Annotated in this window: 52 protein-coding genes, 1 pseudogene and 1 riboswitch (1 of these 54 only partly in view); of the genes and pseudogenes, 32 read left to right on the forward strand and 21 right to left on the reverse strand. The window is 44.6% G+C overall.

Annotated elements, in window-relative coordinates; translation table 11 throughout:
• The 4 genes and pseudogenes from prfC to R7Q38_RS14940 all read left to right on the forward strand — a co-directional run.
• Positions 1-608, forward strand: a pseudogene (prfC, locus tag R7Q38_RS14925) (peptide chain release factor 3); the annotation flags it as partial.
• Between the two features lie 95 nt (positions 609-703).
• Positions 704-901, forward strand: a complete 198-nt coding sequence (locus R7Q38_RS14930; RefSeq protein WP_239938365.1) for a DUF5363 family protein — start codon at positions 704-706, stop codon at positions 899-901.
• On the forward strand, positions 888-1661 hold the full coding sequence (locus R7Q38_RS14935) for a TatD family hydrolase (protein ID WP_239938366.1): 774 nt from the start codon (positions 888-890) through the stop codon (positions 1659-1661). The genes R7Q38_RS14930 and R7Q38_RS14935 overlap by 14 nt, the downstream gene beginning before the upstream one ends.
• A 204-nt stretch (positions 1662-1865) precedes the next feature.
• A complete protein-coding gene (locus R7Q38_RS14940; protein ID WP_005380131.1) occupies positions 1866-3149 on the forward strand; it encodes a NupC/NupG family nucleoside CNT transporter in 1284 nt (427 codons plus the stop codon).
• Positions 3150-3507: 358 nt separating this feature from the next.
• On the opposite strand, the gene R7Q38_RS14945 is transcribed toward R7Q38_RS14940, so the two are convergent.
• Complete coding sequence (locus R7Q38_RS14945; protein ID WP_005391675.1) at positions 3508-3642, reverse strand: hypothetical protein; 135 nt, start codon at positions 3640-3642, stop codon at positions 3508-3510.
• Positions 3643-3732: 90 nt separating this feature from the next.
• Between R7Q38_RS14945 and deoC the strand changes: the two genes are divergently transcribed.
• The 4 genes from deoC to deoD all read left to right on the forward strand — a co-directional run bounded on the left by deoC (position 3733) and on the right by deoD (position 8087).
• Positions 3733-4509 (forward strand): deoxyribose-phosphate aldolase, encoded by a 777-nt coding sequence (gene deoC, locus R7Q38_RS14950; RefSeq protein WP_005380133.1) that lies wholly within the window; start codon positions 3733-3735, stop codon positions 4507-4509.
• A 97-nt stretch (positions 4510-4606) separates the two neighbouring features.
• Positions 4607-5935: a thymidine phosphorylase gene (deoA, locus tag R7Q38_RS14955; protein ID WP_025768209.1), complete on the forward strand. Its 1329-nt coding sequence runs from the start codon at positions 4607-4609 to the stop codon at positions 5933-5935.
• Positions 5936-6003: 68 nt separating this feature from the next.
• Complete coding sequence (locus R7Q38_RS14960) at positions 6004-7224, forward strand: phosphopentomutase (RefSeq protein ID WP_170890504.1); 1221 nt, start codon at positions 6004-6006, stop codon at positions 7222-7224.
• A gap of 143 nt (positions 7225-7367) precedes the next feature.
• Positions 7368-8087: a purine-nucleoside phosphorylase gene (gene deoD / locus R7Q38_RS14965; protein ID WP_170890503.1), complete on the forward strand. Its 720-nt coding sequence runs from the start codon at positions 7368-7370 to the stop codon at positions 8085-8087.
• Positions 8088-8183: 96 nt separating this feature from the next.
• On the opposite strand, the gene R7Q38_RS14970 is transcribed toward deoD, so the two are convergent.
• Entirely contained in the window at positions 8184-8789 is a 606-nt protein-coding gene (locus tag R7Q38_RS14970; protein WP_005391677.1) for a YtjB family periplasmic protein, read from the reverse strand.
• Between the two features lie 91 nt (positions 8790-8880).
• On the opposite strand from R7Q38_RS14970, the gene serB reads away from it, so the two are divergent.
• A complete protein-coding gene (gene serB, locus R7Q38_RS14975) occupies positions 8881-9861 on the forward strand; it encodes a phosphoserine phosphatase (protein ID WP_005386439.1) in 981 nt (326 codons plus the stop codon).
• A 62-nt stretch (positions 9862-9923) separates the two neighbouring features.
• Here serB and R7Q38_RS14980 read toward each other — a convergent pair whose 3' ends face one another.
• Positions 9924-12272: a PilZ domain-containing protein gene (locus R7Q38_RS14980; RefSeq protein WP_017820431.1), complete on the reverse strand. Its 2349-nt coding sequence runs from the start codon at positions 12270-12272 to the stop codon at positions 9924-9926.
• 136 nt (positions 12273-12408) lie between these two features.
• Between R7Q38_RS14980 and radA the strand changes: the two genes are divergently transcribed.
• Together radA and fusA are read left to right on the forward strand one after the other, a co-directional pair.
• Positions 12409-13788, forward strand: a complete 1380-nt coding sequence (radA, locus tag R7Q38_RS14985; protein WP_005386443.1) for a DNA repair protein RadA — start codon at positions 12409-12411, stop codon at positions 13786-13788.
• 215 nt (positions 13789-14003) lie between these two features.
• Positions 14004-16094 (forward strand): elongation factor G, encoded by a 2091-nt coding sequence (fusA, locus tag R7Q38_RS14990; RefSeq protein WP_005386444.1) that lies wholly within the window; start codon positions 14004-14006, stop codon positions 16092-16094.
• Positions 16095-16190: 96 nt separating this feature from the next.
• On the opposite strand, the gene R7Q38_RS14995 is transcribed toward fusA, so the two are convergent.
• Positions 16191-17138: a LysR substrate-binding domain-containing protein gene (locus R7Q38_RS14995; protein ID WP_213871655.1), complete on the reverse strand. Its 948-nt coding sequence runs from the start codon at positions 17136-17138 to the stop codon at positions 16191-16193.
• Positions 17139-17244: 106 nt separating this feature from the next.
• On the opposite strand from R7Q38_RS14995, the gene R7Q38_RS15000 reads away from it, so the two are divergent.
• Positions 17245-17445, forward strand: coding sequence for a DUF1127 domain-containing protein (locus R7Q38_RS15000; protein WP_224721253.1), 201 nt, complete (start codon positions 17245-17247; stop codon positions 17443-17445).
• Positions 17446-17513: 68 nt separating this feature from the next.
• Here R7Q38_RS15000 and R7Q38_RS15005 read toward each other — a convergent pair whose 3' ends face one another.
• Both R7Q38_RS15005 and R7Q38_RS15010 read right to left on the reverse strand, forming a co-directional pair.
• Positions 17514-19205, reverse strand: coding sequence for an AMP-binding protein (locus tag R7Q38_RS15005; RefSeq protein WP_031779037.1), 1692 nt, complete (start codon positions 19203-19205; stop codon positions 17514-17516).
• Between the two features lie 148 nt (positions 19206-19353).
• Positions 19354-20079, reverse strand: coding sequence for a helix-turn-helix domain-containing protein (locus R7Q38_RS15010; RefSeq protein WP_130545037.1), 726 nt, complete (start codon positions 20077-20079; stop codon positions 19354-19356).
• A gap of 336 nt (positions 20080-20415) precedes the next feature.
• Here R7Q38_RS15010 and R7Q38_RS15015 point away from each other — a divergent pair, with 336 nt between their 5' ends.
• The 14 genes from R7Q38_RS15015 to R7Q38_RS15080 all read left to right on the forward strand — a co-directional run bounded on the left by R7Q38_RS15015 (position 20416) and on the right by R7Q38_RS15080 (position 32899).
• The gene (locus tag R7Q38_RS15015; RefSeq protein WP_031781043.1) at positions 20416-20589 is read left to right on the forward strand and encodes a Flp family type IVb pilin; all 174 of its coding nucleotides are present in this window, start codon (positions 20416-20418) and stop codon (positions 20587-20589) included.
• Positions 20589-21077, forward strand: a complete 489-nt coding sequence (locus tag R7Q38_RS15020) for a prepilin peptidase (RefSeq protein WP_031781044.1) — start codon at positions 20589-20591, stop codon at positions 21075-21077. Before R7Q38_RS15015 ends, R7Q38_RS15020 begins: the two co-directional genes overlap by 1 nt.
• Before the next feature lie 62 nt (positions 21078-21139).
• Positions 21140-22453, forward strand: coding sequence for an AAA family ATPase (locus tag R7Q38_RS15025; protein WP_165401630.1), 1314 nt, complete (start codon positions 21140-21142; stop codon positions 22451-22453).
• 13 nt (positions 22454-22466) lie between these two features.
• Positions 22467-23222: a Flp pilus assembly protein CpaB gene (gene cpaB, locus R7Q38_RS15030; protein ID WP_005386448.1), complete on the forward strand. Its 756-nt coding sequence runs from the start codon at positions 22467-22469 to the stop codon at positions 23220-23222.
• A 7-nt stretch (positions 23223-23229) separates the two neighbouring features.
• The gene (locus R7Q38_RS15035) at positions 23230-24693 is read left to right on the forward strand and encodes a type II and III secretion system protein family protein (protein WP_005386449.1); all 1464 of its coding nucleotides are present in this window, start codon (positions 23230-23232) and stop codon (positions 24691-24693) included.
• Positions 24694-24706: 13 nt separating this feature from the next.
• Complete coding sequence (locus tag R7Q38_RS15040; RefSeq protein WP_031781045.1) at positions 24707-24931, forward strand: hypothetical protein; 225 nt, start codon at positions 24707-24709, stop codon at positions 24929-24931.
• Between the two features lie 25 nt (positions 24932-24956).
• On the forward strand, positions 24957-26276 hold the full coding sequence (locus R7Q38_RS15045) for a pilus assembly protein TadG-related protein (protein WP_137282334.1): 1320 nt from the start codon (positions 24957-24959) through the stop codon (positions 26274-26276).
• Between the two features lies 1 nt (position 26277).
• Positions 26278-26742, forward strand: coding sequence for a TadE/TadG family type IV pilus assembly protein (locus tag R7Q38_RS15050; RefSeq protein WP_031781046.1), 465 nt, complete (start codon positions 26278-26280; stop codon positions 26740-26742).
• Positions 26739-27272, forward strand: coding sequence for a TadE/TadG family type IV pilus assembly protein (locus R7Q38_RS15055; RefSeq protein ID WP_005386454.1), 534 nt, complete (start codon positions 26739-26741; stop codon positions 27270-27272). Before R7Q38_RS15050 ends, R7Q38_RS15055 begins: the two co-directional genes overlap by 4 nt.
• Before the next feature lie 4 nt (positions 27273-27276).
• The gene (locus tag R7Q38_RS15060; RefSeq protein WP_005386455.1) at positions 27277-28485 is read left to right on the forward strand and encodes an AAA family ATPase; all 1209 of its coding nucleotides are present in this window, start codon (positions 27277-27279) and stop codon (positions 28483-28485) included.
• 12 nt (positions 28486-28497) lie between these two features.
• Positions 28498-29943 (forward strand): CpaF family protein, encoded by a 1446-nt coding sequence (locus R7Q38_RS15065; protein WP_005386456.1) that lies wholly within the window; start codon positions 28498-28500, stop codon positions 29941-29943.
• Between the two features lie 9 nt (positions 29944-29952).
• Complete coding sequence (locus R7Q38_RS15070) at positions 29953-30921, forward strand: type II secretion system F family protein (protein WP_005386459.1); 969 nt, start codon at positions 29953-29955, stop codon at positions 30919-30921.
• 2 nt (positions 30922-30923) lie between these two features.
• Positions 30924-31865, forward strand: a complete 942-nt coding sequence (locus R7Q38_RS15075) for a type II secretion system F family protein (protein WP_005386462.1) — start codon at positions 30924-30926, stop codon at positions 31863-31865.
• Positions 31866-31885: 20 nt separating this feature from the next.
• Positions 31886-32899, forward strand: coding sequence for a tetratricopeptide repeat protein (locus R7Q38_RS15080; RefSeq protein ID WP_005386465.1), 1014 nt, complete (start codon positions 31886-31888; stop codon positions 32897-32899).
• A gap of 100 nt (positions 32900-32999) precedes the next feature.
• Here R7Q38_RS15080 and R7Q38_RS15085 read toward each other — a convergent pair whose 3' ends face one another.
• Entirely contained in the window at positions 33000-34115 is a 1116-nt protein-coding gene (locus R7Q38_RS15085; RefSeq protein ID WP_137282333.1) for a phosphatase PAP2 family protein, read from the reverse strand.
• A gap of 113 nt (positions 34116-34228) precedes the next feature.
• Positions 34229-35368, reverse strand: coding sequence for a chromate efflux transporter (chrA, locus tag R7Q38_RS15090; protein WP_239938367.1), 1140 nt, complete (start codon positions 35366-35368; stop codon positions 34229-34231).
• 112 nt (positions 35369-35480) lie between these two features.
• On the opposite strand from chrA, the gene R7Q38_RS15095 reads away from it, so the two are divergent.
• A complete protein-coding gene (locus R7Q38_RS15095; protein ID WP_394630758.1) occupies positions 35481-36398 on the forward strand; it encodes a LysR family transcriptional regulator in 918 nt (305 codons plus the stop codon).
• Positions 36399-36567: 169 nt separating this feature from the next.
• On the opposite strand, the gene ebgR is transcribed toward R7Q38_RS15095, so the two are convergent.
• A complete protein-coding gene (gene ebgR, locus R7Q38_RS15100; protein WP_054728371.1) occupies positions 36568-37554 on the reverse strand; it encodes a transcriptional regulator EbgR in 987 nt (328 codons plus the stop codon).
• A 427-nt stretch (positions 37555-37981) separates the two neighbouring features.
• Between ebgR and R7Q38_RS15105 the strand changes: the two genes are divergently transcribed.
• Positions 37982-38569 (forward strand): outer membrane beta-barrel protein, encoded by a 588-nt coding sequence (locus R7Q38_RS15105; protein WP_054728374.1) that lies wholly within the window; start codon positions 37982-37984, stop codon positions 38567-38569.
• Positions 38570-38607: 38 nt separating this feature from the next.
• Here the strand turns inward: R7Q38_RS15105 and R7Q38_RS15110 are convergent, their stop codons facing one another.
• Positions 38608-39159, reverse strand: a complete 552-nt coding sequence (locus tag R7Q38_RS15110; protein WP_005380184.1) for a gamma-glutamylcyclotransferase family protein — start codon at positions 39157-39159, stop codon at positions 38608-38610.
• 182 nt (positions 39160-39341) lie between these two features.
• On the opposite strand from R7Q38_RS15110, the gene R7Q38_RS15115 reads away from it, so the two are divergent.
• Complete coding sequence (locus R7Q38_RS15115; protein ID WP_213886687.1) at positions 39342-40526, forward strand: NnrS family protein; 1185 nt, start codon at positions 39342-39344, stop codon at positions 40524-40526.
• Between the two features lie 73 nt (positions 40527-40599).
• Here R7Q38_RS15115 and R7Q38_RS15120 read toward each other — a convergent pair whose 3' ends face one another.
• The 5 genes from R7Q38_RS15120 to R7Q38_RS15140 all read right to left on the reverse strand — a co-directional run bounded on the left by R7Q38_RS15120 (position 40600) and on the right by R7Q38_RS15140 (position 46946).
• Positions 40600-41553, reverse strand: coding sequence for a CorA family divalent cation transporter (locus tag R7Q38_RS15120; RefSeq protein WP_005380188.1), 954 nt, complete (start codon positions 41551-41553; stop codon positions 40600-40602).
• A gap of 275 nt (positions 41554-41828) precedes the next feature.
• Positions 41829-43388 carry a glycerol-3-phosphate dehydrogenase gene (gene glpD / locus R7Q38_RS15125; RefSeq protein WP_186584701.1) on the reverse strand — a complete coding sequence of 520 codons (1560 nt, stop codon included), beginning with the start codon at positions 43386-43388 and terminating at the stop codon, positions 41829-41831.
• Between the two features lie 176 nt (positions 43389-43564).
• Positions 43565-44356, reverse strand: a complete 792-nt coding sequence (locus tag R7Q38_RS15130) for a DeoR/GlpR family transcriptional regulator (RefSeq protein ID WP_005380192.1) — start codon at positions 44354-44356, stop codon at positions 43565-43567.
• 158 nt (positions 44357-44514) lie between these two features.
• A complete protein-coding gene (gene glpK / locus R7Q38_RS15135) occupies positions 44515-46032 on the reverse strand; it encodes a glycerol kinase GlpK (protein WP_005380193.1) in 1518 nt (505 codons plus the stop codon).
• A gap of 59 nt (positions 46033-46091) precedes the next feature.
• Complete coding sequence (locus tag R7Q38_RS15140) at positions 46092-46946, reverse strand: MIP/aquaporin family protein (protein ID WP_005380195.1); 855 nt, start codon at positions 46944-46946, stop codon at positions 46092-46094.
• A gap of 895 nt (positions 46947-47841) precedes the next feature.
• On the opposite strand from R7Q38_RS15140, the gene glpT reads away from it, so the two are divergent.
• Positions 47842-49206: a glycerol-3-phosphate transporter gene (gene glpT, locus R7Q38_RS15145; RefSeq protein WP_005380199.1), complete on the forward strand. Its 1365-nt coding sequence runs from the start codon at positions 47842-47844 to the stop codon at positions 49204-49206.
• Between the two features lie 56 nt (positions 49207-49262).
• Positions 49263-50318 (forward strand): glycerophosphodiester phosphodiesterase, encoded by a 1056-nt coding sequence (gene glpQ / locus R7Q38_RS15150; RefSeq protein WP_005380201.1) that lies wholly within the window; start codon positions 49263-49265, stop codon positions 50316-50318.
• An 88-nt stretch (positions 50319-50406) separates the two neighbouring features.
• Here glpQ and dapD read toward each other — a convergent pair whose 3' ends face one another.
• The 5 genes from dapD to R7Q38_RS15175 form a co-directional block, all read right to left on the reverse strand.
• Positions 50407-51438 (reverse strand): 2,3,4,5-tetrahydropyridine-2,6-dicarboxylate N-succinyltransferase, encoded by a 1032-nt coding sequence (gene dapD / locus R7Q38_RS15155; protein WP_005391708.1) that lies wholly within the window; start codon positions 51436-51438, stop codon positions 50407-50409.
• A 324-nt stretch (positions 51439-51762) separates the two neighbouring features.
• Positions 51763-52746, reverse strand: coding sequence for a GGGtGRT protein (locus R7Q38_RS15160; RefSeq protein ID WP_239938536.1), 984 nt, complete (start codon positions 52744-52746; stop codon positions 51763-51765).
• A 23-nt stretch (positions 52747-52769) separates the two neighbouring features.
• On the reverse strand, positions 52770-53462 hold the full coding sequence (locus R7Q38_RS15165; protein ID WP_009707467.1) for an iron-sulfur cluster assembly scaffold protein: 693 nt from the start codon (positions 53460-53462) through the stop codon (positions 52770-52772).
• Positions 53463-53594: 132 nt separating this feature from the next.
• A riboswitch (Fluoride riboswitch) is annotated at positions 53595-53669 on the reverse strand.
• Positions 53670-53825: 156 nt separating this feature from the next.
• Positions 53826-54125 (reverse strand): YebG family protein, encoded by a 300-nt coding sequence (locus tag R7Q38_RS15170; RefSeq protein WP_005386503.1) that lies wholly within the window; start codon positions 54123-54125, stop codon positions 53826-53828.
• A 128-nt stretch (positions 54126-54253) separates the two neighbouring features.
• Positions 54254-55180 (reverse strand): LysR substrate-binding domain-containing protein, encoded by a 927-nt coding sequence (locus R7Q38_RS15175; RefSeq protein WP_318114275.1) that lies wholly within the window; start codon positions 55178-55180, stop codon positions 54254-54256.
• A 109-nt stretch (positions 55181-55289) separates the two neighbouring features.
• Here R7Q38_RS15175 and R7Q38_RS15180 point away from each other — a divergent pair, with 109 nt between their 5' ends.
• Positions 55290-56264, forward strand: a complete 975-nt coding sequence (locus R7Q38_RS15180; RefSeq protein ID WP_085569832.1) for a TDT family transporter — start codon at positions 55290-55292, stop codon at positions 56262-56264.
• 75 nt (positions 56265-56339) lie between these two features.
• On the opposite strand, the gene R7Q38_RS15185 is transcribed toward R7Q38_RS15180, so the two are convergent.
• On the reverse strand, positions 56340-57671 hold the 3' portion of the coding sequence (locus tag R7Q38_RS15185; protein ID WP_047102631.1) for a DUF3413 domain-containing protein. Its footprint extends 492 nt past the window's final position; 1332 of the gene's 1824 nt are visible here — the last part of the coding sequence; the start codon falls outside the window, past its right edge — the gene reads right to left on this strand; it ends in the stop codon at positions 56340-56342.

Here is a 57671-nt window from a genome sequence, read left to right on the forward strand (position 1 = left end):
GTATGAAGATGAACCACGTTCGTCTTGGCAAGCAAGTGAGTATCTCTGATGCAGTAACCTTTATGGCTGGTGACCGTGCACGTGCAGAACACGCTTACGCCGGAGACATCATTGGTCTACACAACCACGGCACTATTCAGATTGGTGATACCTTTACGCAAGGTGAATCACTGAAGTTCTCTGGTATTCCGAACTTCGCTCCGGAACTATTCCGTCGTATTCGCCTGAAAGATCCACTAAAGCAGAAGCAGCTTCTCAAAGGTTTGGTTCAGCTATCAGAAGAAGGTGCGGTACAGGTATTCCGTCCTCTACAGAACAACGATCTGATCGTTGGTGCCGTTGGTGTACTTCAGTTTGATGTTGTTGTGGCTCGTTTGAAGTCTGAGTATAACGTTGAAGCGATTTATGAAGGCATTAACGTTGCAACTGCGCGTTGGGTTGAGTGTGGTGATGCGAAGAAACTGGATGAGTTCCAACGCAAGAATCAAGCGAACTTAGCATTGGATGGTGGTGATAACCTAACGTATATCGCTCCAACAATGGTTAACTTAAACTTAGCGAAAGAGCGTTTCCCTGACGTTGATTTCCGTGCGACGCGTGAGCACTAATTTGGCGCGGTTAGGGTAAGCCGTAACGCAAACTAGATTTTAAAACGCCCTTGGCTATAAACTTAGCCAAGGGCGTTTTTATATAAGGATAAGATATGAACTGGTTTAAACGTGGGCTAAAGCGTTACGACAACTGGTGTAAAGAGATGGGGTTAACTCCCGATCAGAAACGCAGTTGTGTCCCATATCGAAAAGACCCTGCCCATCAAACTGAAGAGAAGAGTGAAGCCCAACGATCTTCTGATTTTCTGCCCGCAGATACAGATAAAAAACGTCAAGATGAAACTCTTTGATACGCACTGCCACTTTGATTTTGATGTGTTTCAAGATGACTTTGCGCATCAACTTGAGCTTGCTCAAACGCAAGGCGTCGCAAGAATTTTGATTCCTTCCGTCGGTCCGCAAAACTGGGCTCGTATTCAAACTTTGGCAGAGCAACATGCCAATTTGTATTATGCGCTCGGCTTTCATCCGTATTTTCTTGAAGATAACGTTGAGCAGCACCTTACAGAGCTAGAAGGCTATCTAAATCAAAAAGGGCCACAGTGCGTGGCAATAGGAGAGTGTGGTTTAGATTTTGCCATTGATGTTGACCCACAGTTGCAAGAAAAGACACTTGAAGTTCAATTTGAGCTGGCTAGACGCTTCGAGCTCCCAGTTATTTTACATAGCCGAAAAGCGCACAATCGCCTCATTCAAATGGTGAAAGCGGCGAATCTCCCTAGAGGTGGTGTGCTACACGCTTTTTCTGGGAGTTATCAGCAAGCCATGGAGTGGGTCAAATTAGGTTTTTTTATCGGTGTAGGAGGAACGATTACCTACCCAAGAGCCAAGAAAACACGCGACGCAATTCAAAAATTACCACTCGGAAACCTAGTAATCGAAACAGACGCACCAGATATGCCTATACTTGGATATCAAGGGGAGTCAAATCACCCAGCCAAACTCATTCACGTCTTTAATGAGCTCGTAGAGTTGCATAACGGCCGAAAGCAATCGATTGCCTCTCAACTGTGGAAAAATAGCAATTTTGCTTTCTCGATATGTGAATAAAATCTAAAGATGTGGTTTGAAATCGAAAACGTTTTCCTGCTTATTGTGAATTAACTCACAAAGCTGGTTGAATCAATCATGAATCTTATAGGAAAGTGTGAGGCTGGCATTACTTTAATTGATTCTGCATGAGTATAATTGCCCCCGCTTTATAGCTCCATTTTGTAACACGCCAATAAATAACTTATAAGGAAGTCATAAACTATGAGCCTGTTTATGAGCCTAATCGGTATGGTAGTGCTTCTTGCGATTGCAGTGGCATTTTCTAACAACCGAAAAGCTATCAACTTTAGAACTGTGGGTGGCGCATTCGCTATCCAATTCGCATTAGGTGCATTTGTTCTGTATGTACCTTGGGGCCGTGATCTACTAAACGGTTTCTCTTCAGGTGTTTCTAACGTTATCAACTACGGTAACGATGGTTCATCATTCCTGTTCGGTGGTCTTGTTTCTGACAAGATGTTCGAAGTATTCGGCGGCGGCGGTTTCATCTTCGCATTCCGTGTTCTTCCTACACTGATCTTCTTCTCTGCACTGATTTCAGTTCTTTACTACATTGGCGTTATGCAATGGGTTATCAAGATTCTTGGTGGCGCACTACAAAAAGCGCTAGGCACTTCGCGTGCGGAATCAATGTCAGCAGCCGCTAACATTTTCGTAGGTCAAACTGAGGCACCTCTAGTTGTTCGCCCATTCGTTCCAAAAATGACTCAATCAGAGCTATTCGCGGTAATGTGTGGTGGTCTAGCTTCTGTTGCTGGTGGTGTACTAGCTGGTTACGCATCTATGGGTGTTCCACTAGAGTACCTAGTTGCGGCATCATTCATGGCAGCACCTGGTGGTCTACTGTTCGCTAAAATCCTTCACCCTGAGACTGACCAGCCTCACGAAAGTATCGAAGAAGCGATGGACGGCGGTGACGACAAACCAGTTAACGTAATCGACGCAGCTGCGGGCGGTGCGGCTTCTGGTCTACAACTTGCGCTTAACGTAGGTGCAATGCTAATCGCATTCGTTGGTCTAATCGCGCTAATCAACGGTATGCTAGGTGGCATCGGTGGTTGGTTCGGCATGCCAGAACTAACACTAGAGCTAATCTTAGGTTACGCGTTCTCTCCACTAGCATTCCTAATCGGTGTACCATGGGCAGAAGCTGTAACAGCTGGTTCATTCATCGGTCAGAAAATCGTAGTGAACGAATTCGTTGCTTACTTGAACTTCACACCATACCTAGGTGAAAACGCTCAAGTAATCGCGGCAACTGGTGAAGTAATGTCTGAGAAGACAACTGCTATCATCTCATTCGCACTGTGTGGTTTCGCGAACCTTTCTTCTATCGCGATTCTACTTGGTGGTTTAGGTAGCCTTGCACCAAACCGTCGTAGTGACATCGCTCGCATGGGTGTTAAAGCAGTTCTTGCAGGTACGTTGTCTAACCTTATGGCAGCGACAATTGCAGGCTTCTGCTTAAGCCTTGCAGCACTATAATTAGAATCGGTTCTTAATATATAGACGCCGTTTTACATCATGCCCTGTAGCAAGAGATTGCTGCGGGGCATTTTTCGTTTTTCGGGCTCCAAAATTTCATCGGGTGTTTGCCTTAGTCGAGGTATTACGCAGTCAATGGAATAGGGGCTAGGAAATTTTGAGATACAAACCGTTTGCGCTCTATTTGGTGCTACAGTTTTGCGGTGAAACTCTATAATGTATTAATCACAGGATAGTGGTTAAGCTTGATTCTTAATCACGTAATGAATATTACATAATCGATGGGCAAATGAATTGCCCTGCAATATCAGATCTAATAGGCGTTTTGCTTTGTGATGTGATATTAAAGACACCGCAATCATAGATTGTTGTGCCATAGGCCAAACTGGTACTGTGCGGTGACAAGGATAGCAATTGGCATATGATAAATTTTCGCTGTATATGCCGAGTCTTCAGGGAACCAAGTCCGTTCATTAATAGACTGTTTAGCCATTTACTCACATTGTCTCGACTTGTTGATTATAGTTAAAGACGTGATGTAAGGCTGAGTAGTGAATTTTTTGAATATTGATCGGAGATAGAAATGAGCGATTTAAAAGCAGCAGCGCTACGTGCACTTAAACTTATGGACCTAACTACGTTGAATGATGATGACACTGATGCAAAAGTGATCTCACTATGTCATGACGCGAAAACAGCAGTAGGCAACACAGCTGCAATTTGTATTTACCCTCGCTTTATTCCTATTGCTAAGAAGACACTTCGTGAGCAAGGTACGCCAGAGGTTCGTATTGCAACAGTAACGAACTTCCCACATGGTAACGACGACATTGAAATCGCAGTTGCTGAAACAAAAGCGGCGGTTGCTTACGGTGCAGACGAAGTTGACGTAGTTTTCCCTTACCGCGCGCTAATGGCGGGTGATGAGAAAGTAGGCTTCGAACTAGTTAAGCAATGTAAAGAAGCTTGTGGTGACATTCTTCTTAAAGTGATCATCGAAACAGGTGAACTAAAAGAAGAAGCACTAATCAAGAAAGCATCTCAAATCTGTATTGAAGCAGGTGCTGACTTCATTAAAACTTCAACTGGTAAAGTGCCAGTAAACGCAACACCAGAATACGCTCGCATGATGCTTGAAGTTATTCGCGACATGGGTGTTGCAGAAACTGTTGGTTTCAAACCAGCAGGTGGTGTGCGCACTGCTGAAGACGCAGCAGCATACCTAGCAATGGCTGACGAAATCCTAGGTGACAACTGGGTTGATGCTCGTCACTACCGTTTTGGTGCGTCTAGCCTGCTAACCAACCTACTAAATACATTAGAAGTATCGGACGACGTCGCTGATCCAACAGCGTACTAATTCCAATAATACGTCTGAACGGTAGCACCTAAACGGGTGCTACCAAACCTCTTCTATCCTACTACAACCATGGCTCAAAAGAGCTTGGGAGGCACTAATGTATTTACCACAAGAAATCATTCGTAAAAAACGTGACGGCGAAGTCCTAACCGCCGATGAAATCAACTTCTTTATTCAAGGCGTAGCGAACAACACGGTATCTGAAGGTCAGATTGCGGCGTTTGCTATGACGATTTTCTTTAATGAAATGACCATGGATGAGCGCATCGCCTTAACGTGTGCAATGCGTGATTCGGGCATGGTTATCGACTGGAGCCACATGAATTTCGGTGGTCCAATTGTCGACAAACACTCAACCGGTGGTGTGGGTGACGTAACTTCTTTAATGCTTGGCCCAATGGTGGCAGCGTGTGGCGGTTTCGTACCTATGATCTCTGGCCGCGGTCTTGGTCATACAGGCGGTACGCTGGATAAACTTGAATCTATCCCTGGTTACAACATTACGCCGAGCAACGATGTTTTTGGTCAAGTAACCAAAGACGCTGGTGTGGCGATCATCGGTCAAACTGGTGACCTCGCTCCTGCGGATAAGCGTGTTTACGCGACTCGTGATATTACCGCAACGGTAGACAATATCTCCCTGATTACGGCGTCGATCCTTTCTAAGAAACTGGCGGCGGGTCTGGAATCGCTAGTGATGGACGTAAAAGTGGGTTCAGGTGCATTTATGCCAACTTACGAAGCGTCTGAAGAGCTAGCAAAATCAATCGTTGCGGTAGCAAACGGTGCTGGCACTAAGACTACGGCAATTCTTACGGACATGAACCAAGTATTGGCGTCTTCAGCGGGTAACGCAGTAGAAGTTCGTGAAGCGGTTCGTTTCTTAACAGGTGAATACCGTAACCCTCGTCTACTTGAAGTGACCATGGCTTCATGTGCTGAAATGTTAGTACTTGGCAAGCTTGCTGAGAACACAGAAGACGCACGCGCAAAACTGATGGAAGTGCTGGATAACGGCAAAGCGGCTGAGTGCTTCGGCAAGATGGTTGCTGGCTTAGGCGGCCCTGCTGACTTCGTAGAAAACTACGACAACTACTTAGAAAAAGCAGCAATCATCAAGCCAGTTTACGCAACAGAAACGGGCATTGTCTCTGCAATGGATACACGTGCTATCGGCATGGCTGTGGTTGCTATGGGTGGTGGTCGTCGTGTTGCTACTGATGAAATCGACTACGCAGTTGGTTTCGACGAGTTCATCCGCCTAGGTGAGGTCGCAGACAGTGATAAACCTCTTGCGGTCATCCACGCTCGCACTGAAGAGCAATGGGAAGAAGCGGCAAAAGCACTGCGCAGTGCAATCAAAGTAGGTGGTGAATACACACCAACTCCAGAGGTTTACCGCCAAATTCGTGCAGAAGATATCTAATAGAACAAGCAATTACACAAGGCCTACTCAACCATAATAAAAAGCCGAGTGGGCCTAAGGAACGAGCAATGAAAAGAGCATTTATTTTAGTACTAGACTCATTCGGTATCGGTGCAACTGCCGACGCTAAAGAATTTGGTGATGTAGGTTCAGACACACTAGGTCACATCGCTGACCAATGTGAAAAAGGCTTAGCAGATAACGACAATCGCCAAGGCACACTTCGCCTTCCAAATCTATCGAAACTTGGTTTGGCAATGGCGCATAAAGAATCGACAGGTCGCTTCGCACCTGGACTAGACGCAGACGCTGAAATCATTGGTGCATACGGTCATGCAGCAGAGCTTTCTTCAGGTAAAGACACGCCGTCTGGTCACTGGGAAATCGCAGGTGTTCCTGTTCTGTTTGACTGGGGTTACTTCACTGACAAAGCAAACAGCTTCCCGAAAGAATTGACTGACCGCATTCTTGAGCGTGCGGGGCTTGACGGTTTCCTAGGTAACTGTCACGCGTCTGGTACTCAAGTTCTTGACGATCTTGGTGAAGAGCACATGAAGACTGGCAAACCAATCTTCTACACGTCTGCTGACTCTGTATTCCAAATCGCATGTCACGAAGAGACTTTCGGTCTAGACCGTCTACTAGAGCTTTGCCAAATCGCACGTGAAGAGCTAGAAGATTACAACATTGGTCGTGTTATCGCGCGCCCATTCGTTGGTGCTGGTAAAGGTCAATTTGAGCGTACCGGTAACCGTCGTGATCTTTCTGTAGAGCCACCATCAGCAACGGTTCTTCAGAAGCTCGTTGATGAGAAGCAAGGCAACGTGGTTTCTATTGGTAAGATTGCTGATATCTACGCAAACTGCGGCATCACTAAGAAAGTGAAAGCGACAGGTATCCCTGCATTGTTCGAAGCAACGCTAGAGCAAATCAAAGAAGCGGGCGACAACACGATCGTATTCACTAACTTTGTAGACTTCGACTCAGCTTACGGTCACCGTCGTGACGTAGCGGGTTACGCAGCGGCACTTGAGTACTTCGATGGTCGTATCAACGAAGTGCTAGAGATTATGGAAGAAGACGATGTGCTTATCCTAACGGCAGACCACGGCTGTGACCCAACATGGCCAGGTACTGACCATACTCGTGAGCACATCCCAGTATTGGTTTATGGTCAAAAAGTACCAGCTGGTTCTCTTGGCCGCCGCGAAACATTCGCAGATATCGGTCAAACATTGGCAAGTTACTTCGGTACTTCTCCAATGGATTACGGTAAGAACTTCCTATAATTAGTTAGGTTTTTGAAAACTAGGAGCTTGATTGCTCCTAGTTTTATGTTTGCAGTATGTAAATGCTGCTTGTCGGAAATGAGAATACTCTGGCTTATATCGCCTTAAGCGCGGAGCGCTAGAGAAAGGTTAAGGAAAAGAAAATGGCAACTCCACATATCAATGCTGAAATGGGTGCATTTGCAGACGTCGTACTGATGCCTGGCGATCCACTACGTGCAAAATACATCGCAGAGACTTTCCTTGAAGATGTCGTTCAAGTGTGTGACGTTCGTAATATGTTTGGTTACACAGGCACATACAAAGGCCGTAAGATCTCGGTAATGGGCCACGGTATGGGTATCCCATCATGCTCGATTTACGCGACTGAACTAATCAAAGACTTCGGCGTGAAGAAAATCATCCGTGTTGGCAGCTGTGGCGCAGTGAATAAAGACATCAAAGTGCGTGATGTTGTGATCGGCATGGGTGCATGTACTGACTCTAAAGTGAACCGTATCCGCTTTAAAGGTCATGACTTCGCGGCAATCGCAGACTACAACATGGTTCGTGCGGCAGAAGACGCTGCAAAAGCTCGCGGTATTGACGTTAAAGTTGGTAACCTATTCTCAGCAGAGCTTTTCTACACGCCAGATCCAGAAATGTTCGATGTAATGGACAAGTACGGCATTGTTGGTGTTGAAATGGAAGCGGCTGGTATTTACGGTGTTGCGGCAGAATACGGTGCAAAAGCTCTGACAATCTGTACGGTTTCTGATCATATCAAGACTGGCGAACAGACTACATCTGACGAGCGTCAAACGACATTCAACGACATGATGCTAATTGCACTAGATTCAGTATTGCTTGGTGACGAAGAGTAAGCGACGAAGAGTCATTCTATTTTTCGCTCTCAAGAGCTAAAAAAAACAGCCCGCACATTGCGGGCTGTTTTTATATGAGTTGTTAGCGCTACCTAGTTACTTGGTTAGCAGCAGGTTTGGCGCTTTTTTACGACGTATCGGTTGTCGACGTAAAATCAAGATGAACAACATGCCACAGACAAAGCTCATTAAGACCATCATGTACATATAACGATCGCTCTTGCGATAGTGGTGGTCAGAAATAGCCGTCACCCGGCCCGTCTCAAAGGTCACGCGAACAAAACCGATAAGCGCACCATCTGCAAACACTGGTTCAACCAACTGCTGGCGACCAATGGAAGCTGTTGCCAAAGGCGTATCCAGGCCAAGAACTTCGCGTACCGATAATGCCTCTTCACTAGACGCTAAACGTACACCCTGTGCATCGTAGATTGTTGCATCAAACACTAAACGGTCTTGTGCTAGTTGGTTTGTTAGCTGAAGTAATCGTTCTTGATCTTTAGTTAAAATCATCTCACTGGCAGAAAGAGACGCCTGTGAAATCAAAACTTTGGTGAGTGTTTCAAGCTGTTGTGCTTGAATTTTCTCATTACCCTTACTGATCACAACACTGTTTTTTATTGTGATAAACAACATCACACACAGCAGGATTAGTGCCAGAATTCTTAGGGCATTCCTTACTGAGAACAAAGATTCACTCATGCTCTTTACTCATCCATTTAAAATAAAACAAAGACTTGCCTTTTTAGTTTGTTGAGGTAACGTTTTAGCAAAGTCATAAGGGATTATATACATGGACGCGTCAAAAAGCTTGCCTATCAGAAAACATACGACACTTTTAAAACGATTACCCGAGACTCGATTTGCCTCCCAATTAGATAAAGCAAAAGCAAACTGGATCGTATTTGCTGAGTACCTTTCGCCAAGTCACTTCGAAGACATTGATTTCTTCACCGGCTTTTACAACCCGATACTAGAAACGTGGAAAGTTGGCCAATATGAAGTAGCCCTGATGGCCGGAGAGTTGACTCCTCAACATGAAACGATCTTACAAAGTCTCAACCTAGATTACGCCTCGCTTAATGAAGTGCCCGATCTATCAACCCAAGGGTTGATTGTATTTGATATGGATTCAACGGCGATCCAGATAGAGTGTATTGATGAAATCGCGAAACTGGCAGGAGTAGGGGATGAGGTCGCTGAAGTCACTGAACGTGCCATGCAAGGTGAGCTGGATTTTGAGCAAAGTTTACGTCAGCGAGTTGGTAAGCTCAAAGGTGCCGATGAATCAATTCTTGAACAAGTTCGTTCCCAGTTACCATTCATGCCGGACTTTGAAGCGCTAATTGCGACGTTGAAAGCCTTGGGCTGGAAAACAGCGATTGCCTCCGGTGGTTTTACTTACTTCTCTGATTACATCAAAGATAAAGTCGACCTAGATTTTGCTCGTTCCAATCAATTAGAAATTATTGACGGCAAACTCACGGGTAACGTACTTGGCGATGTGGTAACGGCGCAGATGAAGTCTGACATTCTAGTGGAATTGGCGGATGAATATGAAATTGAGCAGCACAACACGGTTGCTGTCGGTGATGGCGCTAATGATCTTGTGATGATGTCGGTGGCGGGATTAGGGATTGCGTATCACGCAAAACCAAAAGTGGAAGCTCAAGCGCAATCTGCGATTCGCTTTGCAGGGTTGGGCGGTGTGCTCTGTATTTTATCTGGCGCATTGGTGAAGCAGCAAAAGGTCAGCTGGAAAGCTAAACCTTAACCATCCATTCAAAAACACCGCCAGAAAGGCGGTGTTTTTTTCAATTTGGTATGACTTTGAATTTACTCGGTTAACTCCAATCTAATTACTACCTCTTCAGTAATGTCTTCAAATTCACTGTAACCAACGAGCGCCGTCAACTCTTTTTCTAACTTGCTTGCTTGATGTACACCAAATTGGGTTAAGTCACTTAAATCTTGTTGCAGTAATGATGTCATCGGATCGAAAATTGGCGCAGTAGAAAGGCGAAGCACGTAAAAGTCACCCATCATTCGCGCTTTCTTTATAAATTGAATCCGCTCTTTTACGCTGTTGAACTCTTGATGAAGCTTTGACTCAATGCCTGTAATTTTATTGCCTACTTTTGCGGCGCTTATGTAGATATCCTGATGTCTGGCTTGAGCACCTTCTACACGTTTTATTGGCTCTGCGATTAATGTGCTTGTCCGGCCTTTAAAGATAGGTTCAAGTGACAACAGTTGGTCATGCCCAAGACGGGCAAAAAGCTCAATGTGTTTAGGTAGCGGCAAGTTCACCCCGATAACGGGGGTTTTTATTGAAGATGACGTACTCTTACTGATAAAAATGGGCGTGCTCAGCGTACGTGAGAGCAACATGCAATGCAGCCTTTCAAGTAGAGCATTACTTGGTAGCGTCTCTTTTTGCGGGATTAGCTTGTCTTGATTGTGCTCGATAATGCTGTTGAAAAAAGCGATTACCTTCATGGTTTGGCTGCTTTCATCAATAACTAGCTGCACGCTACAACCGTCTGGGCTTACACGAATTACTCGGTATGGCACCGACATTAACGGCAATTTTTTATCGTAGAGTTGTAATTCTCGAAAGTTGATTCTCACCTCTTGCCCAGAACGTAACATCGTGGGCTCACTTAGCCTAATTCCGAGTCCTCGTTTGGAAAGGTCAACAGTACTGCCGCCTGTTTTAGTCTGTCCTGAGTACAACTCTAAAGGTGTTTTAAAACGATAACGAGGCTCTTTTCGACGAGACTTTGCATCAAAATAAATGCCCTTTGGATTGCCGATAACTCTTCTCGGATGGCGAAACGCGTTTAATGTATTAGCGGGTAAGCGCGGCTTTTCAGTTAGCAGGTAATCCTGCCCTGACTTTTCGTCAGCAATTTCTTGCAAAATACCAATATGAGTCAGTGATTGAGACGTTTCTGCCAACTCTGGAGAGAATGCTGCTAGGTCTTCCTGTTCTTGCTCTGATAGTTCAAAGATTGAAATTCTAAAGGCGCGCCAACTCTCTCGTTTGCCACCTAAATGCCAAAATAGCTGGCGCTGTTCGCGAGTTGCTTCTGGGCGAAACATCGAATAGAAATAGGTTCGATTCTCGTGCTCGTGAGTAAATGAATAAAGGACATTGGTTGTTCCTTTAACACCAGGCTTAATGAGTGACGCGATGCGTTGCTCGTTGAATAAGGAACCAAACATTTGCTGGTTTCTCTCATCGTGCCAGTATTGCCAAAGCTTTTGATTGTTTGGCGTTAACATTGCTAATTTTAGGTCACTACCATCAAAGAATAGAGGCAAGCTGCTGGTGTGCTTTAGTGCGATGTGCTCATAACCGCGAGTTCGAGCTCGAATAATCTTGTCTTGATTGTCGTGACGAGCCCTTTTAACAGCACTGTTGAGCGCTTCATCTATCACTCTGGTGACGACATTGGTATCAGTTAAGCGTATGGTTCTGAGGTATCGAACTGAGTCATTTTCGTAACAGTCATCAACCGCGAGTATGCGGTATGCAAGCGGTTTCTCTATACCTGCAACGTTAGATTTGCTGGCAAATTCAGTAAACGTGACCTGAATAATTTCCCCAAGGTTATATTTAAATGCGCTAGGGACTTTAAACTTTGCGCCAGAGCTAGATAAATCAATGCTTAATCCATGAAGAAGCTGTCCTTTAGAACGGCAAATTTCAACTTGAGATTGGACTTTCAAGCGTTTTTCTTGGCGCTTTAAATCGTAGCCTAGGTGAACGGGTTCTGCTAAGAACGGGCTTTTAGGATCCGTTAACGATTGCGTTTTTTGCTGAGTAAGGCGCTTGCTCATTACGCGAAAGTTATTTCGCGTGTTGACCAATGCTTCCCACATTCCTTCCGTGTAGCAGCCAAACTTTTTGATGTTTTTATGGTAAGCGTTGAAAGCAACATCATCCAACCAATGTGGAATGCCATCCAAAATATACTCGCGACATTCGCCTTGAACGCGACCTCGCAAATCAATGCTTTTTTTGCATGGAGCCATTAAGCGGTTAAGTTCCATTTTAACCAAAATTTTGGCCGAAGGCGGCTCTTCCTCGGTCAGTTGGCCAAGGACAAAGTCAAAGTCATTCGTACCGTAAACGGGAATGAGTCGTTCTGCGAGCGAGAGAATTTCAGATTGCTGCATTATTTCTGTTAGAGTATGTCGTTACTTTAAATTGTATCGGCTAAGCGAAGTAATACTTAAGTATATCAATAGTTCATTTCAGTTCAGGTCTGACTTGGCTGTGCTTAGTCACATTTGTAGAAAAAATTGAGGCATCATGGCGAAAGCAAAACGAGCGTATGTTTGTAATGATTGTGGCGCGGACTTTCCCCGTTGGCAGGGGCAGTGTAACGCATGTGGTGCATGGAATACGATAACAGAAGTACGTATCGCAGCATCGCCAACCGTTGCTCGCAATGAACGCTTAAGCGGCTACGCTGGTTCCGCAACAGAAGCTACGGTTCAAACGCTATCCGAAATTGATCTGCAAGAAGTACCTCGCTTCACCAGTGGGTTTAAAGAGCTTGACCGCGTGTTGGGTGGTGGTGTTGTACCAGGTGCCGCAATTTTGATTGGTGGTAACCCTGGCGCTGGTAAATCAACCCTTCTGTTGCAAACCATGTGTAGTTTATCTGCGCAAATGCCAACGCTTTACGTAACCGGTGAAGAGTCATTACAGCAGGTGGCAATGCGTGCTTCCCGATTGGGCTTGCCGAAAGATCATTTAAAAATGCTATCGGAAACGAACGTCGACAAAATTTGCCAAATCGCCGAAAAAGAGCAGCCTCGTATAATGGTAATAGACTCGATTCAGGTGATGCACGTTTCTGATGTTCAATCGTCGCCTGGCAGTGTTGCTCAGGTACGTGAATCTGCGACGGCTCTGACACGATACGCAAAACAGAATAATGTTGCGGTATTTATTGTTGGTCACGTAACAAAAGATGGTACCCTTGCGGGCCCCAAAGTTCTTGAACACATTATCGACTGTTCGGTACTACTCGATGGTGGAACGGATAGCCGATTCCGCACTTTGCGTAGTCATAAAAACCGTTTTGGCGCTGTGAATGAGCTTGGTGTCTTTGCAATGACAGGCCAAGGATTGAAAGAAGTGAGTAACCCATCAGCGATCTTCCTTTCTCGTGGTGAAGAAGAAACATCAGGCTCTTCCGTCATGGTGGTTTGGGAAGGCACGCGCCCTCTGCTAGTAGAGATTCAAGCGCTGGTGGATTACTCGCAGTTAGCCAACCCTCGTCGTGTTGCGGTCGGCTTGGAGCAGAACCGCCTATCACTTTTGCTCGCTGTGTTGCATAAGCATGGTGGCTTACAAATGGCAGACCAAGATGTCTTTGTTAATGTGGTTGGCGGTGTTAAGGTGACGGAGACGAGCGCTGATCTTGCTTTAGTTATGGCGCTTTTATCGAGTTTTCGTGACCGTCCACTCCCTAAAGATGTGGTGATTTTTGGTGAGGTAGGGCTTGCGGGCGAAATCCGTCCAGTGCCAAGTGGGCAAGAGCGTTTGAATGAAGCGTTCAAACATGGTTTCAAGAAAGCCATCGTGCCAGCAGCCAACATGCCGAAAGGTGGCATCCCTGGCATGCAAATTCACGGCGTTAAGAAATTGTCGGAAGCTATAGAGGCTTTTGACGAGCTGTAATGCTCATAAGAATGGTATTTGTGCAATCACAAACTGTTCTATCCGTCCTCAATAAAATGCGAATAAAGTACATAAATTGCTGTGTTTGACTATGCTTTGGGGACGGAAATTTCACGTTAAAATTTTTTTTCTTCCATCCGCACGCAAGGGTATCAGTATTGACAGAATGTGATATACTCTGCGCGCACTTTATACCTTATTAACAGAGTAAGACAATGACTGATTTATCAAAATACAGAAACATTGGTATTTTTGCTCACGTAGACGCGGGTAAAACTACCTCTACAGAGCGTATCCTAAAGCTAACTGGTAAGATCCATAAGATCGGTGACACTCACGACGGTTCAACTACTACTGACTTCATGGAGCAGGAAGCTGAGCGTGGTATCACAATCCAGTCTGCAGCAACAACTTGTTTCTGGAACGATCACCGTCTAAACATCATCGATACTCCTGGACACGTTGACTTCACTATCGAAGTTTACCGTTCTCTAAAAGTACTTGACGGTGGTATCGGTGTATTCTGTGGTTCTGGTGGTGTTGAGCCTCAGTCAGAAACTAACTGGCGTTACGCTGACGAATCACACGTATCACGTCTGATCTTCGTTAACAAACTAGACCGTATGGGCGCAGATTTCTACAAAGTTGTAGATCAAGTACAGAACGTACTAGGTGCTACACCTCTAGTTATGACTCTACCTATCGGTATCGAAGAAGATTTCGTAGGTGTTGTAGACGTACTAAGCCAACAAGCTTACGTATGGGATGAGTCTGGCCAACCAGAGAACTACGAAGTTCAAGATATTCCAGCAGACATGGTAGAAAAAGCTGCTGAATACCGTGAAATGCTAATCGAAACTGCTCTAGAGCAAGACGAAGATCTAATGATGGCTTACCTAGAAGAAGGCGAAGAGCCATCTCTAGAAGACATCAAACGTTGTATCCGTAAAGGTACTCGTGATCTAGCATTCTTCCCAACTTACTGTGGTTCAGCGTACAAGAACAAAGGTATCCAACTTATTCTTGACGCGGTAATTGATTACCTACCATCTCCAACAGAAGTTGATCCACAGCCTCTAACTGATTCAGAGACTGGTGAGCCAACTGGTGAAGTTGCGACTGTATCTGCAGACGAGCCACTACGTGCTCTTGCATTTAAGATCATGGATGACCGCTTCGGTGCTCTAACCTTTATCCGCATCTACTCTGGTAAGATGAAGAAAGGTGACACAATCCTTAACTCTGCAACTGGTAAAACAGAGCGTATCGGCCGTATGGTTGAGATGCACGCGGACGAGCGTAACGAGATCGATTCAGCACAAGCTGGTGACATCATCGCTGTAGTTGGTATGAAGAACGTTCAAACTGGTCACACTCTATGTGATCCTAAGCACGAATGTACTCTTGAGCCAATGATCTTCCCAGATCCAGTAATCTCTATCGCAGTTAAGCCTAAAGATAAAGGCGGTTCTGAGAAGATGGGTATCGCGATCGGTAAAATGGTTGCAGAAGATCCATCATTCCAAGTTGAGACTGATGAAGATTCAGGCGAAACTATCCTGAAAGGTATGGGTGAACTTCACCTAGACATCAAGGTAGATATCCTTAAGCGTACTTACGGCGTTGAGCTAGAAGTTGGTGCTCCACAGGTTGCTTACCGTGAAACTATCACTCAAGCAATCGAAGATAGCTACACGCACAAGAAACAGTCTGGTGGTTCTGGTCAGTTCGGTAAGATCGATTACCGTATCAAACCAGGTGAGCCAAACTCTGGCTTCACGTTCAAATCAACAGTTGTTGGTGGTAACGTACCTAAAGAATTCTGGCCTGCAGTTGAGAAAGGCTTTGCGTCAATGATGGAGCACGGTGTTCTAGCTGGCTTCCCTACTCTAGACGTTGAAGTTGAACTATTCGACGGTGGTTTCCACGCAGTTGACTCTTCAGCTATCGCTTACGAAATCGCAGCGAAAGGTGCATTCCGTCAGTCTATGCCTAAAGCTGGCGCGCAACTTCTTGAGCCAATCATGAAAGTTGACGTGTTCACTCCAGAAGATCACGTTGGTGACGTAATCGGTGACCTTAACCGTCGTCGTGGTATGATCAAAGACCAACAAGCAGCGTCTACTGGCGTACGTATCAAGGGTGATGTACCTCTATCAGAAATGTTTGGTTACATCGGTACTCTACGTACTATGACTTCTGGTCGTGGTCAGTTCTCTATGGAGTTCTCACACTACGCACCATGTCCAACAAACGTTGCAGAGCAAGTAATTGCTGACGTTAAAGAGCGTAACGCTAAGAAGTAATTCTTAAGTTAACTCTATAACTTGAAAGCCCCGCTTAGTGCGGGGCTTTTTGTATCTAGCAGTCTTATACGCAGAGCGTGTTTGTTTTGATGATTGTTATGATGCCGTTCTAGTACTGTTGCCTTTTAGGTCAATGGTCTTAAAGTCTGGTACCACTGACTTTTCAAATATTTCTATTTCTTCCTTCAACCATTGCGCAAACAATTGAGCTTTAGGTCTTTTTAAGTAGCCTTTTGGCGCACACAAGTAATACGCAAAGTTGGGCTTGATAGCGATATCTCCAATTCGGACCAATTTGCCAGAACGAAAATATTGATGAGCTAAACTGTGTTTTACCAATGCGACGCCTTGAAGTGATAGTGCAGCCTCAAGCACGAGATGTGATCCACTGTATTTTAAGGTAGGCTTTGCTGCGCTGTGACCCAAGGCTGCTAACCACATATTCCAATCAAGATCAGGCCAAACATCTTCAATCAGCTCAGCTTTGCTTAAATCCTCGATGTTATAGATCCCGTGCTCTTTCTGATACACCGGATGACAAGCAGGATAAAAAGCTTCGTCCATCAGCCATTGTGATTCTAAATTGGGATATTTTCCTAAACCGTAACGAACACATAAATCTATCTGGCTATCTTGAAAAGACACCAAATCATTGGTTGGTTCTAATAGCAAGGCGATATCAGGGTGACGCTGGCGAAAAGCCGTAATTTTCGGGACCAACCAATGATGAGCGAAAGAGGGGAGTGTTGATATCGAAAGGTGGTTCGGGTTTGGATCTTGATTGACTAATCTAACCCCTTGCTGCAAATGAGCAAACCCTCTTTCTGCCTGAGTAAACAGTAGCTCTCCCTCAGGTGTGAGCACGATTTTTCTGTGCTGACGAACAAATAGGTCCGTGCCTAAGAACTCTTCTAAATGACGAATTTGCTGACTAATGGCCGCTGGCGTAACAAACAGTTCTTTTGCTGCCGTTTTAAAGCTTCCTTCCTTTGCTGCAACGAAAAAGTAATACAAGCCCTGTAAGGGAGGCATTCGATCTTTCACATTAGTTTTCCTTAACTCTATGGCAGATTCTATCGTTTGAGGATATCAGCGTAGTCGCTGATTATTAAGTGGTCAACATTGTATAGGGATCTTTGAAATGGAAAACATGACACACACTTGTGAGCGTACTATACCTACTGCCCATCAGAGCGGGTTACAGTTAATTTATTCTAAACTGGCGGCTTGGAGAAGGAACTATAAGACACGTCGTCACTTGAGAGAGTTACCAAAGCACCTTTGGGACGATATTGGATTAGGTGAAAGGGAGATTAGTTGTGAAGTGAGTAAGCCATTCTGGAGAGAGTAGTCTATGAGTTTGATTCAAGCTCAAAGTTAAGTTGCACTCCCCAATGGTGTTGAGGAGTGCAAGCAAAATTACAAGTCTTCTTCCCACACGACCAATTCATCTTTTGGCCAATTGTGGCCTATCTCATGATACTTTTGTTCGAGCACATGACGTTTAATTTTAAGCGTTGGCGTCAGTACGCCATTTTCTATACTCCAAGGTTCTTTAATCATTAACACACCTTTGATTTGCTCATGAGAGGCGAGTTCTTGATTCATCCTGGCAATAACTTTACGTGTGGTACGTGCGTATCGCTCTCGATCAAAGTTAGGGAAGTCATGTGGCACAACCAAAAGAATCGGAGCGGGTAGCCCTAAACCGATGAGACACATCATCTCTACGCGACTGTACTCGAAAAGCTTTTTCTCGATAGGAACCGGAGAGACAAATTTACCTTTGGCGGTTTTGAAGTTATCTTTTTTACGGCCTTGAATCGTTAGATAACCATCTGAGTCGATAGCGCCGATATCGCCTGTGTGTAGCCAGCCCTCTGAATCAAAAGACTCTTGGGTGGCAATGTCATTTTTGTAGTAGCCAGAAAATAGCCCTTTGCCACGCACCATGATTTCATCATCAGCTGCGATTTTTAACTCAATGCCTGGCCCTGCATTACCGACACTACCGATTTTGTCAGCTCTAAATGGGTAGTTGAGCGTGCTGTAGGCAAATGATTCCGTCATCCCCCAAGCCTCTGTGATATCAAGGCCCACTGAGTGGTACCATTCCAACAGCGCTGGCGATACAGGTGCGGAGCCACAGCCTAATACTCGAGCCTGATCTAAACCTAGACCATCTGCTAGCTTTTTCTTGATCAAAGAATTGACGAATGGGATTTTCAACAGAATATTGAGCTTCTTCTGTGGAAGTTTGTCTTGAATACGTTGCTGGAATAGCGTCCATAATCGTGGGACGGAGATAAACAGAGTTGGTCGGTGCATCTTCACATCTTCGATAAAAGTGTCCAGTGATTCTGGAAATGCTGTTGGCACGCCACCCATAATCGATGAACCGAAGATATAAACACGCTCTGTAATATGAGCGAGCGGTAAATAAGAGAACAATCGGTCGTTTTCTTGGATACCAATATGATTGATAAGTTGCTGAACAGACCAACTGAATGCGCCGTAAGTTAGCATCGCGCCTTTCGGTAACCCTGATGTGCCTGAGGTATACACCAACGACATTAGCTTGTCATCGTAATGCTGCGGACGCTCTTCACTTGGCACTGCATCAGCAATGAGCGCTTGGTATTCGTGCTTACACTTAGGTGCCGTGTCATAAGGTAGAGCGATGCTAATGAGTTCAGGCATAGCATCAATGACTTGCTGAGTTGCTTTGGGATCATCGAGTTTTCCGCCAATGATCGCTTTACTTTCACTATGAGTCACACAGTATTCGATGGTGTCTGCACCGGCGGTAGGAAAGATTGGCACACTGACATAGTCACCAAGCATCATAGCAAGATCGCAAATAAACCATTCTGCACAGTTTTTAGATACTAACGCGACTTTGTCGCCAGGCTTTACACCAAGCGAGCGTAGTGCGCTGACAAGTTTTAAGGCTTGATCTGCAACATCAGAGAATGTGTACTCAACAAACTGTCGGTTAATAATTTGTTTTAGGTAGACCTCATTTGGACGCTCTTGAGCCCATTTGAGGATCATTTCATTTGGTGGTGGGAGAGCGCAACCAGCAGCGCTATTTAGATTCGGCTGATTCATTTTAAGTGACTCCATGTCTTCTCATTGTATTTATAATTGTTAGCGCATTGTTAACTTTAGCATGTTAAATCGCGACACGGGAATGCATTTTGATGAAATATGTGGGGAAGATAGCGTTAGTTGTTCTGACAGTTGCTACAAATAAAGCCTAAAACTGCTGTCGATAATTTGCTGGAGACAGACCTGTTTTTTTCTTAAAAATTCGAGAAAAGTAAGAAACGTCTCGATACCCGCACTGATAAGCAATGTAAGCAATTTTCATCGATTCATTTTCAATTAGCATTTTCTTAGCTAATGAAATGCGTTTCGCCGTGACATAATCACGAAAGCACATACCCACTTTACGGTGGAAAACTTTGGAAAAGTAGTTCGGCGAGTAATGACAAAGAGCGGCTGCTTCCTCTTCTCTTAGGTCCTTATGAACGTTATTGGCGATGTAATGGACTACGTCTGAAAAGTTTGACTTGCCGCTTCGAGAGAAAAGTTTATCTACCGAGATTTGTTCTTCGTCTACTTTACTATGCAAAAAGTATTTCAATTTTATTTGTGAAAGCCAGATAGGAAGAGTGAGCTCGTTCAACTTATAATATTCCGCACAAATATGCTTGGGCGGCAAGTGAGGAGCCGTATCTTTTGGAGATACGACGATTAGTTTTTTGTCGAGGTTTTTACAGAGCGTTATAACACCTTTCAAGTGCTCTTGATGATCACAGGTTATGTAGTAAAAGAAATAGCTATGTTCTTTATCACTGAGGACTGAGATATCTTTACTGCAGTCCATAATGTCAAAGCACCCATCAAACTCACAACGAAATTGTTCCGGCAGCGAGCAAAGGGTCTCTCCTATCCAGTAAGCTTTGGTCTGTTTATCCATATGAATCCTGCTCAGTACGTACTACACCAATGTTAGTATGCATTGAGGTCAGTCGAGCCTCATTCCTTGAGCTTCAGACCTCACCCTTTCGTTTATTAAGCTTAGGCTTATATAGTCATACTGCAAGTGTGAAATGTGTCACATAGCTTACAGTGATGTGTCTTATTTATGATACATTTCGTCTCTGAAGCGCAGACAGGCAAGAAAGTACTAACCTTTGGCAAAAAAGTCCTAACCCCCCTAATTCTTGATGACTAATGTTTAAGCATGATTCGGGTGTATATGATACCTGCGTCATGGACAAGCGAGATTTGGTTAAATAAAGGGGATAATCTTATGGATAACTTTCGTAATCTAATCAAGGACTTCATGGAAGACGAAGAGGGGCTAACACTTTTGGAGTATATCCTAGGTGCGGCACTAATTGTTACTGCATTCTTGACTTCAGGCTTCTGGACAACCTTGTCTAACAAGTTCACTTCAGTAGCTGGTCGTATTAGCTCTTCGTAATGGTTAGCGAGTTAATTATTTGGTCATTACTTATTGCGATTGGAGTTTCAGACGCACAGAAACACAGAATACCGAATAAAGCGGTGCTTATGCTTTTGGTTGCAGTAACTGCAAACGTAATTTACAACCCAGCCACAACTGGTTTGGATCATTTATATGGTGGGTTGGTTGCGTTTGCGGTGTGTTTCGCGCTGTATCTTTTCAAAGTAATGGCTGGAGGAGACGTTAAGTTACTCGCCGTCATAGGGGCATGGTTGGGATTGAGTAACCTTGGGGAAGCGTCTACCGGGATAATACTCGCTGGAGGCATTGTCGGCATTTTTTATCTAATGCTACATGTGTCATCGACTAGTGTTGCTCTATCACATCAGATTAAAGGGTATTGCTTAGAAAAAGTAACACCAGGTTTTAGGTCCAGTAAGCCGTTGGTCATTCCATTCGCGCCGATAATCGTAATTGGATTAGCTTATTTTTCCTATACCCACTAAATAAAAATAATAAATGGCATGCAGCATCAGTTGGCTAAGCAACTTCAAGGAGGGGAAGTGTGATGGGCTCTGTGTATTGGGAAAAACTCGTGCCACAAATAAATCCACCAAAAGTACCTTCATCGGTAGAAGGTCTTGGCATACCTGCTTCAGTCGTTGAAAACTTAGTGTTGAAACACCTGTCAGCTTATCCGAAATGTGATTTGATCGAGTTAACACAGCGGTTATGTGTGGTTTCAAATATTGTTGAACTTGCTTTGGCGCAGTTGAGGAAACGAAGCTGGGTTGAGGTATATCAGCCTACATCTGAGAAGCTAAACCATTCGTACTCGAACATTCGTTATAGTCTAACGGAGTTAGGACTTGCGGAAGCAGACATTGCATATAGAAAAGATCCGTATATCGGTCCTGTTCCAGTTTCTTTGGAAGAGTATTGGACCGTTGTTGAAGGACAAGATCTACGCAAAAACCCTGTTACCCGTATCGATGTAGAGCGTGCATTATCTGATGTTTTTGGCTCGGATCACTTAGTTCCTGTTCTCGGACCTGCTATCAACTCTGGACGAGCTTTGTTGCTTTACGGCCACGCGGGTACTGGTAAAAGTTACGTTGCATCAAGAGTGCTCAATGCAATGAACACTTCGGTGTTTATTCCTTACGCCGTATATGCCGATGGCAACATCATCAAAGTGTTCTCAGAGCATCATCACCGTCGTTTAGACAACTCCCATTCTCAGGTTTTCGTTAAGTTGGAAACCCATTACGACAAACGCTGGGTTCTTTGTGAAAGACCAAACATTCAAGTGGGCGGTGAGCTGACATTGGAGATGCTTGAGGTAAACCACAGCGAGCATAATCGTGTATGGATTGCGCCACTTCAAATGATGGCTAACAACGGAATCTTAGTGATTGATGATCTCGGTCGTCAGTCAATGCCTGTTGATGCCTTGCTAAATAGATGGATCGTTCCGATGGAATACTTATTTGACCATCTGGCGCTGCCAAATGGTCAACAAGTAACGGTGCCATTTATGCTTACTTTGGCATTCTCATCCAATTTTGCACCAAGCAAAATTGCTGACCCTGCTTTTTTACGCCGTCTGGGGTACAAAATTGAGTTTAAGCCACTTGGTGATGATGACTATAAAGCGCTTTGGTTATCGCTGTCCAAAGACTTGCAACTCGCGTTGTCGCCTGAATTCTTTGACACATTAAATCAATTGCACCGTGAAAATAAAATGCCTAATTATCCATGCTTACCTAAAGATCTTTTGGGCATTAGCAGAGACGTTCTCGTTTTTGAAGGAAAACGAAAAGTCGTCTCATCAGACATTTTAACTCGTGCCTGGGGACTGTATTTCACAGTGGATGAATAGGGAGATCTAAATTATGAGTCGGACTCAAGTCATCATGCTATTGCTACTCTCCATTGTTTTCGGCCTTGCTGCCGTGTTGATAGCTAAACAATGGATGGATGGCAGAAACCAACCAACAGTCGAGTTAGAAGAGGTCGAAAGGCATCCCGTTTTAGTTGCCGCCATGGAGCTAGAACCAGGAACTATTCTCTCTGAGAAACATTTGTCTACTAAGCTCATGGAAGTGGACTGGATAGATGATGAAACATTGAAAGTAAAAGAACAGGCATTGGGAAGAATCGTTGCCAATACTATTTACGCGGGTGAACTTGTTAACCCTCATCGCCTTGCCCTACCTGGTGAAGGCGCAACACTTGCTGCGTTAATTCCAGAAAACAAGCGAGCAATCACTATTCGCGTAAATGACGTTATCGGTGTGGCAGGTTTTTTGTTACCAGGCAACAAGGTCGATGTCCTGAATACAGTGAGTTATGGACAAGGTAAAAACGCCACAACAAAAACAGTGCTTAAAAATATCAATGTTCTTGCGGTGGACCAAACAGCCAAAACGAATGATAACAAACCCGTGATTGTACGCGCTGTGACTTTAGAAGTAACACCGAAAGAGGCAGAAAAGCTCTTATCGGCGAACAGCAAAGGCGATATACAGCTTGCTCTGCGCAACCCTCATGAAGTGGATAAACCTGTTGTAGCAAGAAAATACACGCCACGACCTAGTGTGACCATTATTAAGGGATCTCAGGCATCCAGTGTCCGAGTCAGCAATTAGGTGAATTATGAAAACAATAATATTACTTGTTAGCCAGTTACTTTTCGTCAGCTTGTCTGTTAACGCAGCTACGGCGCAGTCAGGAAAAGTCGTAACCGTTGCACATCACCAATCAACTCAATTGATGATATCAGGCCAAGCAAAGAAAGTGACGTTAGGGGATCCAGAAGTCTTGGATATTTTAGTGCTCAGATCGAACGAGCTGTTTCTTATTGGTAAGAAGTTAGGTACCACGAATGTGTCGGTGTGGGATCGCCGAGGCCGGTTAATTGAGCAGTTTAACGTGGAAGTCACGCATGATCTAAATACGCTTAAGTCGAAGCTTTATCAGTTCTTGCCGGATGAAAATATCGAAGTGCACAGTGCGCAAGAAAAAGTGGTACTTAGAGGCTTGGTCAGCAGTCAGCAAAACATGGACACTGCGGTCAAAATTGCTGAAACCTTTGCTTTGGGTGAAGCGGCAGATGAAGAAGATGATAGCTCTAAAGATGATGAAAGTATGGTCATCAATCTACTTTCTATTGGTGGTGCTCAACAGGTAACGCTAGAAGTTACCGTTGCCGAAGTACAGCGCACACTTGTAAGACGCTTCGACTCAAACTTCCACTTTTTCCAAAGAAGTGGGGACTTTACTTGGGGTGGTACGACTGCTGGTGGCGGTATTGATGGCATTGGACCGATTTTGAACGTCCCAACAGTCGAAGATTTCGGTTTTCTCGGATCGTTTATTGACAGTAATACCTTGTTTACCTTTGCGCTTGATGTGGCGAAGCAAAATGGCGTAGCGAAAGTGCTGGCAGAGCCTAGCCTTACCGCATTAAGTGGTACGCAAGCCGAGTTTGTCGCTGGTGGTGAATTCCCAATTCCAGTACCAAATGAAGATGGTATTACCATCGACTACAAAGAGTACGGTGTTCAACTCGACTTTGTTCCGTTTATTTTGAGCGATAAGAGAATCAATCTCAAACTGAACGTCAATGTGAGTGAAATTTCCAATTCTGGTGTGTTGACGTTTAATCCAAACGAAGTGAATGCCACTTTCTTTATTCCACCAATCACAAAACGAAGTGCTGGTACAACGATTGAGCTAGCAGATGGTCAAACCATTGGTATTGCGGGGCTATTGAGTGAAAACGCGCGTAACGTTGCGAATGGTATACCTGGTGCGAGTGATCTACCTGTGTTAGGCCGCTTGTTTAAGAGTGAAGAATTTACCTCTGGGGAAACAGAACTAGTCATTCTGGTTACTCCTCGATTAGCAACCCCAATTGATCGACGTCGAATCACGCTACCAACAGATGGTTTTGTTGCTCCAAACGATGTGGAGTTCTATTTGCTTGGTAAAGGTGCTGAGTTGGATTTCGATAGGTACCAGCTAAACGACATCAGTGAAGAAGATACTAACAACAATTTTATTCAATACGGTTCGTCAGAAGGTGGCTCTGAGGGCAAGTTTGGGCACAGTCTATAAGTGGGAGAACAAGATGAAAAGCATAATGATAATGACCATTTGTTTCACATCATTCGGCTTGTTTGGCTGTGCGAATGACCCCGAGCTTGGTATCTCGGTTAGCCAGCTGCGCGCTGAACAAACTCTGAATCCAGAAGCCTGGTATGAGAATTTGGGCTACTTACCGGAAGGTAGTGGTGAGCGCACACAAGTTAGCTTAGAGGTATATAACAACAATGGGGTAGCCAAAGATGATTAAGTGATATGTTCACTTAGGAGGGGCTATGCGAAGGAATATGCATATAGCGCCAAGGAGAGCTCAGAAAGGGATTACCTTGGTATTAATTAGTTTAGTTTTATTATTTTTACTTGGTGTTGCAGCCTTTGGTATTGATTTGAATCACCAAGTACTCAATAAAACAAGACTACAAAACGCGGTCGACTCCGCTGCATTAGCGGCTGCGGTTGTCGTCGATGAAAGGACCGACGCGGCAGATTTGGCTGAGCGGCTTAGTTTAGCGACGCAGGCGGCGAATGATGCTCTGACTCATTCTGCTGCGTCTGATGGTAACCAAGAATTAGTTTACACGGGGGAAAACATAGATGTAACTTTCTCAAATTCGAACGCTAAAGGCTCATTTGTTGAAGCTGGAGAGTTCTCTTTGGGCAGTGACAGCGACATCTATGTTCGTGTTGCCGTTAGTAATGTTCTGTTGACACAGTATTTAAGTGGCATGTTTGGGCTCGACAAAGGGGTGTCAGCGAGTGCTGTTGCAGGACCAAGTGCGCCAAGCATTACTACATGTAACGTGTCGCCTATTGCTATGTGTGGCGATGTAGGCTCAGCTGATCTGGCGTGGGGATACATTCCTTCTTCAAACCCAAACTACAATGGTGCACAAGATCGAGATGCTGACACTATTCATGTATTGAAACCATCAGGGCACACGGATGGTGGCATTGGTTCGGGTAACTATCACCTTTTAGACTTTGGTTCCGGTAAAAATACAGTAAGAGAAATGCTGGCAGGGGATACTGAGGAGTGCATAACAGTCGGTGATTTAGTCACAACAGAGACTGGTAAAGGTACGGGACCAGTAGCGCAAGGTCTAAATACGAGATTTGATGGGGGTAAGCCAGATGAAGGCATTACTTCAGATAAGTACATCGAAGAGTCCAACGTAACATACGACAATTACCAACAACAATATCAGGATGCGGAAGATCCGGCCGTTGATAACGATGCGTTTTATTATGCCGATTATGTCGAAGGGTTAGCCGCTTGTACGGGGGGGCCTGGCGCGTGCAAGTCGCAATATTACCGAGCGGATGGGAAAACCGATCGAAGGGTATTACGAGTGCCGATCGTTCGTTGTGATGAAGCTCCAAAAAAAGGCGGCAAGATGGATTTAGAAGTACTGGGCCTAGGATGCTTTTTTGTTACTCAGGAAGTGCAAAACAAGGGGAATGAATCGGAAATATTCGGTCAGTTTCTAGAGGATTGTACGGTAAAAAATGCGTCGTCTGGGGTAGATCCGGATGAAGATGGAGTTGGGCCATACAAAATCGTTCTATACAAAGACCCGTCAAGTGGAGGGTCTTAATATGATGTACTCCAATAGAAAGCATCAGATGAAAAAGATGGCTAACCAGAAAGGACTGGCAATTATAGAGTTTATTCTTGCATTGCCAGTGCTACTGATGCTGACCGTATTAGTTATCGACGTGAGCCGAGCTTTTATTCAATACACAGAGGTCAACAAAGCGTTGCAAAATGGCGCACGGTATGCCGTGGTTGATACTTATGGCACGTTAGATTTTGAAGGTATAGCTGAAGAATCTGATATTAAAAATGTGGTGATCTATGGCACGCCGAGTGGCGTTGGTACGCCGGTAATCGACTATATTGAAGCTGCTGACATTATTGTGACTCAACCAACGGACACCAATAAGGTTGTCACCATATCGGCTACTTATAATTATGAGCCTATTTTCTCAACCTTACCTTTTACCGGAACCTCTTTGGCTTTCAGTATTGGCTCTTCTGCGTCAATGAGGACTAGCCCATGAAACAATGGATAAGGAAACAGAAAGGACTGACCCAAGTTGAGTTTTCGTTAATTGCACTTGCGGTAATGTTAGTACTGTTCATGATTATTGAGTTTGCAATCTACTTTTATTCAGTGCAAATGGTCAACGAAATTACCAGGCGAGCGGCACGACTTGCCACGGTTTGTTTTATTTCTGAACGTGATGAAATACCTAATCATCAAGCTTTGGAGAGTCTATATCCTTCAGGTTTTACCGCTAATAATTTACAAATCGAATATTTAGACGATACAGGTGCAACTGTTGATGTGTCGGATTTTTTGAGTACTCCACCTGCAGCATCTACAGTGTTAGATGCTCAGTTTTCAAAAATAAAATATGTTCAAGCAAGAGCAGTTGATTATGAATTTAAGTTTTTTGTGTTAGCTGCGCTTATTAGTGCAGTAGGAAAAACGCCTGCTTTTGAAACTGTATTGCCGGCAGAAAGCTTAGGTGTATTAAAGCCTGAAGCTGATAACCCAGCTGTTTATTCGGATTGTTCCGCGGAGTAGCTTTATGTTGAAACCAGTCAAAATGGATAATGAAACACATAAAAGTTTAAAAACTAACTTGATTATTTGGATAGTTTATTCTACATCAAATTTTAAAATTCACATTGCTGATGAACTATCAAGGTGTGTAAATCTAAATATTGATTGGATAGAGCTAGATACCTTTAACTTGGACTTTGTGAAAAATAAGCAAGTTCCTGATCTCATTTATATTGAAACCGGTGAAAGCTGGGCTCAGAAAGTGGCTCATGTTTATTCTAGTGACAGCAGTTTACAGCATAATCATACTGCTTTGATTGTATTTGGCGACGAGAACGATACTGCATCCCTTAAAATGGCATTAAGGCTTGGGGCAACAGATTATTTGTCTCGTTCGGTTGATTTTGGCGAGCTATATCCTTTATTAAAATCTACCGCGGATGAAAAGATTGCCAATAAGAAAATGGGCGATCTAACATTGTTTATTAATACAAAAGGTGGCTCTGGAGCAACCACTTTGGCTATTAATACAGCAATAGAATTATCAAGCTATGCTAAGAGTAAAGTGTTGCTCGTTGACTTGGATATGCAGTTTAGTGATGCCGCTGATTATTTAAACTGTAAGCCTAAATACAATATTAATGATGTGATTGATTCTGTTAATGATTTAGATGAATTATCACTAGAAGGATTAGTCTACCAGCATCCTTCAGGTTTGAATTATTTGTGTTTTAACCAAAATGATCCAAAAGGTAATTACAAGCATGCGGTTCAAGTTAGTAAATTATTACCTATTTTGAGGCAGTTTTACTCACATATTATTGTGGATTTATCTCATGGCGTTGAGCACGTTTATCAACAAATTGTTTCTCCGGCAACACATGTTTTTTTGATTCTGCAACAGAATGTTACCTCGGTGAAGCATGCTGTTAGTTATATACGTTCTTTAGAATTAGACTATGGTTTAAGTAGTCATCAGGTTGAACTAATTGTTAATCGTTTTGAAAAGAAATCGACAATATCGTTGAAAGACATTGAAAATGCGGTTAGTGGACATGCAATACACTTAGTACCTAATAACTTTGCTATTGCTATCGAGAGCGCTAATTTGGGCAACCCAATTGTTCAATCTAAGAAAAATAGTGCGCTGAAAGCGTCTTTGGCTGAAATATCGCACTTATTAGAAAGTCCGACCAAAGAGAATCAAAGTTGGATAAAAAAACTATTTTCTTAGTAAGGGGGAGTTATGTTTTTCAAACGGAAAGGCGTCGGGAGTTCTTTCAATTCCGTAGATGAAACAAAAGAATCCAAAGTTGTGAATGTCGAGTTGGCAAAATCTGATGAAGACTCGTCAGATGAGCAAAAGTCTTTGTCGCCGGTAGAAGCCAAGATGAAAGCGATCGAGGAGCAGAAAAAGCAATTAGAACAAGATCTCTCGATAAAACACTACTACCACAAGAAACTACTGGATACCTTGGATCTCGGGCTTCTATCGCACTTGCAAGAAGATCGCGCGAAAGAGGAGTTGCGCGAAGCGGTTGTTCAGCTCATTGCGGAAGATCAAACACACCCATTGAGTTCAGAAGCGCGAAACCGCGTAATACATCAAATTGAAGATGAAGTGTTCGGCCTAGGGCCTCTTGAGCCACTTCTTGAAGATCAAACAATCTCAGATATCTTAGTAAATGGCCCGAAAAATATTTTCGTCGAACGTTTTGGTAAGTTGGAGAAAACACCGCACACCTTTTTAGACGAACGCCATTTGCGCAATATTATCGACCGTATTGTAAGCCAAGTGGGTCGAAGGATCGATGAGGCTTCACCCATGGTGGATGCTCGACTCAAAGATGGCTCACGTTTTAATGCGATTATACCTCCTCTTGCTATTGATGGGCCTTCAGTTTCTATTCGACGTTTTGCTGTTGAACGTTTGAATATGGATAACCTATTAGAACTTGGATCGTTGTCTCCTGAAATGGCGAAGTTTCTTAATGCGGCGGTTGTGGGGGAAATGAATATCCTGATTTCTGGAGGTACAGGTTCTGGTAAAACAACCACGCTAAATATTTTGTCGAGCTTTATTCCTAGCGACCAACGCATTGTAACCATTGAGGACTCAGCAGAGTTACAACTCCAACAGCCACATATTATCCGTTTGGAAACACGTCCTTCCAATATCGAGGGTAAGGGTGAAATTTCTCAGCGTGATTTAGTAAAAAACTCACTACGTATGCGTCCCGATCGGATAGTTGTTGGTGAGGTTCGTGGCTCAGAAGCGGTGGATATGCTATCCGCAATGAACACGGGTCATGATGGGTCTTTGGCTACTATCCACGCGAATACACCAAGAGATGCGTTGAGCCGGATTGAGAATATGTTCTCGATGGCAGGGTGGAATGTGTCGACAAAAAACTTGAGAGCGCAGATCGCGTCGGCCATCAATATTGTTGTGCAAATGGATCGTCAGGAAGACGGTAAACGTCGCATGGTTAGCGTACAAGAAATCAATGGCATGGAAGGTGACGTTATTACCATGTCGGAGATCTTCACCTTCCAAAGAAGAGGGGTCGATCAAGAAGGCAATGTGTTAGGTGATTACATGGCTACAGGGATTGTACCAAGCTGCCATGACCAATTAGTAAAACGAGGCTTAGACGTACCATTTGAAATATTCAATGAAAAAGCCCGTTAGGAGATTGCTATGGATAGTCAATTCCCCCTTTTTCTTGTACTGCTGTTTTTGTCCGTATTCTTTATTAGCCAAGCGTTAATTCTGCCTTCTGCGGGTAAAAAGGTTAAGCATAAGCAATTAATCAAGCGGATACACGAAAGCCATAAACATATTGATCAAGAGAGTATTTCTTTATTAAGGGAAAACTCGCTCAAGAATCTATCGCCATTAGAGCGATGGCTTGTGAGGTTTAGCCTGTTCGATAGCTTTAAGAAGAAGTTGGAACTGGCTGGGATACACATGGGGTTCAGTCGGTTTATTTTCCTCACATTCCTCGGAGGGACTGCGGTTGGTCTATTTCTGTTCTTGTTCGGGCAAGTTTGGTACCTCTGTGCTGGCGTTGCGTTTGCTTGCTGGGTGTCTGTTTACTTCTACATACAGAAAAGGATTGCTGATCGTTTAATGAAATTTGAAGAGCAACTGCCAGAGGCTCTCGATATCATCAAGCGAGTTTTGCAGGCAGGGCAGCCAATTACGCAGGGGTTTGGAGAAGTAGGCAGAGAGGTTAGTGCACCGCTTGGTCCTGAGTTCATGAATACCTTTAACTTACTCAACTATGGTTATGACCTCCGCTTGGCGATTATGCAAATGTCGGAGAGAACTCCTACCGTATCTATGCTTGCTTTCTCCAGTGCTGTGTTACTGCAAAAGGAAACGGGTGGTAACTTAGTCGAAAACATTGAGAAGCTCTCCCATATCCTACGTGCTCGTTTCAAACTCGCTCGAAAAATAAAAACCATTTCGGCGGAATCTCGAATGTCGGCATGGGTATTAGTATTAGCGCCTTTTGGTTTGTACGTCATCATTTCCCTTGTTCGACCTGAGTATATTGAGTTACTCCACACGCATCCAATGGGGATCAAAATGGTCATTGGTGGGATGGTAGCGTTGTTTATCGGCACGCTTTGGATTCGTAAAATCGTCAATATTGAGGTGTAGCCATGGAAAGTATTCAAGGATGGTTAAACGATTTTGCTGTCGGCCAAGAAACACTGCTTATGGGGTTGATCCTCATCACTACAGTGTTGGTTGTGATGACGTTAGGCTCGATAATTATCGGGGTTAACTCGCCAATTAAACGAAAGTTAGCCGAATTGTCTGGTGATAAGAAAGAAGTCTCTCATCACAACAAGAAAATGTCAGACACCTTGGAGTCGTTAGCGCCTTTAACTTCCCCAACCAGTGAAAAAGAGCGTCAAACGACACGCAATAAACTGATGCATGCTGGGTTTCATGAAAGCAATGCATTATCGATGTTTTATGCCATTAAATCGGTCACGACAATCTTAGGTGTGATGGTGGCGGCACTGGTGTATTTCTCGGTTCCGGAATCTAAATACCTGTACACGTATATGGCGTTATCCGTATTTATTGGGCTTTTATTTCCTGATTTTATTTTGCGTCGAATGGTGAACAAGCGTCAGCAAGCGATTCGTGCAGGTGTGCCCGACATGCTTGATTTGCTGGTGGTTTGTACCGAATCAGGGCTTGGCTTTAATGCAGCGTTGCGTCGGGTTGCTGATGAACTGGTTATCTCTCACCCAGAGCTTGCTGATGAAATCGATACGGTGTGCAACAAAATTAAAGCGGGCAAACCAATGCCAGAAGCGCTGAGGGAGCTAGTATTAAGGACAGGGTTAGAAGAATTAATGGGGCTGGTAAGTATGCTTAGCCATGCCTCTCGAATAGGGGGGAGTTTAGTCAACTCCTTGCGTGAATATACCGAAGACTACAGGGATAAGCGTCAACAAGCAGCAGAAGAAATTGCTGCAAAAATCCCAGTCAAAATGATGTTTCCAATGGTGCTATTTATTTGGCCTTGCTTTTTTATAGTGGCTATCGGACCTGCGTTAATTTCATTGGCTGAGGCATTTTCTAATTAAAAAGCAAAATAGGGATCGTTATGTGGATTAAGAAATACGTCATCATCTCGTTGTTGGTGCTTACCGCATGTTCAACAACTGAACAGTCATCAGATTTCGATTCAACGCTGTACTCAGGTAAGCCCGTTGAGTCTCTCACTAATGATGAACCACCCAAAACAGAGGAAGAGGCAATCTCACGAGGGGATATTGCATTAAGCAACAAAAATGTCGACTTAGCCTTGTATGAATATATTCGCTCGCTCTCTTTCCCGAATGCGGTCCATAAAGATAAAACCTTGTACACCGTGGGGCGCATCCATTTAGCTAGGGAGAATTCAGAACTCGCCGATAAATCATTTCGAGCATCTTTGGCTGAGAACCCCGATCATATTGGCTCCCTGACTGAGCTTGGTACTTTATACACGAAGCGTGGAGAAAAGGACGTTGGGAAAAGCTACTACATACGCGCTTTGAATGCTGACCAAATTCGCATGGATGGCGATCCTACCATCACTAAAGACAACATTACTGCAGAGAGCGTTGCAACATATCGCTATGATGATAAATCACCAGTCTCTGCTTACTCCGGTCTAGGTGTGCTTTACGACATTCGTGGCGACCACGATATTGCGCAGGCGTTAATTCGAAAAGCGTTGGATATTGACTCAAGAAACGTAAACGCTTTGGTCAGCCTTGGCTACTCCTACTACATGGAAAAAGCTTACTCAAAAGCGGCGCACTTTACTCAAGCCGCACTAAGTATCAAGCCAGGAGATGAGAGAGGAATCAATAATTTAGGTCTCATTGCTTTAGCTAAAGATCAGCCACGACAAGCTCTGAGTATTTTTAGTCGACACATGACAGAGCCGGAAGCACTCAATAATGTTGGTTACTTCTTGATCCTTCAAGGCAAACCAGGCGAGGCGATTCCTTATCTACAACAGGCTATTGATAAGAACCCTGCCTACTATGAACTGGCAAATAAAAACCTAGAACGAGCATTGGCAATGGTGAGAGAGCGAGGGGATACCTCTACCGCGCTTCTCCAATAAATTTGAAGACCCTTTTAAAAGAAAGCCACTCTGCAAGATAGAGTGGCTTTTTCATTTACCGGGAGTAGTCCGTTGCAAAGGTGTTTGTTCAATTAGCCGTTCATTCTCTTCTTTCAGGGTAAGAAGCATAGCGCCGTAAAGCCCAACCAACTATCTTCCATAACATCACCGTCAAGAGTGTTGCGAGGTAGCCATCAATCGCATAATGCCAAGCTAAATGTACCGAACCGATTTGAATGATGACTGCGAAAGCGTAGGCAAAGTAGCCGATGGTTTTGTTGAGTCTATAAATTGATAGCGCCATCAAAACCGCAATGGAAACGTGCAAACTAGGCATTGCCGAAATGCCAGAGCCAATACCATTGGCATTCGCGATGTACTCATCCCAAAGATATTGCTGTGTAGGCAATGCCCACAATTGCCCAGCGTCCACATTGGTAAGATATTGGCTTTGGGCTTCGAGCGTTTTCATCAGAGGAACAAACTGTTCATCTCCAGTGATAAGCTCCACATAGCAAGGGCCTGCTGAAGAAAGCAGCGTGGCGAAGAAGACACCAAGAATCATCCAAGACAATGCGAACGTGAGTAAAAACTGTTGCCTTACCAACGGGTATTTTTTGTAGATAAGGAAAAAGATGAGTATACCCCACATACAAAAAAACCATGCGTTGTAGGCTACATTTAGCCCTAATGAGGCCCAAGCATTGGAGAATAATGCATGGGTCAACTCCCACGGAGCAACGCCGAAGTGTAGCAACGAATCAATATTCGCAAAGGTCAGATCCCACTTGAACGGATTGATGATTGGAATCAGCGATTTCAAAAACGTGTGGTTAGAGAAAATCAGGTTGAGTGCCATCATCGAAACAAACACTGATACAGGTCGGTACAGCGGAAAAATAAGATGCTTCAGTTTTTGTATGAATCTTTTTGCCGGCTGCTTTTCTTTGCGCAGTATGAGATAGAAATAATAGTAGATACACCAGCTTAAACCTGTGACATACAAAGCTTGTATGAGCGTTTCAAGGTAAGTGGTAAAAGAGTAATCGATAGGGAAATCGAGATACAAAGAACAAAGATAAATGACAGCAGTCGAGATAAAGCAATAGGTGTAGAAAATCTTATCGTTCAATAACTCATTCTTTACTGATGTGAGTAAAGCCGACGCTTTTTGCTGCCAGCTAAGGTTGAGCTCGTAATTGTTGTCTTGTTCCATTGATGATCCGTCATCTCTATCCTTCCAATATCATTAAGCTTAGTTGAGAAAACGGGCACTCGTATTTGAGTGCCCGTGGTTTATCTGGATTCAATAGTTGGCGTATCAGCAGGCTAAATCATGCCCGTGACAAGGCCTGCCGCCACAAAAAACACGATCATCCACAGAACCGATAGGTTGAGCTTTTTGTGTAGATAAAAACCTGCAACCACTAACGCCATGTCGATGGGAGCAACAACTGCGCTGCTAAATACTGGCTGGTAAAGTGCCGCGAGTAGTAACCCTACTACCGAGGCATTTACACCGTTGATGGCGCCGGAGACCAGCGGTTTGCCTGCCAGTGCTTGCCAGTTCTTAAGAACGCCAAGTAGTAAAAGAAACCCAGGGAGGAATACGCCAAGCGTTGCGATCAGAGCGCCTAAAATTGGCGTATCCGAAAGCTCATAACCGATAAAAGTAGCAAAGGTGAACATTGGCCCCGGTACAGCTTGTGCAGCGGCGTAGCCTGTTAAAAATGCATCTTGGCTGAGCTGGTCGCCAACAATGTTTTGCAGAAGCGGCAGAACCACATGACCGCCACCAAACACTAAGCTACCAGCTTGGAAAAAATCACTAAACAGCCCAAGCAAAGGTAACGTATGAGCCACTAACGGTAAGCCGAGTAAAAGCATCGCAAATAGAGCTAATGGCGCGATAGACGGTTTAAACGACTCGGCTGATGGCGCGGAGTCTTTCTTCAGATATCGCATTCCGACAAAACCTGCTGCGATCAACACGAACATTTGCGTCATGATGCTTGGTGCCACCAGCAACGCAATCGCAGTCGCGACGCACAAACCCGCGGTCAGTTTACTTTGGCAGAAGTTTTTGTACATGCCCCAAGTCGCATCCGCCACGACGACGACTGCGAGCAGTTTTAGGCCGTGAACGATGTTTTGGAACACTGCGGTGTCGGTGATTTGGCTGCTCACCATCGCCAGCGCCAACATGATGACCACTGAAGGAAGCGTGAATCCGACAAATGCTGCGCATGCGCCATCTAAACCGCCACGTTTATAGCCTAAAGCAAAGCCAACTTGGCTTGAGCCCGGTCCCGGCAAAAACTGACTGAGCGCGACAATTTGCGCGTACTCGCTGTCATCAAGCCATTTCAGTTTCTCAACAAAGGTTTGGCGAAAATAACCAATATGAGCCGCCGGGCCGCCGAAGCTGAACCAACCCAGCCAGAAAAAAGTTTTGAATATGGTGAACATGTCGAGCCTGTTTATCTAAAAAGCATTGTTGCTAATTTATCGAATGCTCTAAAATGACTCAAATTGATGATTTTAATTTCATCTATGAATGAAATGGGATGAGGATGTTGGAGTGAAAGAGGACATTCAGTGGCGCAACATTGACTTGAACTTATTGGTGACGTTTTCCTACTTGTATCGCTATCGAAGCGTTAGCGTCGCGGCAGAGAAAAGTTACGTTAGCCAGTCGGCGATGAGTCATAGTTTGTCTCGTTTAAGGTTGTTGTTTGACGACCCGCTTTTTGAGCGAAAAGGGCACAAGATGGAGCCCACCGAGCACGCTCACCACATCGCGCCAACTGTGCATCACTTGTTGGATTCTATCGCCAAAGACTTGCTCACTAAGTCTGCCTTCCAACCTGAAAATTACGCGGGTGTATGTCGCATCGGGTTAACGGATTATGCCGAGTTTATCTTTGCTCCTCGGCTTTATGACGAAATACGCCAGCGCGCCCCAGAGGCGCAGATCAGTTTTATTAACGTCAATCGTAGCAACTACGTGGCATTAACTGAGCACGAAAAGCTCGATGTCATTATTGGCAGCATGCCGGTGTTGGATGACAACTTTGAGAGCTTGTACTTGTACACCGAAAAACACGTGTGCATGTGTGATAAACAGGTGTTGAAAGGGGAAACACAGCTGTCTCTGGAAGCGTTCGCGAACATCGAGCAAGCTCTGGTAAGTCCCGATGGGAGCTTAAAGACACAAGTAGACCAAAAGCTTGCAGAACATGGCTTGAGCCGCAAAGTCACCGTGGCGTCGCGCAACTTTCTCACTATTCGGCATCTATTGAAAAAACGCGATCTCATTGCCATCGTGCCAGAAAAAATGGCATTGGCGGAGGGCTTTTCGGACGATCTCGTTACCGTTAAGCCGCCGATCGCCGTTGCGGATTTTGATATTGCTATGCTGTGGCATTCCAGCCGAAACAATGAAGACAAAGGCATTTGGCTACGCGAGTTGGTTTCTTCGACCATCACCTCTAAATGATAAACATTTGGGGCACTCATGGTGCTTAGAGTGATTTGTTGTTGAACTTCTTACTACCCGCTGAGTTATCGGCGTTATACCGAAACAGTACTGATTGAGCAAAATGAATGTCTTTGGTTGGGGGGGATGTTCCAGATTTAATTCATAAAAGAGATTAATGGAAAAGGTATCATTGAGTTGTACCACGTAGTTTAAGCTCTGTTTGCACGTATACATGAAGAGGTCGTAAGCGTCCATCTCGGTATTTTTCCACCAGTAAGTTCACTCCCTGAGTTCCCATCAACTCAGAGTGAATACGAATTGTAGACAACGGCGGAAAGGTAAAGCGAGCAGTAGGAATATCATTCATACTAATCAACGTAATATCCTCTGGTATCTTTAAGCCAAATTCATGGATTGCACGTACTATGCCAATCGCGATGGAGTCTGAATCAATGAATACTGCTTTCGGGAAGTCACCTATGGCTAGCATCTCTTTCGCTAAGTTATAACCGGACAAACTAGAGCAGGAACAATAGTGTATATCTTGTTCTGCGACCACGCCTTTTAGATAGCCATAGTCCAAAAACACATTTTCACGAATGTCAGCTGCGTCGGGCTTGTTTTGACCGCCAATATAACCGATGCGGCGGTGGCCTCGTTGTACAAAGAAATCAACTACTTGCCTACTGATTCGAATAAGGTCGACATCAACGCAATCATAAGGGCAGGTTGGATCTGAAAAGTTTATGTAGCAGATGCTATCGGCTAGACGTTTAGGTAATTTATCTACTACCTTTTGGTCGACATTTCCGACTAAAAGGACACCTGTTATCTTTTTCGTTTCAACATCAATTTCACTGTTATAGCAATTGGTTAGCGTAATACCTAGTTTGTCGCATTGCGTTTCAATCCCATGACGAATTGATAAGTAGTAAGGGTCATTCACCTCTGTTTCTTGTTTGTAGTTATATAAGGCTAAAAAGTGATGTTTTTGCTTAACTTCTTTGATGCCTTTCTTCGAGCTACTGGTGCGGTACTCCAGTTTTTCTGCAATTTCCAAAATGCGGTATTTGGTTTCTTCTTTAACGCTCAACGTTGGGTCCTTGTTCAAAACCCGCGATACGGTTGCAAGTGAGACACCCGCTTCAATGGCGATATCTTTTAGCTTTGCCATGTAAATTTCCCGTCGGCACTGCTCACTGCCCAAGTGTGAGCTCAATAATCTGACTATTTTAAACAGCTACTTAGAGATGCACAAACCTTTAGTAAGACAGTCCTAAACACTTTAAATCATCATATCAAGCCAACTTGTTTTCATGAAATAGACTCTATTGAGTAATAAATAAAGCCGTAAACGTAAGGATTATATTGCTGTAAAAATACTGAAAAACGCGACTGGTTTGGAAACTTGCTACTTGTGGTAACTCTAGTACTTAATAGGAGTCGAGCTGTTTAGAGTTTAATCAAGCAAACGTTTTATTGTTCATGTTTATGTTTTGTGTCTCATTTTATAAACAAATCAATAGGAAAGTATTCAACTCTATTTATAATCTCCGCGCTTTTAAAAGCTGTCTAACAGTATGAAAAATTAGGAAATTATAATGAAAAAAGTATTGCCATTATTGGCTTTAGGTGCAGTGGTTGCTTCAGCATCAGTTCAAGCAGAAGGTAACTGGTATGTTGGTGCTGATTTGGTAAATTCAGATCTTAAAGTTAAAAGCTTGTCAAAAGATTTTTCTGCGACAGGTCTTAGCCTTGCTGTAGGTAAAGAGCTTCAATATTCAGAAAACTTCAAACTAGCTTTTGAAGGTGAGTACATATACTTTGGCGACTTTGAAGAAACATTTTCTTACATGGGGTGGCCGGTTAAATTTAGTGTTGATGCTTCTGCGTTCAATTTCAATGCGAAGCCTAAATACCAATTTGCAGGTACAGGCTTCTATGTTGGTGCGATTGCTGGCCTTGGTGTAATGAGTGTTTCTTATGAAGTGAAATCATCTAGCACTGTTACCGATGATGGTCGTGATGTAGGCTTTAACTACGGTGTTGAGGCTGGTTATGAGTTCGCTTCAGGTTTGGTTGTATCTGGTGGCTACCGTGCTTCTTCGGTAAGTATTGATGCCGAAAACGGTGGCAGCGAAGATTTTGATTTTGACAGCCTGTACGTTGGTGTTGATTACAAGTTTTAAGCTCGCGTAAGCAAAACATAGATACTAAAAAGGAGCCGTTAGGCTCCTTTTTTTATTAGATTATCAATCAACTCGTAATGATGCTCTTGCACGCCTGCAAGGTTGCCATATTTGGGTTGATGGCGGTCATTTTCTTTCGCGTGTTGCCAGCCAATGGTGTGACGCACAAAATGCTCTGCAAACGCGTGGGAAACTTCCAAGCAACCTGCCAGCACGGTATCAACATAACTTTGCATGATTGGGCTCTTTGCGCATGGTGGTAGTGGCTCGTCTTTTACGTAAACCCAAATGTCATGTTCTTGGTTAAAACTCGCATCTGTTTCGATTTGATCTGGCTGAAGTTGAATACGATGATAACCTCGCTCACGGCGGTCGAATTCTGCGAGCGCTTCTTCATTTACTTCGAGTAAAACGCCATTAACCTGTCCATCGCCTTGGTTCACCACTAATGGAGAGAGGCTGTAGCTGTCGTCAATCTTCCCCCAGTAGCGAACCAACCCATGTGCTATGACGGGAATGGCTTCTCCCGTTTGTCCGGTTAACTTACGCGACGCAGAATTAATCAAACTGCCATAGCCAAATATGTACATTGTCGTTGCATCCCTTAACTGATAGTTGTGCCTCTCATGTTTATACCTAACCGGCATCTGAAGCACAACTTTACCTCTTAAGTATAATCTTAATTATAAACATGTATTTTCTATACATGTTTATGGTAGCATCAATATGTAGTTGAGTTAACCAGCATCGAGAGACGCTTGAGGGCAAGATAATGCTGAATATCACCGATAAAAAAGTAGAAGAAAAAATCCCCGCATGGCTGCGATTAGGCTTTCGGCCGTTTTTTCTGTTTGGGTCGATTTACGCCATTGTTGCGATTGCGTTATGGGTGTGGATGTTCCAAAGTGGGCCGCCAAGCGCATTGGCCGTGCCTGCATTGTGGTGGCACGTACATGAAATGTTGTTCGGTTTTTCAATGGCCATTGTAGTTGGCTTTGTACTGACCGCGGTACAAAACTGGACTGGCATTAATGGTACCAAGCATTACATGCTTCTGGCTTTATTTGGCTTGTGGTTAGTGCCCCGCATATTGCTTTGGACACCAGCACCGTTATGGTTAACCAGCAGTATCGAAGCGGTATTTTTACTGTTTGTCGCCTATGAGGTGGGCATTCGTGTGTATCGAGCCAAAGGTTGGCGTAATTTGTTTTTCGTTCCACTGTTTCTTTTGGCCATCTTTGCGAACTTTGCAAGCTACGCAACGATAAAAGGTATGCCGCCCTTTAGCTCTTCAGCGGTGTGGCAAGCAATGCTGTGGTGGTTTACCTTGCTGTTGTCAGTGATGGGCGGACGTGTGATTCCATTTTTTACTGCGCGTCGATTTAATTTCGAAAAAGCGCAACCATTGGCTTGGTTAGAGTGGCTCGCGAATTTGCCGTTGGTAATGCTATTTGTGCTGAGCTTTTTCCCTGTGACGTTTGCAGAACTAGGTAGTCCTTTGATGCTATTTGCAGGTGTTGCTCAGTTGGTGCGTTTTGTTCGCTGGAAACCTTGGTTAACCCTGAGCGAGCCTTTAGTGTGGTCGCTGCATGCTGCGTATTTGTGTTTACCACTAAGCTTCATTTTGCGAGGCGTCTGGGGAGATGCATTTGCCAGCCATAACCTCATTCACCTGTTTGCGATAGGTGCGTTAGGCGGTTTGATTTTAGCGATGATTGCACGGGTGACGATGGGACATACTGGTCGCATGATCTACAAAGGACCAAACATGAGCCTTGCGTTTGCAGCAATTACCGCGGCAGCTTTGGTTCGCAGTTTCGCCGTGATCTTTGACCCAGCGAACATGATGCTGTGGATTGATATCAGCGGCGGATTATGGATTGTTGCGTTTGGGCTATTTGTGTGGCGCTTTGGTGTGATGCTTGTGACCCCTCGTGTGGATGGTCACCCCGGATAAGATTCTAATGTGAGTAGAGAAAAGAGGAGCCGCGTGCTCCTCTTTTGGTTTTTGTTCTTTATAGGTTTAGTGTTTACTCGTCTTCGTCGTCCGCTTTATTCGTGAGCCCCAAGCGTTTAAATAGCCACCACTCTAGACCAAAAATGACAATTAAGGCGATGCAGAACCAGGTGAATGCCATGGTGGAATCCACGCCTGGCATTCCACCAACATTGATACCGAGTAAACCTGTTAAGAAGCTGGTTGGTAGAAAAATCGTTGCTACCAAAGTAAACAGGTAACTGTTTTTATTGGTTTTCTCATCACGATGATGTTTGATCTCTTCTTGGAAAAGCGCCACTTCTCCAAGATAAAACTCAAGTGTTTCATTTATGCGCGTAATATTATTGTGTGCGAAGCGATATTGATGAGGTCTCAAAGCAATCAATTCTGATTCTGACTCCACAAGATCACGGATAGCGTACTGCTGAGGGCGAATAAAACGCTTGATAGAAATCAGTGCTTTTTGAGTCGCCATATGTTTGTACGTCGACTCATCATTCACGTCGAACTGGTTTAGTGTTTCTTCAATCGTATCAAGGTAAATGTCTATTTTACTGTTTAATCCTTCAATGATCTGATGAAGTAAACTGGCAAGACTTTTTGGGCCTTTGTGTTCCGCTAATGCTTGGCGAATCTCCATGATCGCGCGTGATGGAATTTTACGAGTTGAAATGAGTGCGCCTTGAAAGTAGAGAATTCGAATACTAAGCATATCTTCTGGTGATGCATTGCCGTTCATATTGACGCCTCGTAAAATCAACATGAAGTTCTCGTCATCCAAAGGATGGAAAGATGGTCGGCTTTCGTCGGCTAATAGATGATCAACCGTAGCTCGAGGTACTTGGTTCTGCTCCAGCCAACCACGAATATCAGGATGCAGCCGTTCGCAATGGTACCAATGCTTAGCTTGAATTTGCTCTGCCGTGGTGGATTGTTGAGTTGCTTCTGGGGTTGAGAAGTCCCAATGTTCAATCATAAAACCCATTTTCTTTTCCTTGTTTGAGCCGATACCAAAATAACCTCAAGATACTTCTTTCGCGAGAATTGCATTGCCATACAGAGGCAATTCTCTGAGTACGGTACTCTGAAGTCATTGATGCATTATTTTTCAAATGAGTATGATTGTATTTAACGCCAAATGTCTATGAATAGTTGTTCTTATTTGCAATCGAGTGGAGCGCACCAAGGTGTTGTGCTTAAACAACAAAACAAAAAGCCTGCAACTAAGCAGGCTTTATTGTGGGGGAGGGAGGGGAGCTGTTAGCCAACTTGAGAAAGATTAACCACTTTCTGTTGTAGCTTTTTCTTTAAATAGTCCGTTAAGGCCTGTTTTTCTTCCTCGTTCATGTAAAGACCAAGCTTAGTACGGCGCCATAAAATGTCTTCATCGGTCATTGCCATTTCATGGTTCATTAAGTAATCGATCTCACGTTGGTAAACACCACCTGCTTGTGCCGAGAACGTTTGTCCTAAGTCAGCTTCACTTGTTGTGCCTTCCATTAAGTTCCAGGTTTGGGTACCAAACTGTGTGACATAACGAAGAATCAATGCTTCTGGCGCCCAAGTGTATTTAGCGTGAATTTGTTTAGCTAATTGTTCACGACTACAGCTGAAGTTACCACCAGGAAGGGTTTGGTTGGCCGTCCAGTCTTTACCCATTTCAGGTAGGAACGGAGCAAGTTTCTTCATTGCTGCTTCACCTAACTTACGGTAGGTCGTTAACTTACCACCAAAAACAGAAAGCAGAGGTGCATGGTCGTATTCCGCATCGAGCTCTAGCGTGTAGTCTCGTGTGATTGCTTGCGGAGAGTCAGATTCATCGTCACATAAAGGACGAACACCGCTGTATGTCCAAACTACATCTTCGCGAGTCAACTGGTGGACAAAGTGTTGGTTTACGATATCAATGAGGTAATCGACTTCGTCATCTGAGATCGACACTTCACGTGGGTCACCTTTGTATTCCACATCTGTTGTACCAATGATTGAGAACTTATCTAAGTAAGGAATCATAAATACGATGCGATTGTCTTTGTTTTGAAGGATGTAGGCTTGCGGTTCGTTGTGGATACGAGGAACAACGATGTGCGAGCCTTTGATTAAGCGAATGTTACGAGGAGAGGCTTGCTCTAATCCATCATCAAAGAACTGTTTTACCCAAGGCCCCGCAGCATTGACTAACGCTTTCGCTTTACGTTCGAAACGTTGGTTTGTCATCACATCGTGAATAGTAACGTGCCAGATACCACCTTCACGGTGTGCTTTTTCCACGCGGCAGTAGTTACGCACTTCAGCATGGTTTTCGCGAGCCGCAAGAACGTTCAGTAATACTAAACGTGCATCATCAACCCAACAGTCAGAGTATTCGAAACCCGTTTTCATTTCTGGTTTTAGCAAGCCAGATTTCGCAAGGTTGACGGTTTTACTGCCTTGCAGCGTCGTACGTTTACCCAAATTATCGTAAAGGAAAAGGCCACAACGAATCATCCAAGCTGGGCGTAGGAATGGGCGATGCGGTAAACGGAAACGCATTGGTAGTGCGACGTGTGGTGCTTTACGAAGAATAACCTCACGCTCTGCGAGCGCTTCCGAAACTAAACGAAACTCGTAGTGTTCAAGGTAGCGTAAACCGCCGTGTATCAGTTTAGAACTTGCTGAAGAAGTCGCAGATGCGAAGTCATTTGCTTCGTATAAGCCAACACTCAAACCTCGGCCAGCTGCGTCTGCTGCAATACCAGCTCCGTTAATGCCGCCACCGATTACGATCAAGTCTAAGGTAGTGGATGAGCTAGTAGTGGAAGCATTATTTTGTATACTCATAAATTTGACCCCTTGGTGAGCGAACGAGCATTTTAGAACATAATGTAATCCTAGCTCAGCTTTCGTTTGTGATCATCTATTATTTTCGTTTGTGAGCGTTTTGTGTGATTTAGACACAAAAAAACCTCTGTCTAATTAAGACAGAGGTCATTTGAGGGGGAGTTATACGATTGACGTTACTCGTTTTCGGAGTTTGATTCGTTAGCTTCAACCACTTCAAGTGGGATAGAAGCTTCCTTCAAAATTGACAAGATTTCTTCTGGTGGCTGCTTATTGGTAAAGATCATGTTGAGCTGTGCAATATTGCCTAGTTTTACCATAGCATTGCGCCCGAACTTGGTGTGGTCTACGGCAAGAAATACACTACGGCTATTGTCAATGATCGCTTGTTTGACCCGGACTTCGTGGTAATCAAAGTCTAATAGCGAGCCATCGAAGTCGATACCGCTAATGCCGAGAATGCCAAAGTCGAGACGGAACTGTTTAACGAAATCGAGGGTAGCCTCGCCAACAATACCGCCGTCTCTGCTGCGGACTTCTCCACCCGCTAAGATGACTTTGATTTCAGGGTTAGGGAAAAGAATGGTCGCAACATTGATGTTGTTGGTGACAACACGCAACTGTTTATGGTTTTTATTGAGCGCTCGCGCAACTGCTTCTGGTGTGGTGCCGATATCGATGAATAGTGTGGCACCATCTGGAATGTGTTTGACTACCTCGTCTGCAATGACATCTTTTTCATTGAAGTTGAGCGCTTTACGCGTGTTGTAAGATGTGTTTTCAGAACTGAGAGGAATAGTGGCTCCACCGTGATAACGACGAATTTTGTTGTCATCGGCGAGTTCATTGAGATCGCGTCGGATGGTTTGTGGGCTGACATTGAATCTTTCTACCAACTCATCCGTGCTGACATAGCCTTGTTTTTTCACCAGCTCAACAATCTGCTGGTGTCGAGGTATTTGCTTCACTTACCACTCCCTTGTGCATTGGTAACGGCCAATGCTTCAAATTCGAAGCTCTATTGTGCTCGAATTTGCTCGTTGTGAGAAGTAAGCGAGTTCAGGAATCGGGGATAAAGCGCAAAAAGAGCGCACAAATGGCGCTCTTTTTTCTTATGGAGATGAGATTAATCTTCTTCGTCGTGAAGTTCAGACCAGGTTTGTGCACATTTCACTGCACGCTTCCAACCCTTGTAACGACGATTGCGTTTTTCTTCATCATCGTGTGGCTCAAAGGTGCGATCAAGTACCGCTTTATTCTGCAACTCATCAATGCTATCCCAGTAACCAACTGCAAGGCCGGCAAGGTAGGCTGCACCAAGAGCGGTAACCTCAGTTACTTGAGGGCGGTGTACTTCTGTGTTCAATACATCGGATTGGAATTGCATGAGGAAGTTGTTCGCTACTGCACCACCATCGACGCGAAGGTTCGCAAGCTTAATGCCTGAGTCAGCTTGCATCGCATCCAGTACGTCACGAGTTTGATAAGCGATGCCTTCCAATGTTGCACGGATGATATGGTTTGAATTCACACCGCGAGTAAGGCCGACAATCGTGCCACGTGCGTAGGCATCCCAGTATGGTGCGCCTAAACCAGTAAATGCAGGCACGACATAAACGCCGTTTGATGTATCCACTTTTGTCGCGAAGTATTCAGAGTCTTCTGCACCGTTTAGGATTTTCAATTCATCGCGTAGCCATTGGATAGAAGCTCCACCCATGAATACGGCACCTTCAAGTGCATAAGCTGGTTCGCCTGCAGGACCACAAGCCAAAGTTGTTAGAAGACCATGTGTCGAAGTGACTTTTTCTTGGCCCGTATTCATTAGCAAGAAACAACCCGTACCGTAAGTGTTTTTCGCTTGACCCGCTTCAACACACATTTGGCCGTAAAGCGCCGCTTGTTGGTCACCTGCGATTCCAGAAATAGGAATACGAGTACCGCCTTTACCACCGATGTTGGTTTTACCGTAAATTTCCGATGAGCGCTTCACTTCTGGCATCATAGATGCTGGGATGCCAAGCTCATCTAACATTTTTTGATCCCAACATAGATCGTTGATGTTAAACAGCATGGTACGCGATGCGTTAGTGTAGTCGGTTACGTGAACGCGACCTTGAGTCATCTTCCAAACTAACCAAGTATCGACAGTACCAAACAACAGCTTACCTGCTTCTGCGTCTTCTCGTGCGCCTTCAACATTGTCCAGAATCCATTTAACTTTGGTACCGGAGAAGTAAGGGTCAAGCACCAAACCAGTGTTGTCACGTACATAGTTTTCGAGACCGCGTGCTTTTAAATCTTCACAGATATCAGCAGTACGGCGACATTGCCATACAATCGCATTGTAAACGGGTTTACCTGTTTCTTTGTTCCAGACGATGGTCGTTTCACGCTGGTTAGTAATACCGATAGCCGCTAATTGGTCGCTACGGATGCCAGACTTAGCTAGAGCTTCTACTAAGGTAGAGCTTTGTGTTGCCCAGATCTCCATTGGATCATGTTCAACCCAACCAGCTTCTGGATAAATCTGAGTAAATTCGCGTTGCGCGACGCTTACGATGTTCGCATCATGATCAAGAATCACTGCGCGAGAGCTTGTTGTACCTTGGTCTAGGGCAACAATGTATTTTTGCTCAGTCATGGTAAGAATCCTTTTGTTTCGTTATTTATATTTTAGTAAATGTTCGAGTTACGTCAGTTTTAAGCTCTAGCTTCTTCTGTTTCTTCTTCCGTCTCACATTGGTTTGGAATCGTACAACCGTGGCCTTGTTGTGGAAGGTAAGCTGCAATCGCTTTTGGATACAACCAACCTCCAAAACATGCACCTGCAATCGGAGCAAGTAAAGGCACGATAAAGTAAGGAATGTCCTTAGCACCTGTCAGAGCGTAATCCCAGCCTGCGAAGTAAGCGAACAGCTTCGGTCCAAAGTCACGAGCAGGGTTCATCGCAAAGCCTGTTAGTGGGCCAAGTGAACCACCGATGACGGCAATCAAAATACCGATCAATAGAGGGTTCATTGCGCCACGTGCCGCGCCGTTATTTTCATCGCCCAGAGCCAGAATCGCAAACATCAGTACAGCAGTGATAACGAATTCCACAGCAAAAGCACCAAAGAAAGAGAGAGAGGCATGCGGATAAGTCGAGAAGATACCAGCAGTTGCTAGTGCATCTTGGCTGCTGCGAACGAAGTTATGAGCGATTTCGTAGTCGGTGAAAAGGTTGCTGTATAAGCTGTATACCAATGCAGCAGAACAGAATGCCCCAAGCATTTGAGCGATAATGTATGGCACCACTTTCGCCTTATCAAAACCATGAAACATAGCAAGTGCGATGGTAACGGCAGGGTTGATGTGTGCACCAGAGACGCCAGCCGTACAGTAAATAGCGATGGCGACACCGAAGCCCCATACAATACTGATTTCCCATTGTCCAAATGATGCGCCTGTTAGAACTAAGGCTGCAACACAGCCTACGCCGAAGAAAATAAGTAGTCCTGTACCGATAAACTCGGCCAAACATTCTCCGAGCAGAGAGGGGTGTTTGTTCGTTGTCATGTTAAAAGTCCTTTGATCATTTTTGCCTGTCTAGCACGATACTATTGTGCATATATAAACGTTTGCGAAAACAAACGAGCGTTAAAAATGAGCGTTTGAGCATAAATTTGTTAATCAAAGTCTTCGTTTTTGTTAAATGGCGCATCTTTTAACCGGAAAAGAACACAACGAAAATAATTTATTTGTCACGAGGCCAGTGTTGAGAGCGCTCAAATTACCGATGTGAAAAAGAATGCACAACTGGTAAGAGGAGTTTTGTGAAGCTGCTACGTGCTTGGAGACTTATTGCACAGAACTTGTGTAGCAATTAACCCTAAAGGAGTAGCGGAATGTCAAATGTATCAAGGGATAGCAGTGAAGTAAAAAATACGCTGTCATGTTTGGACTTTTAGAAAAAATCGTCATCCCATTGGTACCAATAGGATGAGTTGAGAAGAGAATAAACGCTGTTAATGTCTTGTGTTTGTGAATCATTGCTTCGGCTTGTATTCAAATAAAAATTGTTTTTTTATTTCGTTTGATGCTAAACGTGATCGTTTTTCAGCTTTTTAGTTATTAGTTGGTTCGGAGCGAGTAGGGCAGGCGTAAATCGCCCTTTTTACGGTTAGTTTATGTTCTAATTCGAGCCTTTGTTTCAAAGGTTTCGAATTGGAATGCTCAAGTGAGAGGTTTGAATATCAGTTTCATATTAACGAATCTTGAGTAAAGTTGAACGATGATCTAATTAATGCTCATATAATTTACTGTATTTACTTATATTTAATCCATGTGCAACATTTGTCACAGAAATAAAATCCTAACTCCATACAATTCATGAACTTTCGAACGAAGATTTATTTTGTTTCGTTCGCTCCTTTTGTGTTTTTACCATCGCATACAAAATAATGAGGTTCCTATGTTTGGAATATTCAAACCTAAGGCGCACATTGATCGTCTGTCCCCTGGCAGCATCGATAGCACCTACTCTCGCCTCCGTTGGCAACTCTTTATCGGTATCTTTGTTGGCTACGCCGGTTACTATCTAGTTCGTAAAAACTTCAGTTTGGCGATGCCTTATCTTATCGAGCAAGGCTTTAGCCGCGGAGACTTAGGTGTCGCCTTGGCAGCTGTTTCCATTGCATATGGTCTCTCTAAGTTTCTAATGGGCAGCGTTTCAGACCGCTCCAACCCTCGCTATTTCCTTAGTGGCGGCCTATTGATGTCTGCATTAGTGATGTTTTGCTTTGGCTTTATGCCATGGGCGACTGGTAGCGTCACTGCGATGTTCATTTTGCTTTTCTTAAACGGTTGGTTCCAAGGGATGGGGTGGCCTGCTTGTGGCCGAACCATGGTGCACTGGTGGTCACGTAAAGAGCGTGGTGAGATCGTTTCGGTTTGGAACGTGGCGCACAACGTGGGTGGTGGCTTGATTGGTCCACTATTTATTCTTGGCCTGTGGGCATTTAACGATGATTGGCGCACTGCATTTTATGTTCCTGCATTTTTCGCCACGTTGGTTGCTGTGTTTGTTTGGATGACGGTTCGCGATACCCCTCAGTCTTGTGGTCTGCCTCCTATTGAAGAATACAAAGACGATTACCCAGATGACTATGACAAGTCCCATGAACAAGAAATGACAGCGAAGGAAATCTTCTTCAAATACGTCTTCAACAACAAACTTCTTTGGTCGATTGCAATTGCAAACGCATTTGTTTACCTAATTCGTTACGGCGTACTGGACTGGGCACCTGTTTACCTAAAAGAAGCGAAGGATTTCTCGGTAGATAAATCGTCATGGGCTTATTTCTTATACGAATGGGCTGGCATTCCAGGAACACTATTGTGTGGTTGGATCTCTGACAAATTGTTCAAAGGTCGTCGTGCACCTGCTGGTATCTTATTTATGGTGCTAGTGACAGTTGCAGTGATGGTTTATTGGTTTAACCCTGCAGGCAACCCAACAGTAGATATGATGGCGCTTATTGCAATTGGCTTCCTAATCTATGGTCCGGTTATGCTGATCGGTTTGTACGCACTTGAACTCGCTCCGAAGAAAGCCGCAGGTACTGCCGCTGGTCTTACTGGTTTGTTTGGATACCTGGGTGGGGCAGTTGCCGCAAACGCGATTTTGGGCTACACCGTAGACCACTTTGGCTGGGATGGTGGCTTTATCATCTTAGTGGGTTCTTGTATTACTTCTATCGTGTGTTTGATGTACGCCTTCTTAGGTGAACGTGCTCACCACGAGCAAAAAGAGCGCGAGAAGGAAGCGCTAGCGTAATATTTATTTAAAGAGGCAGTGGAATACTGCCTCTTCGCTTTATCAAGGAAATAACAATGAAAACAAAGTCAGTATGTCTTACTTTTTTAGCACTTAGCCTCTCTGCTGGTGCGATTGCGAAGCCGCTTGTCATTGCGCACCGTGGCGCATCGGGCTACTTGCCTGAGCACACGCTAGAAGCCAAAGCACTTGCTTACGCAATGAAACCTGACTACATAGAGCAAGATGTGGTAATGACGAAAGACGACCAGTTGGTCGTGTTGCATGACCATTATCTCGATCGCGTAACGGATGTTGCGGAGCGTTTTCCTGATCGTGCACGTAAAGATGGTCGTTATTACGCGATTGATTTCACTCTGGCGGAAATCAAATCCTTGCGAGTTACCGAAGGGTTCAACATCGATGAGAAAGGCAACAAAGTAGCGGGCTATCCAACCCGATTCCCTATGTGGAAATCTGATTTCACCGTGCCGACGTTTGCTGAAGAGATTGAGCTGATCCAAGGCTTAAACAAAACGCTGGGTTATGACATCGGTATTTACCCAGAAATTAAAGCGCCTTGGTTCCATCGTCATGAAGGTAAGGACATTTCTAAAGCAGTACTTAAAGTCTTGAAGCAGTACGGTTACGGCTCTCAAGACGACAAAGTCTACCTTCAGTGTTTTGATGCGAATGAACTTCAACGCATCAACAGTGAACTCATGCCTGCAATGGACATGGACTTAAAGCTCGTTCAGCTTATGGCTTACACGGACTGGAACGAAACTATGGTGTACAAAGGCGACAAGGCAACACCATACAGTTATGACTGGATGTTCGAAGCCGACGGAATGAAGAAAGTAGCGAGTTACGCGGAAGGAATTGGACCTTGGAAGCCGATGCTGGTGGATGATAAGTCAACCAAAGACAATATCATCATCAAGCCGTTGATGAAGGCTGCAAAAGACGCTGGCTTGCAAGTGCATCCATACACGTTCCGCGCCGATCCAGGACGCATTCCAGCGTACACTGACAGCTTTGAAGGCATGATGGATGTGTACTACAACCAAGTAAAAGTGGATGGTTTGTTTACTGATTTCCCAGATAAAGCGGTCAGCTTTTTAAATCAGTAATCAGCACTCACGCATTTTGCTTTAAGCTAAAAAATCCCCCAACAGTTTCCTGCTGGGGGATTTTTCGTAGGGCTAATTCACGAATGAATTAGTTGTTTTTATGCAGTTCGCTGTTCAGTTCAACCGCGCTCTTGTTTGCAAGACACTCGATTTGACCTGTTACAGAGTTACGACGGAACAGTAGGTCAGAAACACCAGCAAGATCACGGGCTTTCACTACTTCTACTTCTTGACCAGCAGAATCTAGCATGCGCACTTTAGAACCAGCGGTTACGTACAGACCTGATTCGATAGTACAACGGTCACCCATTGGGAAGCCAAGACCTGCGTTCGCGCCTAGTAGCGAGTTTTCACCGATAGAAACAACAACTTTACCGCCGCCAGATAGCGTACCCATGATAGATGCGCCGCCGCCGATGTCAGAGCCGTTACCAACCACTACGCCAGCAGAGATACGACCTTCAACCATGCTCACGCCAGTTGTACCCGCGTTGAAGTTGATGAAGCCTTCGTGCATTACCGTTGTGCCTTCGCCAACGTGTGCGCCAAGACGTACGCGAGAAGTGTCAGCGATACGAACGCCAGTTGGTACCACGTAGTCCACCATTTTAGGGAACTTGTCTACGCAATCTACGCTTAGTGCACGACCCGCTAGGCGAGCTTCGATTTGACGCTCTGCTAGTTCAGGTAAGTCGATAGGGCCTTCGTTAGTCCATGCGATGTTGTGTAGTAGACCGAAGATGCCGTCTAGTACCGTGCCGTGCGGTTGAACTAGGCGGTTAGAGATAAGTTGAAGTTTTAGGAAACCTTCAGCAACGCTTTGTGGCTGCTCGTCAGTGGCAAGGATAACCAGTACAAGTGGTTGTGCTGATTCTGCTGCTTTTGCTGCGAAAGATGCGTTTGCCGCATCGCCGTTTGCTTCAAATGCTGCTGCCAGTTCTGCGCTTTGTGCTGCAGAGATCTCGATAGCTTGGTTGCCTTGCTCGTAACCTGCTACTGCTGCTAGTGCGTTAACAAGCGCTTCGCTTGGGTTAAGAACTGGGTTTGGGAAAAACGCTTCGATGATTTTGCCGTCGCGGTTTTTAGTTGCCGTACCAAAGGCTAGAGAGAAGAAAGCCATAGTTGATCTCCATGTGTTGAGTCTTGTGTCTCGTCTGTTCACTGACAAGAAATAATTAAGTTGTCAGTCATCATAAAGAGAGTATTGGGGAGTTTAAAGAGGGGAAATGGAGAAAGTCCGTAGATGGATACCTTTTGTCTTTTTAGAGATATGTTTGTCTGATGAGAAATGTGTCGCAAAAGCCTTATCAGACCGGTTTGGGGTAAAGACAAAGTGAAGTGGGAGAAGGGAGCATCGCAAAAAATAAGGGGAGGACCGAAGTCACTCCCCCTACACTGGGTTTGTTGGATTTACTGGCTTTGGGTAGTAAAGCGATAAATCGACTTAGAGGCTTAGCTCACCGACCTCTACTGCAAGTGCAACCGTTGCACCTACCATTGGATTATTGCCCATACCGATGAAGCCCATCATTGCTACGTGTGCAGGTACTGAAGAGCTACCCGCGAATTGCGCATCGGCGTGCATGCGACCCATGGTATCGGTCATACCGTAGGATGCAGGACCTGCCGCCACATTATCCGGGTGTAGAGTACGACCAGTACCACCACCTGATGCAACTGAGAAGTAAGGCATGCCTTCACGGTTACGTTCCGCTTTGTAGATACCTGCTACAGGGTGTTGGAAGCGAGTCGGGTTGGTTGAGTTACCTGTGATGCTCACATCCACTTGTTCTTTATGCATGATAGCCACGCCTTCACGCACATCGTCTGCACCGTAGCAAAGGATCTCACCACGTGGACCTTGGGAGAAACGGCGACGTTCTACTTCCACTAACTCACCAGTTTGGTAGTTGTATTGAGTACGTACGTAAGTGAAACCATTGATGCGTGAGATTAGGTAAGCGGCGTCTTTACCCAAACCGTTCAGGATCACTTTCAACGAATTTTTGCGTGATTTGTTGACGTTCAATGCGATTTTGATTGCGCCTTCTGCCGCTGCGAATGACTCATGACCGGCAAGGAAAGCGAAACAGCCACTTTCTTCATTCAGTAGACGAGCCGCCAATGCACCGTGACCGATACCCACTTGGCGTTGCTCTGCGACGCTGCCAGGTTTTGTGCAGGCTTGAAGGCCTTCACCGATGATGTTTGCAGCTTCTTCTGCTGTTTTTGCACCGCGGAAAATCGCCAAAGCAGTACCCAGTGTGTAGGCATCGGCAGCGCTTTCAAACGCGATAGGTTGAGTGTCCATCACCAGCGCTTTAGGGTCGATACCACGATCCATACAGTATTGGTAAGCCTCTTCCAGAGAAGAAAGTTGCATTTCGTCTAATGTGCGACGTACAGATTCAGTAATTGGAGTGTTCATAATCTCTTTCCTCTTGGTGGCAATTATTGTTGGCGTGGGTTGATGGTAGATACGGCTTCGTCAAAACGACCGTAAGTCCCCGTTGCTTTGTCTGCGGCTTCTGCTGCAGATACGCCTTCGTTGATGGCTTTCATCATCTTGCCTAGGTTGAGATATTGGTAACCAATCACTTCTTTGTTTTCGTCTAGTGCGAGTTTTGTTACGTAGCCTTCAGCCAATTCCATGTAACGCACGCCTTTTGCTTTGGTTGAGTAGCTAGTACCCACTTGGCTGCGTTGAGTTTGACCGAGGTCTTCCAGTGCCGCACCAATTTCCAAGCCGCCTTCAGAGAAAGCAGATTGAGTACGACCGTAAACAAATTGAAGGAAGATTTCGCGCATCGCGACGTTGATAGCATCACATACCAAATCGGTATTCAGTGCTTCAAGAATGGTTTTACCGGTTAGGATTTCTGCGGCCATCGCTGCTGATTGAGTCATGCCTGAACAGCCGATCGTTTCGATCAAAGCTTCTTCGATGATGCCGTTTTTGACGTTAAGGGTCAGTTTTGCTGCGCCTTGTTGAGGAGCGCAAGCACCAACGCCGTGGCTAAGACCAGAAATCGCGATAACGTCTTTTGGATTGATCATTGCGCCTTCAACAGGGATCGGTGCAGATGCATGAAGATCGCCGCGTTGAATCGGGCACATTGATTGGATTTCGTGTGAATATTGCATAATGTTTTCCCAGTGTATTTTTATTTTTTGAGAAAACAGGAGCGGGGTTGGAGAAGAGTTGAATTGCTCACTACAGAACTCTTGCTTTCACAACACAGGCGAAAGCATTTCCAACAGGGCTGACCTGTTTTCGTTTCTGTAGGAGTCATTAGCTTTAAAGCGGTTCGAATCTTTCGATTCCGGTGGTACCCCATCACCGAACCCATTTAGACTAGATCTAAGTCACACTAATCTGCAACATGAAATTTAGAGCAATTTGGGATATTAAATCGGTTCTTTATATTCTCAGAGATATATGGAGATAAACGGAAGGAATAAAAAAACGCCGCATAATGCGACGTTTTTTCTAAACAAATGAGAGGTTTATGCAGCGTCTTCTTGCTCGCTATCTTCTTCAACAGCTTCAAGCTTCTTTGCTTTTTTTGGTGCAGGTTTACGTTTTGCACCCAGAGCGTAAAGCACTTCTTCTTTGTTTTGCGCAAGGTACATTGCAAGATCTTCTTGCTTACCTTCGTCTTCTAGAAGTTCACTTTTACCCAGCAGTGAGAATAACTCGTCTGCCATATCCAGCATTTTGTCGTATGCGTCAGCTTCCGCTTTAGAGGTAAAAGTCATTTTCTCTTCTCCATTGCGTTCTACCACGTACTTGACGATTACAGCCATGGTTGGTCCCCTAATTTGGTGTATTGATACTGGCTTTTTATACAGTTTTTGACCAATCAAGTCTAGCGACAAGCCTCAGAATGAGAGACACGTACAACTAACTGACTAGCATTTAAACTATCTTGGTTTCACTTTGCGGATTTATTCCCCAAAGGAAGGTTTGTTGGTCGCTCCCAATCTTGGCAAAATTCGATAAACGTTCTGAGCAATGGGCTTTGATATTTCTCTTTATGAACCAGTAACCAGAAGCGACGTTTCATATCTAAAGGCATGTCGAGCAGTTTTACGCGGCCGTCACGAATAGCAGGTTCTGCAGACAAACGTGACAAGCAACCTAAGCCTAACCCTGCCGATACTGAGTTGATCAGCGCTTCGGTGGTATTGAGCTGAAAAGCTTCATGCCAATGTTCCAAGCGCGGCGCGACAACGCGCATAAAAAATTCGCGTGAACCAGATCCCGCCTCTCGCAATATCCATTCACTGTTTTCTAGCTCGGTTAAGTTTACTGGCCCTTCGTGCGCGGCTGGGGAATCGGGCGCGCAAATCACGCACATTTCATCTTCGCTAAACTGGGTGGACTGCAATTCAGGGTGAAGTGTTTTGCCTTCAACGAGGGCTATGTCTAACTCGTAATCGGTCAGCATGTCGCAGATTTGTGCGGAGTTAGAAATGAACAGGCTTTGAGATCGATGGTTCGTTTGCTGACGAAATTCGCTAAGCAAATAGGGCGCGACTTGGTTGCCAATGGTGTCGCTGGCACCAATGCGAAGTTGGCCCGATAGCGCTTGGTCACCATCGAAAATGCTCTCGATGTCTTTGGCTCGGTTGAGTAACTCATCCGCCAGTGGTAGCAGTTTTTGACCTTCTTGGTTCAAAATCAGTCGGTTATTAACACGATCAAACAAGTGATGGCCGATCTGTTTTTCTAATTCTGAGAGTGCCATGCTCACTGCGGCTTTCGATAAAAAGAGACTATCAGAAGCTGCTGTGAGCGTTTTGTGCTGCGTGATCGTCGTAAACACTTTCAGTTGTTTAAGAGAAATGTGACTTGCCATACCCCACCGTTAAGTAATTCTGAACGTTTGTTTTAAATAATTAGATATATCGGAACGAAGTGCAAGCGTATTATACGTCCCATCAAGAGTGAGTCTGGTTGAGGTCATCATGATTCAAAGAACAAAAGCAAAAGTAATGGGAGCGCCAACTCCAATGGCGGGTTTGGCTCTTGGTATTGCAAGCTTGGGCTGGAGTTGGGAGAACTTCGCCGAATTACATGGCTACGGACAGTGGATTAGTGCGGGTATCGCGAGCGTATTATTGGCTATATTGGCAACCAAGTTTTTGCTACATAATCATCTATTGAGACAAGATCTTGCTCATCCGGTTGTGGGCAGCGTGGTTCCGACATTTGCGATGGGCACTATGGTGGTATCGAACTCTCTCGGCCATTTTTACCCATTAGCTGGCGATGCGCTTTGGCTGATTGCGGTGGTTTTGCACATCGTGTTCTTGGTGAGCTTTGTTTACCATCGCGCCAAAGATTTTGAACTACACCACATGGTGCCAAGCTGGTTCGTACCACCAGTGGGTATTATCGTTGCAGACGTGTCTTTCTCAGGTAACCCAGTGCTTGCACCTATTGCACACGGTGCGTTGATCTTCGGTATGGTGGCTTACGCGGTGATGTTGCCAATGATGATCTACCGTTTCATGTTCACCCATGAAATTCCGGATGCAGCGAAACCAACAATGGCAATCATGGCAGCGCCAGCAAGTCTATCATTGGCAGGGTACTTAACGGTCACTGCGACACCATCACCAGTGATCATCGCTATGCTATTTGGTATCGCGGTATTGATGACAGCCATCATCTACTTAGCCTTCTTTAAATTGCTAAGACTGCCATTCAGCCCTGGCTATGCAGCGTTTACCTTCCCGATGGTGATCGGTGCGACGGCGCTGTTTAAAATGGCGAATTGGATGGAGTTGCAAGGATTGGCTGCGCACTATGTTCAACAAGTACGAGGCTTAGCTGGTCTTGAGTTGATTGTGGCAACATTTGTTGTCTCTTATGTGGCTTTACAATACATCAACAACTTATTGATTCAGCCACGCTTGATGCACGCTCATCACGCTTAAATAGCAGAGAGGAAAAAGCCTCTTGGTCTTACAACCAAGAGGCTTTTTTATTTCAATCGGCGTCGATGTTGGACGTTAGCCTTTTTTGTAAAATCGCGACATCTCATCCAGAGAATGACGAATGATATCGACAGGAACTTTCTGTTCTTTCTCGACCTTTAACTGGCGATTCAGTTGCTGAGAGTGCCCGCCAGGGTTGACCACAAGCATCAGTTCTTTGCCGACCAATGCATAGTTGTAGTAGCTGCCTGCAATATACCAATCGCGAGAGGCTGAGCTATCAAACAAGTTATGACCAACGCTGTATGAACTCGTTGTGCCTTGAACGTCAAACAGCGTATTCATCATGGTTGGCACGACGTCAAAATGGGTCGTGCGGTAATCAACTTGCTCTGGCTGACGATTTGGCATGTACACGTAAAGAGGCACATGTACTTGAACGTCACTGTAGTTACCCGTGTGGCCCCAATAGTTCATCTTATGGTCATTAAACTCTTCACCATGATCTGATGAAATCACCACAATGGTATTGTCTAAGTCGACGTTTTTCAGCACATCACCAATCAAGCTATCGATGTAGTACAACGAGTTCTTGTATCGATTGTGGTAAAGCGAAGCGTCAAAATCGTTGTTGAGCAAAATGTGGTCAACGCGTTCCCAGTATGGTTTGAATTTCGCAAATTCAGGTTCAGGAAACACCGTGCCGTGGGCGGCATCGTAGAACAGAAAACCAAAGTACGGCTTGTCGCTATCCTGCTTTTGGAACTCGATGAACTTGTCTGTTATCTGCTGATCGCGCTCGACAGCTGTTTCCCCAGTTTGTTTCAGGGTCAAGTCCGACACTTTTTTGAATACCGTGCGAGAAAGTGGCGGGCTGGTGAGCGGTGCCGAGCCAAAAATGCCCATGCGGTAGCCTTCTGCTTGCAGCGTATCCATAAAAACAGGAGAGCGTTGACTTGCGTAAAAGCTTTCCCAGTAGGTCGCTGGCAAGCTGTAAAACAGGCTGAAAATACCCGCTTGAGTTGAGTTGCCGCCGCTCATATGTTGTGTGAAATTCACCGTTTTTTCGGCGAACTTGCTGACATTTGGCATGACTTCCGGCGTCGCATCACTGTAGCGCCACGCGTCAACCAAGATAAACAAGACATTGGGCTGTTTCTCTTTGCTTTGCACTTGAATCGGCGCAAGCGGATAGTTGAGTGAGCTACGTTCAATGTTGGTTAACTCTACGCGGTTCTTCGATGCAATGTTCTCATCCACTAGGTCGTGTTTGTAAATAAATTTACGAGCCGTCAGCGGGTAGTAAAGTGGCCAGTTATTCGAAAACTGACTGACTTCATCGTCGTAAAGTGCGTTTTTGTACGCATGAATCATCTGCGTGCTAAGCAATACAGCAAACCAGACGCT

Source organism: Vibrio sp. Vb0598 (assembly GCF_033338935.1).
GTDB lineage: Bacteria > Pseudomonadota > Gammaproteobacteria > Enterobacterales > Vibrionaceae > Vibrio > Vibrio alginolyticus.

Excerpts from the sequence above, each read along its gene's own strand:
- R7Q38_RS14930 (WP_239938365.1), top strand. The coding sequence starts at position 704 with ATGAACTGGTTTAAACGTGGGCTAAAGCGTTACGACAACTGGTGTAAA.
- R7Q38_RS14935 (WP_239938366.1), top strand. The coding sequence starts at position 888 with ATGAAACTCTTTGATACGCACTGCCACTTTGATTTTGATGTGTTTCAA.
- R7Q38_RS14940 (WP_005380131.1), top strand. The coding sequence starts at position 1,866 with ATGAGCCTGTTTATGAGCCTAATCGGTATGGTAGTGCTTCTTGCGATT.
- R7Q38_RS14945 (WP_005391675.1), bottom strand. The coding sequence starts at position 3,642 with ATGGCTAAACAGTCTATTAATGAACGGACTTGGTTCCCTGAAGACTCG.
- deoC (WP_005380133.1), top strand. The coding sequence starts at position 3,733 with ATGAGCGATTTAAAAGCAGCAGCGCTACGTGCACTTAAACTTATGGAC.
- deoA (WP_025768209.1), top strand. The coding sequence starts at position 4,607 with ATGTATTTACCACAAGAAATCATTCGTAAAAAACGTGACGGCGAAGTC.
- R7Q38_RS14960 (WP_170890504.1), top strand. The coding sequence starts at position 6,004 with ATGAAAAGAGCATTTATTTTAGTACTAGACTCATTCGGTATCGGTGCA.
- deoD (WP_170890503.1), top strand. The coding sequence starts at position 7,368 with ATGGCAACTCCACATATCAATGCTGAAATGGGTGCATTTGCAGACGTC.
- R7Q38_RS14970 (WP_005391677.1), bottom strand. The coding sequence starts at position 8,789 with ATGAGTGAATCTTTGTTCTCAGTAAGGAATGCCCTAAGAATTCTGGCA.
- serB (WP_005386439.1), top strand. The coding sequence starts at position 8,881 with ATGGACGCGTCAAAAAGCTTGCCTATCAGAAAACATACGACACTTTTA.
- R7Q38_RS14980 (WP_017820431.1), bottom strand. The coding sequence starts at position 12,272 with ATGCAGCAATCTGAAATTCTCTCGCTCGCAGAACGACTCATTCCCGTT.
- radA (WP_005386443.1), top strand. The coding sequence starts at position 12,409 with ATGGCGAAAGCAAAACGAGCGTATGTTTGTAATGATTGTGGCGCGGAC.
- fusA (WP_005386444.1), top strand. The coding sequence starts at position 14,004 with ATGACTGATTTATCAAAATACAGAAACATTGGTATTTTTGCTCACGTA.
- R7Q38_RS15000 (WP_224721253.1), top strand. The coding sequence starts at position 17,245 with ATGACACACACTTGTGAGCGTACTATACCTACTGCCCATCAGAGCGGG.
- R7Q38_RS15005 (WP_031779037.1), bottom strand. The coding sequence starts at position 19,205 with ATGAATCAGCCGAATCTAAATAGCGCTGCTGGTTGCGCTCTCCCACCA.
- R7Q38_RS15010 (WP_130545037.1), bottom strand. The coding sequence starts at position 20,079 with ATGGATAAACAGACCAAAGCTTACTGGATAGGAGAGACCCTTTGCTCG.
- R7Q38_RS15015 (WP_031781043.1), top strand. The coding sequence starts at position 20,416 with ATGGATAACTTTCGTAATCTAATCAAGGACTTCATGGAAGACGAAGAG.
- R7Q38_RS15020 (WP_031781044.1), top strand. The coding sequence starts at position 20,589 with ATGGTTAGCGAGTTAATTATTTGGTCATTACTTATTGCGATTGGAGTT.
- R7Q38_RS15025 (WP_165401630.1), top strand. The coding sequence starts at position 21,140 with ATGGGCTCTGTGTATTGGGAAAAACTCGTGCCACAAATAAATCCACCA.
- cpaB (WP_005386448.1), top strand. The coding sequence starts at position 22,467 with ATGAGTCGGACTCAAGTCATCATGCTATTGCTACTCTCCATTGTTTTC.
- R7Q38_RS15035 (WP_005386449.1), top strand. The coding sequence starts at position 23,230 with ATGAAAACAATAATATTACTTGTTAGCCAGTTACTTTTCGTCAGCTTG.
- R7Q38_RS15040 (WP_031781045.1), top strand. The coding sequence starts at position 24,707 with ATGAAAAGCATAATGATAATGACCATTTGTTTCACATCATTCGGCTTG.
- R7Q38_RS15045 (WP_137282334.1), top strand. The coding sequence starts at position 24,957 with ATGCGAAGGAATATGCATATAGCGCCAAGGAGAGCTCAGAAAGGGATT.
- R7Q38_RS15050 (WP_031781046.1), top strand. The coding sequence starts at position 26,278 with ATGATGTACTCCAATAGAAAGCATCAGATGAAAAAGATGGCTAACCAG.
- R7Q38_RS15055 (WP_005386454.1), top strand. The coding sequence starts at position 26,739 with ATGAAACAATGGATAAGGAAACAGAAAGGACTGACCCAAGTTGAGTTT.
- R7Q38_RS15060 (WP_005386455.1), top strand. The coding sequence starts at position 27,277 with ATGTTGAAACCAGTCAAAATGGATAATGAAACACATAAAAGTTTAAAA.
- R7Q38_RS15065 (WP_005386456.1), top strand. The coding sequence starts at position 28,498 with ATGTTTTTCAAACGGAAAGGCGTCGGGAGTTCTTTCAATTCCGTAGAT.
- R7Q38_RS15070 (WP_005386459.1), top strand. The coding sequence starts at position 29,953 with ATGGATAGTCAATTCCCCCTTTTTCTTGTACTGCTGTTTTTGTCCGTA.
- R7Q38_RS15075 (WP_005386462.1), top strand. The coding sequence starts at position 30,924 with ATGGAAAGTATTCAAGGATGGTTAAACGATTTTGCTGTCGGCCAAGAA.
- R7Q38_RS15080 (WP_005386465.1), top strand. The coding sequence starts at position 31,886 with ATGTGGATTAAGAAATACGTCATCATCTCGTTGTTGGTGCTTACCGCA.
- R7Q38_RS15085 (WP_137282333.1), bottom strand. The coding sequence starts at position 34,115 with ATGGAACAAGACAACAATTACGAGCTCAACCTTAGCTGGCAGCAAAAA.
- chrA (WP_239938367.1), bottom strand. The coding sequence starts at position 35,368 with ATGTTCACCATATTCAAAACTTTTTTCTGGCTGGGTTGGTTCAGCTTC.
- ebgR (WP_054728371.1), bottom strand. The coding sequence starts at position 37,554 with ATGGCAAAGCTAAAAGATATCGCCATTGAAGCGGGTGTCTCACTTGCA.
- R7Q38_RS15105 (WP_054728374.1), top strand. The coding sequence starts at position 37,982 with ATGAAAAAAGTATTGCCATTATTGGCTTTAGGTGCAGTGGTTGCTTCA.
- R7Q38_RS15110 (WP_005380184.1), bottom strand. The coding sequence starts at position 39,159 with ATGTACATATTTGGCTATGGCAGTTTGATTAATTCTGCGTCGCGTAAG.
- R7Q38_RS15115 (WP_213886687.1), top strand. The coding sequence starts at position 39,342 with ATGCTGAATATCACCGATAAAAAAGTAGAAGAAAAAATCCCCGCATGG.
- R7Q38_RS15120 (WP_005380188.1), bottom strand. The coding sequence starts at position 41,553 with ATGGGTTTTATGATTGAACATTGGGACTTCTCAACCCCAGAAGCAACT.
- glpD (WP_186584701.1), bottom strand. The coding sequence starts at position 43,388 with ATGAGTATACAAAATAATGCTTCCACTACTAGCTCATCCACTACCTTA.
- glpK (WP_005380193.1), bottom strand. The coding sequence starts at position 46,032 with ATGACTGAGCAAAAATACATTGTTGCCCTAGACCAAGGTACAACAAGC.
- R7Q38_RS15140 (WP_005380195.1), bottom strand. The coding sequence starts at position 46,946 with ATGACAACGAACAAACACCCCTCTCTGCTCGGAGAATGTTTGGCCGAG.
- glpT (WP_005380199.1), top strand. The coding sequence starts at position 47,842 with ATGTTTGGAATATTCAAACCTAAGGCGCACATTGATCGTCTGTCCCCT.
- glpQ (WP_005380201.1), top strand. The coding sequence starts at position 49,263 with ATGAAAACAAAGTCAGTATGTCTTACTTTTTTAGCACTTAGCCTCTCT.
- dapD (WP_005391708.1), bottom strand. The coding sequence starts at position 51,438 with ATGGCTTTCTTCTCTCTAGCCTTTGGTACGGCAACTAAAAACCGCGAC.
- R7Q38_RS15160 (WP_239938536.1), bottom strand. The coding sequence starts at position 52,746 with ATGAACACTCCAATTACTGAATCTGTACGTCGCACATTAGACGAAATG.
- R7Q38_RS15165 (WP_009707467.1), bottom strand. The coding sequence starts at position 53,462 with ATGCAATATTCACACGAAATCCAATCAATGTGCCCGATTCAACGCGGC.
- R7Q38_RS15170 (WP_005386503.1), bottom strand. The coding sequence starts at position 54,125 with ATGGCTGTAATCGTCAAGTACGTGGTAGAACGCAATGGAGAAGAGAAA.
- R7Q38_RS15175 (WP_318114275.1), bottom strand. The coding sequence starts at position 55,180 with ATGGCAAGTCACATTTCTCTTAAACAACTGAAAGTGTTTACGACGATC.
- R7Q38_RS15180 (WP_085569832.1), top strand. The coding sequence starts at position 55,290 with ATGATTCAAAGAACAAAAGCAAAAGTAATGGGAGCGCCAACTCCAATG.